Origin of the sequence: Sphingomonas aquatilis, from assembly GCF_014196115.1 — a bacterium.
Classification (GTDB): domain Bacteria; phylum Pseudomonadota; class Alphaproteobacteria; order Sphingomonadales; family Sphingomonadaceae; genus Sphingomonas; species Sphingomonas aquatilis.
Genome location: NZ_JACIDB010000003.1, coordinates 115,343 through 172,242 on the forward strand (window position 1 = coordinate 115,343; position 56,900 = coordinate 172,242).

The 56,900-nt window shown below is 68.0% G+C and carries 49 protein-coding genes and 1 tRNA gene (2 of these 50 running past the window's edge); 19 read left to right on the top strand and 31 right to left on the bottom strand.

Features of this window, described 5'->3' with window-relative positions:
- Nucleotides 1-830 carry the 3' portion of a protein-glutamate methylesterase/protein-glutamine glutaminase gene (locus tag GGR47_RS09160; protein ID WP_147036844.1) on the top strand. Its footprint begins 244 nt before the window's first position, so only the last 830 of its 1,074 coding nucleotides appear in the window; its start codon lies off the left edge, out of view; it ends in the stop codon at nt 828-830.
- Between the two features lie 44 nt (nt 831-874).
- Nucleotides 875-2,578, top strand: a complete 1,704-nt coding sequence (locus GGR47_RS09165; RefSeq protein WP_147036845.1) for a hypothetical protein — start codon at nt 875-877, stop codon at nt 2,576-2,578.
- A 72-nt stretch (nt 2,579-2,650) separates the two neighbouring features.
- On the opposite strand, the gene GGR47_RS09170 is transcribed toward GGR47_RS09165, so the two are convergent.
- The 7 genes from GGR47_RS09170 to GGR47_RS09200 all read right to left on the bottom strand — a co-directional run bounded on the left by GGR47_RS09170 (nt 2,651) and on the right by GGR47_RS09200 (nt 10,835).
- Nucleotides 2,651-3,715: a DUF2332 domain-containing protein gene (locus GGR47_RS09170; protein WP_244305187.1), complete on the bottom strand. Its 1,065-nt coding sequence runs from the start codon at nt 3,713-3,715 to the stop codon at nt 2,651-2,653.
- A gap of 26 nt (nt 3,716-3,741) precedes the next feature.
- The gene (locus GGR47_RS09175; protein WP_147036847.1) at nt 3,742-5,556 is read right to left on the bottom strand and encodes a methyl-accepting chemotaxis protein; all 1,815 of its coding nucleotides are present in this window, start codon (nt 5,554-5,556) and stop codon (nt 3,742-3,744) included.
- Between the two features lie 34 nt (nt 5,557-5,590).
- On the bottom strand, nt 5,591-8,341 hold the full coding sequence (locus GGR47_RS09180; protein WP_147036848.1) for a TonB-dependent receptor: 2,751 nt from the start codon (nt 8,339-8,341) through the stop codon (nt 5,591-5,593).
- 111 nt (nt 8,342-8,452) lie between these two features.
- Nucleotides 8,453-8,902 (bottom strand): peptide-methionine (R)-S-oxide reductase MsrB, encoded by a 450-nt coding sequence (msrB, locus tag GGR47_RS09185; protein ID WP_017979758.1) that lies wholly within the window; start codon nt 8,900-8,902, stop codon nt 8,453-8,455.
- A gap of 10 nt (nt 8,903-8,912) precedes the next feature.
- Nucleotides 8,913-9,680, bottom strand: a complete 768-nt coding sequence (gene budC / locus GGR47_RS09190; RefSeq protein WP_147036849.1) for a meso-2,3-butanediol dehydrogenase — start codon at nt 9,678-9,680, stop codon at nt 8,913-8,915.
- Complete coding sequence (locus GGR47_RS09195) at nt 9,677-10,246, bottom strand: type 1 glutamine amidotransferase domain-containing protein (protein ID WP_147036850.1); 570 nt, start codon at nt 10,244-10,246, stop codon at nt 9,677-9,679. Before GGR47_RS09195 ends, budC begins: the two co-directional genes overlap by 4 nt.
- A 163-nt stretch (nt 10,247-10,409) precedes the next feature.
- Entirely contained in the window at nt 10,410-10,835 is a 426-nt protein-coding gene (locus tag GGR47_RS09200) for an organic hydroperoxide resistance protein (protein WP_043059170.1), read from the bottom strand.
- Between the two features lie 109 nt (nt 10,836-10,944).
- Between GGR47_RS09200 and GGR47_RS09205 the strand changes: the two genes are divergently transcribed.
- Nucleotides 10,945-11,406, top strand: a complete 462-nt coding sequence (locus tag GGR47_RS09205; RefSeq protein WP_221204728.1) for a MarR family winged helix-turn-helix transcriptional regulator — start codon at nt 10,945-10,947, stop codon at nt 11,404-11,406.
- On the opposite strand, the gene GGR47_RS09210 is transcribed toward GGR47_RS09205, so the two are convergent.
- The 7 genes from GGR47_RS09210 to GGR47_RS09240 all read right to left on the bottom strand — a co-directional run bounded on the left by GGR47_RS09210 (nt 11,374) and on the right by GGR47_RS09240 (nt 17,666).
- Nucleotides 11,374-12,549 carry a copper resistance protein B gene (locus GGR47_RS09210; protein ID WP_147036852.1) on the bottom strand — a complete coding sequence of 392 codons (1,176 nt, stop codon included), beginning with the start codon at nt 12,547-12,549 and terminating at the stop codon, nt 11,374-11,376. The genes GGR47_RS09205 and GGR47_RS09210 overlap by 33 nt on opposite strands.
- Nucleotides 12,546-14,333, bottom strand: coding sequence for a copper resistance system multicopper oxidase (locus GGR47_RS09215; protein WP_147036853.1), 1,788 nt, complete (start codon nt 14,331-14,333; stop codon nt 12,546-12,548). The genes GGR47_RS09210 and GGR47_RS09215 overlap by 4 nt, the downstream gene beginning before the upstream one ends.
- Nucleotides 14,334-14,370: 37 nt before the next feature.
- A complete protein-coding gene (locus GGR47_RS09220; RefSeq protein WP_147036854.1) occupies nt 14,371-14,553 on the bottom strand; it encodes a DUF1289 domain-containing protein in 183 nt (60 codons plus the stop codon).
- 21 nt (nt 14,554-14,574) lie between these two features.
- Nucleotides 14,575-15,996, bottom strand: coding sequence for a DEAD/DEAH box helicase (locus tag GGR47_RS09225; protein WP_183949518.1), 1,422 nt, complete (start codon nt 15,994-15,996; stop codon nt 14,575-14,577).
- 109 nt (nt 15,997-16,105) lie between these two features.
- Nucleotides 16,106-16,435: a hypothetical protein gene (locus GGR47_RS09230; protein ID WP_147037431.1), complete on the bottom strand. Its 330-nt coding sequence runs from the start codon at nt 16,433-16,435 to the stop codon at nt 16,106-16,108.
- 81 nt (nt 16,436-16,516) lie between these two features.
- A complete protein-coding gene (locus GGR47_RS09235) occupies nt 16,517-16,783 on the bottom strand; it encodes a hypothetical protein (protein ID WP_147037429.1) in 267 nt (88 codons plus the stop codon).
- A 394-nt stretch (nt 16,784-17,177) separates the two neighbouring features.
- Nucleotides 17,178-17,666, bottom strand: a complete 489-nt coding sequence (locus GGR47_RS09240; RefSeq protein ID WP_043059165.1) for a hypothetical protein — start codon at nt 17,664-17,666, stop codon at nt 17,178-17,180.
- Nucleotides 17,667-17,787: 121 nt separating this feature from the next.
- On the opposite strand from GGR47_RS09240, the gene GGR47_RS09245 reads away from it, so the two are divergent.
- The 3 genes from GGR47_RS09245 (at nt 17,788) to GGR47_RS09255 (ending at nt 20,767) form a co-directional block, all read left to right on the top strand.
- Nucleotides 17,788-19,221 (top strand): FAD-binding oxidoreductase, encoded by a 1,434-nt coding sequence (locus GGR47_RS09245; protein WP_183949519.1) that lies wholly within the window; start codon nt 17,788-17,790, stop codon nt 19,219-19,221.
- Between the two features lie 69 nt (nt 19,222-19,290).
- Nucleotides 19,291-20,061, top strand: a complete 771-nt coding sequence (locus tag GGR47_RS09250; protein ID WP_017979745.1) for a SapC family protein — start codon at nt 19,291-19,293, stop codon at nt 20,059-20,061.
- 151 nt (nt 20,062-20,212) lie between these two features.
- Entirely contained in the window at nt 20,213-20,767 is a 555-nt protein-coding gene (locus GGR47_RS09255; RefSeq protein ID WP_147037182.1) for a cytochrome b, read from the top strand.
- Between the two features lie 209 nt (nt 20,768-20,976).
- On the opposite strand, the gene GGR47_RS09260 is transcribed toward GGR47_RS09255, so the two are convergent.
- Nucleotides 20,977-21,894, bottom strand: coding sequence for an N-formylglutamate amidohydrolase (locus tag GGR47_RS09260; RefSeq protein ID WP_147037183.1), 918 nt, complete (start codon nt 21,892-21,894; stop codon nt 20,977-20,979).
- A 102-nt stretch (nt 21,895-21,996) separates the two neighbouring features.
- Between GGR47_RS09260 and cpdR the strand changes: the two genes are divergently transcribed.
- Nucleotides 21,997-22,374 carry a cell cycle two-component system response regulator CpdR gene (gene cpdR, locus GGR47_RS09265; RefSeq protein WP_017979742.1) on the top strand — a complete coding sequence of 126 codons (378 nt, stop codon included), beginning with the start codon at nt 21,997-21,999 and terminating at the stop codon, nt 22,372-22,374.
- 61 nt (nt 22,375-22,435) lie between these two features.
- Nucleotides 22,436-22,510: transfer RNA gene (locus GGR47_RS09270), tRNA-Val, on the top strand.
- A gap of 90 nt (nt 22,511-22,600) precedes the next feature.
- On the opposite strand, the gene glpK is transcribed toward GGR47_RS09270, so the two are convergent.
- Entirely contained in the window at nt 22,601-24,091 is a 1,491-nt protein-coding gene (gene glpK, locus GGR47_RS09275) for a glycerol kinase GlpK (protein WP_147037184.1), read from the bottom strand.
- Between the two features lie 122 nt (nt 24,092-24,213).
- On the opposite strand from glpK, the gene GGR47_RS09280 reads away from it, so the two are divergent.
- Entirely contained in the window at nt 24,214-25,710 is a 1,497-nt protein-coding gene (locus tag GGR47_RS09280) for a glycerol-3-phosphate dehydrogenase (protein WP_147037185.1), read from the top strand.
- Between the two features lie 98 nt (nt 25,711-25,808).
- Here the strand turns inward: GGR47_RS09280 and xylA are convergent, their stop codons facing one another.
- Genes xylA through GGR47_RS09295 form a run of 3 tightly spaced genes read right to left on the bottom strand, consistent with a single transcriptional unit; the run spans nt 25,809 to nt 29,641 of the window.
- The gene (gene xylA, locus GGR47_RS09285; RefSeq protein ID WP_147037186.1) at nt 25,809-27,116 is read right to left on the bottom strand and encodes a xylose isomerase; all 1,308 of its coding nucleotides are present in this window, start codon (nt 27,114-27,116) and stop codon (nt 25,809-25,811) included.
- Between the two features lies 1 nt (nt 27,117).
- The gene (gene xylB / locus GGR47_RS09290) at nt 27,118-28,560 is read right to left on the bottom strand and encodes a xylulokinase (protein ID WP_183949520.1); all 1,443 of its coding nucleotides are present in this window, start codon (nt 28,558-28,560) and stop codon (nt 27,118-27,120) included.
- A gap of 4 nt (nt 28,561-28,564) precedes the next feature.
- Nucleotides 28,565-29,641 carry a glycoside hydrolase family 43 protein gene (locus GGR47_RS09295; RefSeq protein WP_147037041.1) on the bottom strand — a complete coding sequence of 359 codons (1,077 nt, stop codon included), beginning with the start codon at nt 29,639-29,641 and terminating at the stop codon, nt 28,565-28,567.
- Nucleotides 29,642-30,092: 451 nt separating this feature from the next.
- Between GGR47_RS09295 and GGR47_RS09300 the strand changes: the two genes are divergently transcribed.
- Together GGR47_RS09300 and GGR47_RS09305 are read left to right on the top strand one after the other, a co-directional pair.
- The gene (locus GGR47_RS09300) at nt 30,093-31,121 is read left to right on the top strand and encodes a LacI family DNA-binding transcriptional regulator (protein WP_147037040.1); all 1,029 of its coding nucleotides are present in this window, start codon (nt 30,093-30,095) and stop codon (nt 31,119-31,121) included.
- 124 nt (nt 31,122-31,245) lie between these two features.
- Nucleotides 31,246-32,691, top strand: a complete 1,446-nt coding sequence (locus GGR47_RS09305; RefSeq protein WP_147037039.1) for a sugar porter family MFS transporter — start codon at nt 31,246-31,248, stop codon at nt 32,689-32,691.
- Between the two features lie 19 nt (nt 32,692-32,710).
- Here GGR47_RS09305 and GGR47_RS09310 read toward each other — a convergent pair whose 3' ends face one another.
- Entirely contained in the window at nt 32,711-33,976 is a 1,266-nt protein-coding gene (locus GGR47_RS09310) for a hypothetical protein (RefSeq protein ID WP_147037038.1), read from the bottom strand.
- Between the two features lie 115 nt (nt 33,977-34,091).
- On the opposite strand from GGR47_RS09310, the gene nhaA reads away from it, so the two are divergent.
- Nucleotides 34,092-35,489, top strand: a complete 1,398-nt coding sequence (gene nhaA, locus GGR47_RS09315) for a Na+/H+ antiporter NhaA (protein WP_147037037.1) — start codon at nt 34,092-34,094, stop codon at nt 35,487-35,489.
- On the opposite strand, the gene treY is transcribed toward nhaA, so the two are convergent.
- The 7 genes from treY to GGR47_RS09350 all read right to left on the bottom strand — a co-directional run bounded on the left by treY (nt 35,463) and on the right by GGR47_RS09350 (nt 44,863).
- Nucleotides 35,463-37,757, bottom strand: a complete 2,295-nt coding sequence (treY, locus tag GGR47_RS09320) for a malto-oligosyltrehalose synthase (protein WP_147037036.1) — start codon at nt 37,755-37,757, stop codon at nt 35,463-35,465. The two genes, nhaA and treY, sit on opposite strands and share 27 nt — an antisense overlap.
- On the bottom strand, nt 37,754-39,649 hold the full coding sequence (malQ, locus tag GGR47_RS09325) for a 4-alpha-glucanotransferase (protein ID WP_183949522.1): 1,896 nt from the start codon (nt 39,647-39,649) through the stop codon (nt 37,754-37,756). Before malQ ends, treY begins: the two co-directional genes overlap by 4 nt.
- A complete protein-coding gene (gene treZ, locus GGR47_RS09330) occupies nt 39,646-41,340 on the bottom strand; it encodes a malto-oligosyltrehalose trehalohydrolase (RefSeq protein WP_183949523.1) in 1,695 nt (564 codons plus the stop codon). The genes malQ and treZ overlap by 4 nt, the downstream gene beginning before the upstream one ends.
- Nucleotides 41,337-43,460, bottom strand: coding sequence for a glycogen debranching protein GlgX (gene glgX / locus GGR47_RS09335; RefSeq protein WP_244305189.1), 2,124 nt, complete (start codon nt 43,458-43,460; stop codon nt 41,337-41,339). Before glgX ends, treZ begins: the two co-directional genes overlap by 4 nt.
- A gap of 106 nt (nt 43,461-43,566) precedes the next feature.
- Entirely contained in the window at nt 43,567-43,809 is a 243-nt protein-coding gene (locus GGR47_RS09340; protein WP_017979728.1) for a hypothetical protein, read from the bottom strand.
- Between the two features lie 234 nt (nt 43,810-44,043).
- Nucleotides 44,044-44,595, bottom strand: a complete 552-nt coding sequence (locus GGR47_RS09345; protein ID WP_147036856.1) for a DNA-3-methyladenine glycosylase — start codon at nt 44,593-44,595, stop codon at nt 44,044-44,046.
- 16 nt (nt 44,596-44,611) lie between these two features.
- On the bottom strand, nt 44,612-44,863 hold the full coding sequence (locus GGR47_RS09350; protein WP_017979726.1) for a glutathione S-transferase N-terminal domain-containing protein: 252 nt from the start codon (nt 44,861-44,863) through the stop codon (nt 44,612-44,614).
- A gap of 22 nt (nt 44,864-44,885) precedes the next feature.
- Here GGR47_RS09350 and GGR47_RS09355 point away from each other — a divergent pair, with 22 nt between their 5' ends.
- Nucleotides 44,886-45,308, top strand: a complete 423-nt coding sequence (locus GGR47_RS09355; protein WP_244305191.1) for a reverse transcriptase-like protein — start codon at nt 44,886-44,888, stop codon at nt 45,306-45,308.
- Between the two features lie 19 nt (nt 45,309-45,327).
- Here GGR47_RS09355 and GGR47_RS09360 read toward each other — a convergent pair whose 3' ends face one another.
- The gene (locus GGR47_RS09360; protein WP_371859746.1) at nt 45,328-45,933 is read right to left on the bottom strand and encodes a DUF4142 domain-containing protein; all 606 of its coding nucleotides are present in this window, start codon (nt 45,931-45,933) and stop codon (nt 45,328-45,330) included.
- A gap of 132 nt (nt 45,934-46,065) precedes the next feature.
- On the opposite strand from GGR47_RS09360, the gene GGR47_RS09365 reads away from it, so the two are divergent.
- Together GGR47_RS09365 and GGR47_RS09370 are read left to right on the top strand one after the other, a co-directional pair.
- A complete protein-coding gene (locus tag GGR47_RS09365) occupies nt 46,066-46,482 on the top strand; it encodes a DUF3597 family protein (RefSeq protein ID WP_147036857.1) in 417 nt (138 codons plus the stop codon).
- A gap of 41 nt (nt 46,483-46,523) precedes the next feature.
- Entirely contained in the window at nt 46,524-47,024 is a 501-nt protein-coding gene (locus tag GGR47_RS09370) for a methylated-DNA--[protein]-cysteine S-methyltransferase (protein WP_147036858.1), read from the top strand.
- 34 nt (nt 47,025-47,058) lie between these two features.
- On the opposite strand, the gene GGR47_RS09375 is transcribed toward GGR47_RS09370, so the two are convergent.
- Complete coding sequence (locus tag GGR47_RS09375; protein WP_147036859.1) at nt 47,059-50,061, bottom strand: PAS domain-containing protein; 3,003 nt, start codon at nt 50,059-50,061, stop codon at nt 47,059-47,061.
- A 104-nt stretch (nt 50,062-50,165) separates the two neighbouring features.
- Between GGR47_RS09375 and GGR47_RS09380 the strand changes: the two genes are divergently transcribed.
- Both GGR47_RS09380 and GGR47_RS09385 read left to right on the top strand, forming a co-directional pair.
- Complete coding sequence (locus GGR47_RS09380; RefSeq protein WP_147036860.1) at nt 50,166-51,233, top strand: enoyl-CoA hydratase/isomerase family protein; 1,068 nt, start codon at nt 50,166-50,168, stop codon at nt 51,231-51,233.
- A 13-nt stretch (nt 51,234-51,246) separates the two neighbouring features.
- A complete protein-coding gene (locus GGR47_RS09385) occupies nt 51,247-52,023 on the top strand; it encodes an enoyl-CoA hydratase (RefSeq protein ID WP_043059147.1) in 777 nt (258 codons plus the stop codon).
- 98 nt (nt 52,024-52,121) lie between these two features.
- Here the strand turns inward: GGR47_RS09385 and GGR47_RS09390 are convergent, their stop codons facing one another.
- Nucleotides 52,122-52,394 carry an XRE family transcriptional regulator gene (locus GGR47_RS09390; protein WP_147036861.1) on the bottom strand — a complete coding sequence of 91 codons (273 nt, stop codon included), beginning with the start codon at nt 52,392-52,394 and terminating at the stop codon, nt 52,122-52,124.
- A gap of 48 nt (nt 52,395-52,442) precedes the next feature.
- Nucleotides 52,443-55,493, bottom strand: a complete 3,051-nt coding sequence (locus tag GGR47_RS09395) for a TonB-dependent receptor domain-containing protein (protein WP_147036862.1) — start codon at nt 55,491-55,493, stop codon at nt 52,443-52,445.
- A gap of 366 nt (nt 55,494-55,859) precedes the next feature.
- Between GGR47_RS09395 and GGR47_RS09400 the strand changes: the two genes are divergently transcribed.
- Complete coding sequence (locus GGR47_RS09400) at nt 55,860-56,642, top strand: enoyl-CoA hydratase-related protein (RefSeq protein WP_147036865.1); 783 nt, start codon at nt 55,860-55,862, stop codon at nt 56,640-56,642.
- A 70-nt stretch (nt 56,643-56,712) separates the two neighbouring features.
- Nucleotides 56,713-56,900, top strand: partial view of an efflux transporter outer membrane subunit gene (locus GGR47_RS09405; RefSeq protein ID WP_183949524.1) — the beginning only. 1,306 nt of this gene lie beyond the right edge of the window; only the first 188 of its 1,494 coding nucleotides appear in the window; it begins with the start codon at nt 56,713-56,715; its stop codon lies off the right edge, out of view.

The following is a 56,900-nucleotide window of genomic DNA, read 5'->3' on the forward strand; positions in this document are numbered from 1 at the left end:
GCTCCTCGCTGGTCGAGGAGGGGTCGGAAACGCTGCTGCAGGCTTTGGAAGCCGGGGCGGTCGACGTCATCCTCAAGCCGCGCATGGGCGTCGCCGAGCATCTCAACGAAGCCAAGCTGATGATCCGCGAGACGGTGAAGGGCGCGGCCAAGGCACGGCTCGGCGCGCGGCGCCAGGTGCGGGCGGCGTCGCCGGCGCAGAAGTTGACCGCCGATGCGGTGCTGCCGCCTCCCACCGGTCGCGCGATGAGCCGGACGACGGAGATGGTCGTGTGCATCGGCGCGTCGACGGGGGGCACCGAGGCGCTGCGCGAGGTGCTGGAGGCGTTGCCGGCCAATTCGCCGGGTATCGTCATCGTCCAGCACATGCCCGAAAGCTTCACCCGCGCCTTCGCCAAGCGGCTCAACGGCCTGTGCCAGGTCGACGTCAAGGAGGCGGAGGACGGCGACACGGTGATGCGCGGCCACGTGCTGATCGCGCCGGGCGGCCTGCGCCATACGCTGCTCGAACGGCAGGGCGCGCGCTATGTCGTCTCGGTCAAGGAAGGGCCCTTGGTGTCGCGTCACCGCCCGTCGGTCGACGTGCTGTTCCGCTCGGCGGCGCGCAATGCCGGGTCCAATGCGGTCGGCATCATCATGACCGGCATGGGCGACGACGGCGCGCGCGGTTTGCTGGAAATGAAGCAGGCAGGAGCGCGAACTTTCGCCCAGGACGAAGCAACCTCCGTCGTGTTTGGCATGCCCAAGGAAGCCATCGCCCGCAACGCCGCCGACAAGGTCATACCATTGGGCAATATCGCCCGCGAACTGCTCCAGGCGACGGCGCGATGAGCGCGCCTGTTCCGCATCTTCTTCTCGCCCGCAAAGGATAGGCCATGCTGCATACCTCCATCACGGCCGATCACGCCTTGGACCAGAGCGTCGGCGATCTGCAACGGACGCTGGCGTTGATGGCGGCGGGTATGGATGCGCATTTCGTACGCGCTGGGACCACGCTCGCAGGAGCCATAGAAACGATCGATCGGATCATCTCCGCGATCGACGGCGTCACCGGGGCGCTCGACGAAAGCGTCGCGGGAATCGCGGTGACCAACCTGAAAGAGGTCGCGGCCGATCTCGCCAACCTGCCCGTGGTGCAGCAGGAGCGCGACACCGACATGGTGCGGGTGAGCGGCGCGGCGCGGATGTTGCGCGATCACATCATGGAGATGCGACAGGCGCTGCGCGTGCTCCATATCTATGGCCTGAATATCAAGATCGCGGCGTCGGGCGAGCCCGCCTTCGTCGGCTTCGTCGACAGCATGGGGCATCGGCTGGCGGCGGGTGAGGAGCATCTGGAAGGCTTCCTCGCCAAGCTGAAGGACCTGAAGGACAGCGTCGGCGCGGTGCAGCAGGCCGGGCGCCTCGTCACCAAGGAGGCGCGACACGTCGTCCCCGCGGTGCCGGAGAATCTGGTGCGTCACGCCACCGCGCTGCACGCGCATCTGGGCACGACCGCCACGATGGCGCAGCAGGTGGCGTCGATCGCCCGCACGGTGCAGGGGCGCGTGGCGACGATGCTGGGCGCGTTGCAGGTCGGCGACAGCACGCGCCAGCGCCTGGAGCATGTCGTGTCCGCGTTGCAGATGCTGGAGGTCGTAGGCCCCTCCATTGATCCCGTGGTGCGCATGGAGGTCTGTGCGGTCATCCATCCGATGCTCGCGGCGCAGCTGGAGGCGAGCGCGGTCGATTTCGACCGCGACACGCGCCTGCTGGTCGATGCGCTGCGGGCGCTGAGCCCCGACACGACCGCGCTGCTGGGCCTAATCGATAACGACGCGGGCAGCAACGGCCGCCCCTTTCTCGCCGAGATCGACAAGGCGGTGGGCGAGGTCGCGTCGATCACCGCGCAATTGCAGGATGCCGACCGGCGGTCGACCGCGATGCTGGGCATGATTGGCGAGACGGTGTCCGAATTGACCGGGCGGCTGGCGCTGTTGCAGCGCGTGCAGTTCGACGTGCAGGACATCGCCACCAATACGCGGCTGCTGTGCCGCCGGCACGGCGACCTCGGCAAGGCGGTATCGGTCGTTGCGGGCGAGGTGGACGTCCACGCCCAGTCGCTGGGCAAGGCGATGGGCGGCATCCGCCAGCCGCTCGACGAGCTGGCCGCGGTGAACGCGACGCTGGTCGAAAAGCGCGCGGCGGCGGACGATCGCGATCTGGGCAGCAAGCTGTCCGATGCGCTCGCGGTGATCCGCGAGGGGTGTCAGCGGACCGAGGGCGCGGTGCGTGTCGGCGGCGACGATGCGCGGCAGATCATCGAGATGCTGGCGTCGGTCGGCGATGAGATCGGCGCGGAAATGGCGCTGGGGGGCAAGATGCGCGACGCGGCGCTCGTGCTCGGCGTGATGCCCGCGATGAGCGATCCGTCGGATGCGGCGACGGCGATCCTCGCCGACGTGCTGCCACGCATCGCCGCGCTCTACACGATGGCACAGGAGCGCGAAGTCCACGCCGCCTATCTGCCCGCACACCTCGCGCCGGCGCCGGCCGTGGCGGCCGTCGTGGAGGATGACGACGACGACGGATTGTTCTGACGAAGAAAGCCCCGTGTCCGCGATGGCGGCACGGGGCGTCCGTTACAGAGGCTGTATCTAAGAGAGGGGCCGTCAGGCCCCTGTATCGTGCCAGTCGATCCACGCCCCATAAGCGTGGCAGGTGGCGAGATGACGGGTCCCCCCGTCGGGCCAGGTCGTCAGGCACAGATGGACCGCGTCGCGCGCCTCGGTCCATTCGAACCCGATGCGGGCCAGCGGGCGATCGGGATCGGCCCGTGCGCCCGCCTCGGCAAAGGCCCGCTCCACGGCGGCATGGCCGCTGGCGTCAAGATATTGCAGCGCCATCGAATGGACGATCGTGCGGCAGACCCCTGCGGCCTGCGGTGCGGCGAGCATCGTTGGCAGCCACCGGGTGATGTCGCCCGTATCGACGACGGGCGGGTGCGCGCGCGCGATGCGCAGCGCCTGCGCCAGGCGTTCGGCGCGGTCGGCCTCGTCCGCCCAGATGAAGGCCATCAGCCGTTCGCAGGCGGCGGCGTCGGTCACGTCGAGAGGGTTGAGATCGACACCGCGCGCGGACGCCACGGCGATGGGACGGATGACGGGCGCGGCGCCGTGCCATGCTGGCGCGACGCGGACGGACGACGCCGGATCGCCGGCGACATGGCCGCCCAGATCATAGGCATAGCGATCGAGATTGAGGTTCAGCCCGGCGCTGGCGCCGAGTTCGCGCAACTCGCACGGCATGTCGAACCGGCTGCGCAGCGTCATCAGCGCCGCCATGATCGCGGCGGTGCGCCCGACTTCGTTGGTCTGCGGCGGCGTGCGCATCCATTCGGCGATATGCGCATCGGCGGCGTGCATCGCCGCGCCGATCACGGCATCGAAATCGCCGTCTAGCCGCCGGTACAAATCGGTGAGGGCCGTGTCGTGGCCGGCCCGCGCCAGCGCATGCAGCGCAGCGTTGAACCGCATCGCCAGCGCGTCGGCGGCGACATCGCGCGGCCAGTCGGCGATCAACGCGGCGGTGCGTGGCGCGCGGTACAGCTGACGCTCTCCCGCGGCGAGCACTGCGGCGACGAACGGCGACCCCATCTCGCGGACGGCCATCGCCTGCCGGGCGAGTGGGCCCGGATCGATGTCATCGTTCGTGTTGGGGAATGGCGCCCCGTGCATGGGCCCGGGGCGCACGGCCATTGCGATCAAAACGCGTCCCAGTCGCCATTCGCGACGCGGCGCGGCGCGGGAATGGCGGTCGGACGCGATGCCGCGGCCGCGGGGCGCGATCGTGCCGGCCGGTAATCGGCAGAGGTGGGAGTGGGGGCAGGGGCCTGACCGTCGATCTCGAAGGTCGCGACCGATGCGGCGAGCTGCTGCGCTTCCGCCACCAGCTGGCGCGCCGCGGCGGAGGTCTGTTCGACCATCGCGGCGTTCTCCTGCGTCATCTGGTCCATCTCGCCGATCGCGACGTTGATCTGGCCCAGGCTCTTGGCCTGATGATCGGACGATTGCGCGATCGAGTCGATCGAACCGCTGACCGCACCGACGCTGTCGATGATCCGCGACAAGGCCTGTCCGGTCTGGTCGACCAGGTCGACACCGGCGCGGATATGGGTGGAGGCGGACGTCACCTTCGTCTTCACCTCGGTCGCGGCATCCGCCGAGCGCTGGGCGAGCGCACGGACTTCGGACGCGACGACCGCGAAGCCCTTGCCGGCTTCACCCGCGCGCGCTGCCTCGACGCCGGCATTGAGCGCCAGCAGATTGGTCTGGAACGCGATGCCGTCGATCAGGCTGATGATCGCCGCGATCTCGTTGCTGGCCTGTTCGATGCCCTGCATCGCGTCGATCGCCTGCCGCACGATCGTGCCACCGCGTTCGGCCTCCGTGCGAGCCTGCGCCATGGCGGAGCTGGCACCGATCGCCGCCCCCGCGCCCTCACGGATCGACTTCGTCACCTCGTCGAGCGCCGCAGCCGATTCCTGTAGGGCAGCCGCTTCCTGTTCGGTTCGCTGCGCCAGATCGAGCGCGGCCTGGTTGATCTCGCCCGAATTGTGCTTGATCGATTGCACGCTGCCGCGCACCTCGCCCAGCACGCGCGACAGGCTGGCGGTGGCGGTGTTGAAATCGTCCGACAGCAGGCGGAATGCCTGCGGTACGTCGGCGATGCGCACCGTGAGGTCCGCGTCCGAAAGACGATGCAGGCCGCCGCCGATCGCGGTCATCGCCGCCTCGCGGTCGGCATCGTCGGCCACCTTGGCCGCGGCGGTGTCGCGGAACACGGCCACCGCGCGCGCCATGTCGCCCAGTTCGTCGGTGCGGTCCGCCTCGACCACGATGTCATGCCGTCCGCTGGCGAGCTGCGCCATCGCATCCGTCAGCAGCGTGATCGGCCGCGCGATCTGGCGGCTGAGCAGGACGGACAGGGTGATCGCCACGCCGATCAGCGCGATGCCGCCGATGGCCAGCGCGATCAATGCGGTCAGGATCGCCTTTTCCTGACTGGCCGCAGCCGAATCGATGTCCTGCGTTTCCGCGGCGCGCAGATCGCGCAGGGGGAGGGCGATCTTGCTGACCAGCACCGCAGGTCCCGCGTCCCGCACCGCCTGCTGCGCTTCGTCGCGGCGCCCGGCCTTCACCCAGCCGATCAGCCGGTCGCCCCAGTTGCGGCGCCATTTCAGCGTTTCGCGACGGGCCGTGTCGAGCTGGCGCAGCTTGACCGGATCGGTCAGCAGCGTGTCCAGTTCTGCGGCGGTCCCGTCGAACTCCTTGCGCGCTTCCTCGTACGATTTGAGGTAGGTGACGTCGCCCGTCACCAGAAAGCCGCGGAACTGGCTGTTCTGGCGCAGGATCGCCGTCTCCAGCGTCAAGGCCTTGGCATAGATCGTCTGGGCGAAGTTGTTCCGATCCGTCGACTGTCTGATCAGCATGATCGTGCCGAAGAGCACCATCATCACGACCGCTGCGGTCGCGATGATGGTGAGGAACGACAGGCCCAGCTTGCGCGGTATCTTCATAATGTCCACGGGTCCCGGATCAGTGGAAGGGCGATCAGAAGCGCGAGCGCAGCGTCACGCCGTAGGTACGCGGTTCGGCGAGGTACGACGAGAAGATCGCATTGCCCGTCGCAAAGTCCGGTGAACCGAAGGCGGCGACTTGCGACGCGCTGCCCGCACCCTGGAAGGGGGCGGCGAAGGCGACCTGCTGGTAATTGGTGTTGAGGACGTTCTGCCCCCAGAATTCCAGTGCCCAGCGCTGGTCGCGGCCGCGGATGCCGATGCGCGCGTTGACCAGGAAGAAGCCGTCCTGGCGCTTTTCCAGGAACAGGTCGGACCCGGTGTTATAGTCGCTGGTCAGGCGGCTATCGACGTAGAACAGCGCGTGCATGCCATTGTCGCCGATCGGCGGCGTCCACGACGCCGAGCTGGTGACGGTGTGGCGCGGCGCGTTCGACATCTGCGCCCCCGGCAGCAGGAACAGCGCGGCGTTCAGCGCCTCGCCCGCATCGCTGCCGACCAGGTTATTGCGATATTGCGTGTGCGCATAGGTGTAGCCGAGGTTAAAGGTCAGATCCTCGGTCGGATAGGCGCCTGCCTCCAGTTCGAAGCCCTGCGTGATGACGCCCGAGCGCACTTTGCCCGAGCAGGCGCCGGTGGTCGAGGAATTGTCACGATCGGCACCGTTCAGGCCGGTGCTGCACGACCCGATATTCTGGACGATATAGTTGGTGCCGTTGAAGGTGTTCAGCTGGAAGTTCTTGAACGCCGAACGGAAGCCCGCGAGGTTCGCGGTGAACTTCGGCGTCGCATATTTGATGCCGATTTCGAACGCCTGCACCGTCTCGGGATCGAAGCGCAGGTTCGATGCGGCCGCCGCGGTCGGCGTGGCGAAGACGGTGGTCGACAGATCCGACTTGTCCAGGTTGAAGCCGCCCGCCTTGTAGCCGCGGGCGTAGGACGCATACAGCAAGGTGCTGGGCGCGGGCTTCCACGATACGACGCCGGTGCCGGTGAACTGGCCCTCGGCGATCTTGTCCTTGATCGGCACGCCGGTCAGCGCCGACGTCGAATTGCCGGTGCAGGTGAGCGTGATGATGCCGCCGATCAGAGGCTTGAGCGCCGCGGGCACCGCCGCACTGGCGAGCAGCGGGCTGAGCGCGGCCTGCTGTGCCGGGCAGACGGTGTTGTTGTTGTTGAAGCTCGCATCCAGGCGCTTGTGCTCGTTCGTGTAGCGCAGGCCGCCGGTGATGCTGAGCGTATCGGTGATCTTGAAGATGTTGTGCGTGAAGAAGGCGTAGTTGCTGCTCGTCTGGTGATACAGGTCGCGCACGCTGCCGACGTTGTTGACGGTGCTGAGGCGATCGATGCCGCTGATCACCGCCTGGCCGACCGCGGGGGTCAGCACGGCGCGGCCGGCGGCGCTGAGGCAGCCGCTCGCGGTCGGATCGCGCAACGCGGCGGCGGGGTTCACCGTCGCGACGGCACGGCATGCGGCGAAGGCGCCATATTGCGAGCCGAAGCGCAGATTGTCGACGACGTCGAGGTCCTCGTGCGCGTAATAGCCGCCCACCAGCCAGTCGAGCCGGTTGTTGAACAGGCCGCCGCTGAGGCGGGTTTCCTGCGTGAAGGTCTTGAACTGGCGATAGGCGTTGCCGTCGTTGGGGCGGTAGACGATGTCGACGTTACCGTAATCCATGTCGCCCGCGCCGCCGGCCTTATATTCGCGATAGGCGCTGATCGAGATGAGCTGCACGTTGCCCAGCGTCCAGCCGATGCGCGCCGACACGCCGCCGTCAGTGGTGACGTTCGAATAGGCCTGGCCCTTGGTCTGCGCGATCTGGCGGTTGTAGGGATTGCCCATGCTGGGCAGCACGCCGCCCAGGCTCTGCAGGATCGAGGCGATGCGGTTCTGCGAGGCGATCGAGAAGTCGCCCGGCACGCCCGGCGTCGGATCGAACTTTTCGCGCGTGTCGATATAGACGGCGCCGCAGCACTTTTCGTCGCGATGCGTGTAATCGCCGATCAGGCGGACCGAGAAGTCGGACGACGGCTTCCAGAACAGCTGGCCGCGGACGAAATAGCGGTTGCGGTTGTTGAAGTCGGTGTTGTTGACGACATCGTGCAGGAAGCCGTCGCGCTTGCCGTAGACGCCGTCGATGCGGAAGGCGAGCGTGTCGGCGATGATCGGGCCGGTCAACGCGCCGGCGAGGCGGACGGCGTCGTAATTGCCGTAGCTCGCTTCGCCATAGCCGCCGAACTTGAATTCGGGATATTTGGTGTAGATGCTGATCGCACCCGCCGACGAGTTGCGGCCCGACAGCGTGCCCTGCGGCCCACGCAGCACCTCGATGCGTTCGACTTCGCCCAGGTCGTTGAGGCCCGAGCCGGTGCGGCTGCGATAGACGCCGTCGATGAACACGGCGACCGAGCTTTCCAGGCCCGGATTGTCGCCGACGGTGCCGATGCCGCGCAGGCGCGCGGTCGCATTGGCTTCCGATCCGGTGGACGACACGATCAGCGACGGCGCCAGCTGCGCCATCTGGCGGATATCGGTCGCGCCCGAATTCTGGAGCGCTGCGGTGCTGTAGGCACTGACGGCGATCGGCACGTTCGACAGGCGCTGCGAGCGGCGCGTGGCGGTCACAACGATATCGGCAGTATTCTTCGATTCGGCTTCGGCGCGGGCCTTTTCGGCTTCGGCCTGCTTCCCCGACGGTACAACGCCGCGCAGGCCCTGCGCGCCAGCTGGCGCGACGGCGCCTGCGCATGACGCCGCCGCTGCCAGATATACCCACTTCCGCATCGATTATGCCCCTCTTTGATCCATTCCCTTGGCCAAGCCTTGGCCGGAAAGGGGATAAAGAGGCGTTAACCGTGCGGAATTTACCGCGTGATCTTCATGACATGCGTCGGATCAGCCGACGTCTTCGACCTGATCCAGATAGGCACCGTAGCCTTCCGCCTCCATCGCGTCGCGGGGCACGAAGCGCAGCGAAGCGGAGTTGATGCAATAGCGCAGCCCACCGCGATCGCGCGGACCGTCGGGGAAGACATGGCCCAGGTGGCTGTCGCCATGCTTCGAACGCACTTCGGTGCGCACCATGCCGTGGCTGCGATCGTGCAGTTCCTCGACATTGGCGGGCTCGATCGGCTTGGTGAAGCTCGGCCAGCCGCAATGCGATTCATATTTGTCGGTCGAGGCGAACAGTGGTTCACCCGAGACGATATCGACGTAGATACCCGCGGCCTTGTTGCCGAGATATTCGCCCGTACCGGGGCGTTCTGTGCCGCTTTCCTGCGTCACATAATATTGTTCGGGCGTCAGCTTCGCGATCGCTTCGTCGGTCTTGCGGTAATCGGCCATGGTCGGCTCCTCAGCTAAGCGGCGGCTGTCCGTTGGAGGCCGAGAGGCCACCGTCGACGGGCAGGTTTACACCGGTAATATAGTGCGCATCCTCGCTCGCCAAAAAGGCGATGGCCCCGGCGATGTCGGCAGGGTCCGCGCCGCGCCCGATCGGGATGCGCTCCTCGAACTTGGCGATGAGGTCGGGCTGTTCCTTCATGCCTTCGGTCAGCGCGGTATAGGTGAGCGACGGGTTGACCGCATTCACGCGCACGCCGGCCTTCGCCTCGTCCATCGCCAATGCGCGGGTGAAGTTGGTGACCGCACCCTTGGCCGCGCAATAGAAGCTGTGGTTCCAGTCGCCGCCAAGACCCGACGCCGAAGAGATGTTGACGATGCAGCCCTTGGCCGCACGCAGATGCGTGATCGCCGCGCGGCTCATCTGGACGACACCGTACAAATCGGTTTCGATCACCTTGGAAAAGGCGCTGAAATCACCTTCGTCGAGCTTGCCGAGATGGTCGACGCCCGCGTCGTTGACCAGCACGTCGATGCCGTCGAAGCGGCTGACGGCAAGGTCGACCAGCGCCTCGCAATCGGCCATGCGACTGACGTCGATCTCCAGCGTCTCGACCGCATCGCCCAGCTCCGCGGCGAGGCGCTTGAGCCCCGCCGCGTCCTTGTCGCCGAGCACGAGGTGCGCGCCCTCCGCAGCAAAGCGCCGCGCCGCGCCCTCACCGATGCCCGAGGCGGCACCGGTGATGACGACGACCTTGCCGGCGAACCGATTGCTGTTCACGCGCTCGCGGCCTGCTCGGCGTGGCGACCTTCGGCAACTTCCTCGATCAGCTTCGCGCAGAAAGCAGGGAGATCATCGGGGTTGCGGCTGGTGACGAGGCCCTTGTCGACGACGACCTCCTGATCGACCCAATTGCCGCCCGCGTTGCGGATGTCGGTCTGCAGGCTGGGGAAGGACGTGAGCGTGCGCCCCTTCACCACGTCCGCCTCGACCAGGGTCCAGGGTGCGTGGCAGATGGCGGCGACGGGCTTGCCGGCTTCGAAGAAGGCGTGGACGAAGGCGACGACCTCCTTCGAGGCGCGCAGCTTGTCGGCGCCGACGCTGCCGCCGGGGATGACGAGGCCGTCGAACTGATCCGCGGACACGTCGCCGATCGCCTTGTCGACCGTGAAGGTCTTGCCGGGGTCGAGGTCGTTGTTCACCGTCTGCGCCTCACCCGTTTCCAGGCTGATGACGACGACCTTGCCACCGGCCTGTTCGACGGCATCCTTGGGCTGCGCGAATTCGGGTTCCTCGGTGCCGCGGGGGGCGATGAGAATGGCGATCGTCTTGCCGTCGAGGGTCATGGAATGTCTCCGAAGGTCAGGGAAGTCTTTGAAAGGGGGCTCCCTCGAACGATCGATTTTGGCAGCGGTTGCGTGGGGGGCGGGATAAACTCGGACGGCCCCGAAACGACGGCGGGGCGCTGCCGCGATGGGCAACGCCCCGCTGTTCTAAGCCTATTGCGGATCAGGCGAGCGTCAGGCCGACGTCGACGTTGCCGCGAGTCGCGTTGGAATAGGGGCAAATCTGATGCGCGGCATCGACCAGCTGCTGCGCCTGATCGCGCTCCAGGCCAGGCAGGTCGACGAGCAGATCTGCGGTGATGCCGAACCCGCCGGCATCCCGCGGACCGATCCCCACGGTCGCGGTCACGGTGGTAGCCTCGGGCACCTTTACCTTCAGCTGTTGGCCGGCGGCTTTCAACGCGCCGATGAAGCAGGCGGAATAACCCGCGGCGAACAATTGTTCGGGGTTGGTGCCATCGCCACCCGCGCCGCCCAGTTCCTTCGGCGTCGACAATTTGGCTTCGAAACGGCCGTCCTCGCTTCGGGCATTCCCTTCGCGGCCGCCGGTGGCGGTGGCGCGGGTGGCGTATTTGACGTCGACGGACATGATGCATGCTCCTTGCAGAAACTGTTATTGCGACAATGTATATCGCGATACTGATTTGTCCAGTGGCGTTTCGGCGTGGAGGAAAAGCGTGTACGACCTGTCGATGACCATGCCGCCGTCCCATCCGCTGTCGCTGGACGAGCAATTGTGCTTCTCGCTGTACGGCGCGTCGATCGCGATGACGCGCGTGTACAAGCCGATGCTCGACCGGATCGGCATCACCTATCCGCAATATCTGGTGTTGCACGCCCTGTGGGAGGAGGACGGGCGGACGATCGGCGCGATCGCCGAACGTCTGTCGCTGGAATCCAGCACGATCACGCCGCTGGTGAAGCGTCTGGAGGCGAGCGGGCTGGTGCGGCGGGCGCGGGATACGAAGGACGAGCGGCAGGTGCGCGTGCTGCTGACCGAGGCAGGGCAGGGGCTGCGCAGCGAGGCGACATGCCTGGCGGAGGCGGTGTTCGCGAAGACCGGGCTCAGCATCGACGAACTGCGGACGCTGACGCAGAACGTCCGGCGGTTGCAGCGCGCGCTGGCGTCAGAACCAGCCGCGGATGCCGAGCGCGAGTGATACGCCACCGCTGCCCTCGCCATCGGCGCGGGCATAGCGCGCGGTAGCGCCGTAGCGGCGTTCCCAATTGATCCCGACATAGGGCGCGAATTCGCGGGCGATTTCGTAGCGGAGGCGTACGCCCGCCTCGACGCTGGACAGGCCGGCACCGATGCGGGCGTCGGGTTCGTCCTGGGCGGCAAGGTTCACCTCCACGCGGGGTTGCAGGACCGCGCGCTGGGTCAGGCGCTGGTCATACCATGCCGATCCGCGGGCGCGGACGCCTTTGTCGGAGGCGAACAGCGTGGCCTCGACGTCGAACCAATAGGGCGCGAGACCCTCTACGCCGATCGCGGCATGCGTGCGGCCGCCGTTCGGCCCGAGATCCTGCCGGGCGCCGGCCAACAGGTTGAAATAGGGGCCGATGGCATGGGCGTAGAGCGCCTGCACCTCGGCCTGGTCGATCGATCCGCCGAACGTACCTTCGCCTTCGCTCTTCACCACGACGCGGTCGATGTCGCCGCCGAACCAGCCTTCGCCGTCCCAGCGATAGCCGTCGCCGCCGTGACGGACCTGCACTTCGGCAAGGTTGAAGAGGATCTGGGAGAAGCGCATCCCGCCATGCTCGGCGCGCATCGTGCGATCGGCGACAGCCATGGCAGCGTGGTCGTAGAACCGATCGGCGGCGCGGGTGGTCGGGGGCGGGGGCGGCGGGGCGTTACCGGCGGGCAGGTCGGTGCCGCTTTTGATGGCCGCCGCCGCTGGCATGGCGTGCATGCCGGGCATCGCATGCATTGGCATGTCTTGGGGCATGTCTTGGGGCATGTCGTGCGACATGGCCGGCATCGCAGTCTTGGGAGCAGCGAATGCCGCAGGCGTGCAATGGCCCATCGCCGCATGGTCGGGCGGACAGTTCGAATCGGTTGCAACGGGCGCCGCTGGCATGGCCATCATGTGATCCGGGCCGGAGTGCGCGTGGCTTTGCGGCCGTACCGGGGAGCGGGCCGGGGGCTTGGGCTTCGTCTTGGGCTTCGGCTTGGCCTTGGCGGCAGGCTTCGGCGCGGCGGGCATCGTCATGCCCGGCATGCTCATGCCGTCCATATGGTGCATCTGCGCCAGCGCCGGCGCGGGGAGCAGGGCAAGGATCGCCAGCGTCGTCCTCATGCGGCATCCTCCGCGCGCACCGTCACGACCTGCATCATGCCGGCGTGCATGTGGTAGAGCAGGTGGCAGTGGAACGCCCAGTCGCCGATCGCGTCGGCGGTCAGGTCGAAGGTGACGGTGCCGCCGGGGGCGACGTTGACGGTGTGCTTGCGCGGCGCGTGGTCGCCGTGACCCGTCACCAGTTCGAAGAAATGGCCGTGCAGATGGATCGGATGGGCCATCATCGTGTCGTTGACGAGGGTTACCCGCACGCGCTCGCCGGCACGGAAAGGGATAGGCGCGGTGACGGCGTTCAGCTTCACCCCGTCGAACGCCCACATATAGCGCTCCATGTTGCCGGTGAGGTGGATGGTGAGCTGGCGCGACGGCGCGCGGACGTCCGGGTTGCGATCCAATGCAACGAGATCGCGGTAGACGAGCACCCGGTGGCCAACGTCGGCGAGGCCCTGCGGCGGTTCGCCGGTGCGGTCCATTGGCATGGGGGCGACCGTCTGCACGGCAGGGGTCCTGGGCAGGCCGGGCGCGTTTGCGAAGTCGCGCATGCTGTGGTGCATCGGCTCGGCGGGAGCCGCGGGTTTGCAATGGCCCATGGCGGCGTGTTCGGGCGGGCAGGCGGCGGGCGCGGCGGCGTGGTCCATGCCGCTCATACCGGTCATGCCGTCCATGTGGCCCATGTCGCCCATACCCATGTCGCCCATACCCATGTCGGCCATGGTGGCGAGCGGGCGCGGACGGAGCGCGGGCACCGGTGCGACCATGCCGACCTGCGGGGCGAGCGTGGCACGCGCCATGCCGGAACGGTCCCAGGCTTCGGCGACGAGCGTATAGGCCTGCGCCTCCGGCTCCACGATCACGTCATAGGTTTCGGCGACGGCGATCTGGAATTCGTCGACCGTCACGGGCCGGACGTTCAGGCCGTCGGCCTGCACGATCGTCAGTTTCAGGCCTGGAATCCGCACGTTGAAGTTCGTCATCGCCGAGGCGTTGACGATGCGCAGCCGCACCCGCTCGCCGGCCGCGAACAGCGCAGTCCAATTGTCGGCAGGGCCATGGCCGTTGATCAGATAGGTGTAGGTGCTGCCCGTCACGTCGGACACGTCGGTCGGGTCCATCCGCATCGCGCCCCAGGCGAGGCGGTCCTTGAGCGGCTGGTCCTTGCCCGCGAGCAGGCCGGCGAGCGTCTGCTTCTGGTAATTGAAATATCCGCCCTGCAGCTTCAGGCGGCGGAAGATGGCATGCGGGTGGAGCGGTCTGTGATCGGACAGGACGATCACATGTTCGCGGTCGCTCGCGATCGGGTCAGGGCCGGCGGGATCGATGACGATCGGGCCGTAATGCCCCATCTGCTCCTGCAGGCCCGAATGGCTGTGATACCAGTAGGTGCCCGCCTGGCGGATCGGAAAGCGGTAGGTGAAGCGGCTGCGCGCCGGAATGCCGGGGAAGCTGATGCCGGGCACGCCATCCATCTGGAACGGCAGCAGCAGGCCGTGCCAGTGGATCGAGGTTTCCTCGTCCAGATCGTTGACGACGGTGAGCGTCGCGTCCTGCCCTTCGCGGAAGCGCAACAACGGCGCCGGCACCGAGCCGTTGATGCCGATCGCATGTTGCAGCTTGCCGTCGATCGTCATCATCTGATGCGCGACGTGGAGCGTGACGTCCGGGCCGGTGAGCGTCGGCATCGGGGCGGCGATGCCGGCGGACACGGGCTGCGCCCAGGCGGGAAGCCACGGCACGGCGGCGGCGAGCGGGGCGGCCTGCAACAGATGGCGGCGCGTCAGGGGCAAGTGGGCATCCTTTGGCGGAACGGTCGCCGATATAGGGTCAGGGCCGCCGGTCCGACAGGGTGGTCATGATCGCGCGGCGCCGGTCCGGTGTCATCTGGCCCCAGCCGACGATCTCTTCGATCGTGCGGGCGCAGCCGCGGCACAGGCCGTCCGGCTCCATCACGCAAACGCCGATGCACGGCGTGTCGATCGCGACCGGGGGCGTCCGCTCGATCACCATGAGGGCCGCCCCCGGATACGCTCAGGGCGCGATCGTGGCGTGGAGGAAGTCCGGAATCGGGCCGTTCCAGCCTTCGTCCGGGCCATCGTCGCGATTGGGGTCGCGATCGGCGTAGCGATCGTCGCGGCGGGGACGGCGGCGGTCGTCGTTGCGCGGCTGCGACGCGGCGGCGGTTGGGGCGGCAGCGGGACGGCGATCGTCGCGGGCCGGGCGGGCGGGGGCCGGCGCGGGCGCCTGCTCGACGGGGGCGCTGTCGTTCGCCTTGCGACCGCGGCGCGGACGACGAGGTTCCTCGGCCGCCGGCGCGTCCGCCTCGGGCGCGTCGCCGAGGTCGAGGCGTTCGATCGTCTGGCCGGTGAGCTTTTCGATATTCTGGATGTTCTCGGCATCCTCGCTGGTGATCAGCGTATAGGCGACGCCGGTCGCGCCGCCGCGGCCGGTGCGGCCGATGCGGTGGACGTAATCGTCGGGGTGCCAGGGCGCGTCGAAGTTGAAGACGTGGCTGACGCCCTTGATGTCGAGGCCGCGCGCCGCGACGTCGGAGGCGACGAGGATGTTGATCTTGCCCGACTTGAACAGGTCGAGTTCGGCGAGCCGCTGCGGCTGTTCCATGTCGCCGTGGATTTCGCCCGACTGGAAGCCGTGCTTCTTCAGGCTCTTGTTAAGTTCGCGTACCGTCGTCTTGCGGTTGGCGAAGATGATCGCGGTGCGCACCTCGTCCTGCCGCAGCAGGCGGCGCAGCGCCTCGCGCTTCTTGAACGCGTTGGTCGGGGTGGGGACCAGATACTGCTTGATGTTGAGGTTGGTCGAGGCAGGGCGCGACACCTCGATCGTCTTGGGATTGTCGAGGAACTTGTCCGCGAGCTTCTTGATCGGCGGCGGCATGGTCGCCGAGAACAGCAGGGTCTGGCGCTGCTTGGGCAGCTTGGTGCAGATCTCCTCGATGTCCGGGATGAACCCCATGTCGAGCATGCGGTCCGCCTCGTCGATGACGAGCATCGAGCAGCCGGTGAGCAGGATATTGCCGCGACCGAACAGGTCCATCAGGCGGCCCGGCGTCGCGATCAGCACGTCGACGCCCTTTTCCAGCGCCTTGATCTGGTCGCCCATCGACACGCCGCCGATCAGCAGGGCCATCGAAAGCTTGTGACCGGCGCCGTATTTCTCGAAATTTTCGGCGACCTGCGCGGCGAGTTCGCGCGTCGGTTCGAGGATGAGGCTGCGCGGCATGCGCGCGCGGCTGCGGCCGTGCGCCAGAATGTCGATCATCGGCAGCACGAAGGCGGCGGTCTTGCCGGTGCCGGTCTGCGCGATGCCGATCAGGTCGCGCATCATGAGGACGCTGGGGATCGCCTGCGCCTGGATCGGCGTGGGTTCGCTGTAGCCCGCGTCGGTGACCGCGGTCAGAAGTTCGGGGGAGAGGCCGAGATCGGCGAAGCTCATGCCAAAAGGCTCATGCAAGGGTCCGGAAATAGACGCACACGGGTGCGGCACGCCGAGCGTCGCGCTTGCCGATCTGGGCGCGAAAGTCAAGGAAAGCGTGGGTGAGGCGCTATGACGGCGCGTGTCTAGCCTGCCTGGCGATGCGGGTCCGGCGTCCCCGTATCTTGAGGGGGACGGCGACGAGAACGAACAGCATCAGGGCTACGAAAAGCCAGAGCGGACCGGTCAGCCCTTGCAGCCAGGCGATCAGGATGGCGCAGGGGACGGCGATCACCGGCGTGATCTTCGTCAGCCACCACAGCATCGCGCCCCAACCCCCCCGATCGCGCATGCCTTTGCCCACGCTCAGCAAGATGATCGTCGCCACGAGCTTCGCGCCCAAGGCGATAGCGACGATCCAGCTCAGCGTTGCGATCAGGGGCGAGGGGCTGAAGAGCACGGCGTCATCATGCGGCGGCGTTTGCGGGGTGACAAGCGGGGCGATTCCGGGGGCGAAAGTCAACGAAGGCGTGGGTGGCGCTTAGGGATTGCCGGTTTCTTCGGCGCGGAAAGAGAGCATCGAATGTCGGAACGCGTTCAACGCCTCGCTAAGGCATTTGACCGTTGGTGGGGGCGCATCCTGCGGGACGGCTTCGTCCGCTTTGAGCACGAAGGTGGCGTAGGGAAGTCCGGGCGCGTTCCGGTGAAATTCGCTCCGTATTGCTCCGCATGCTTTTGCCATTTGCTGACTGTTGCGTGCGGTGAGCAGCGGCTTTTCGCCCCTGTCAGTCGCGCAGCCTGCGGTCATCAGTACAAGCGCCAGCCCCAGTCCACGTCTGCTTATCGCCAAGTTTGTTCCCCACCGTGCGATCGCCCGATTCGGACGATGTCACGGGCAAGTGGGGACTGGCAATGGCGCGGAAGTGGATGAAGTGGACGGTACGTTTTGTCCGAAAGGCCTTCCTCCCCGATGACGCGGTTCGGGTGGGGTTCGCCGTGTCAAAGAGCGGGCAAGACGATAGGCATAATCGGGGCGTGTAGGACAGGGGAAAATGGTGGGGGACTTTTCCCTCCAATTTTGCTCGTCATTCCCGCGAAGGCGGGAATCCAGACGCGCTACCGTTGCGGCTCTATCGGAGAGGTTAGAGGTTATGGATTCCCGCCTTCGCGGGAATGACGGGGGAAAGTGCTCCCCCGCCCCCTCAGCGGGCGACCAGCGTCTTGAAGCGGGCGATGCCGCAGCTGGCGCCGGAGCGCATGCGTAGGACGTCGCGGTCGGCGCAGACCTTTCCGTCGGCCTTGGGGCGCAGGTAGAAGCCGTTGTAGAAGTCCATGGGTCCGCAATCGTCGTCGAGGTGCGCGCGCAGGCGCTTGCCGCCGGCCATCACAAGGTCGACCGCGTCGGGGGCGGAGACGAGCGCGCCGCCGATGTCGGCGACGGCGATGCATTTGGGCCCCTTCTTTTCCTTCCACTGCATCGGCTGCGGCACCGACAGCCGCGGCGCGGCGGCGGGGCCGCGCGCGGGGCCCATGCGCGGCACGCGGATGATAATGCGTTCGCGGACGGTCATCTGCGCGAACTGCACGCCGCTCAGCCGATCGGGCGACTCGCTGGCGGAGACCAGCACGGGCGCGGTGCCGGCCAGGAGCATGGGTGCGATCAGCGCGGCGGAAAACGCAGGGGTCGGCATGTTCGGTGTCGGCTCCTAGCGGCGATCGTTGAACGGAGGATGAACTTCCGCCATCGACGGCGAAGCCTCGCAGGGGCCGCCTATGGTTGAGCGGCGGTGCGTCCGGGAGTAGCGGACGCGCATGACTCCCGCCCAATCCGCACTGCTTGCCGATCTCGCCCCAACGCTGGGGTCGAAGGGCATCGTGACCGATCCCGCCGATATCGCGCCGTGGACGATCGACTGGCGGCAGCGGTTTCGCGGCACCGCGCCGGCGCTGCTCGCACCGGCTTCGACCGCCGAGGTCGCGGCGGTGGTCGCCGCGGCGGCGCGGCATCGGGTGGCGCTGGTGCCGCAGGGGGGCAACAGTTCGATGGTCGGCGGGGCGACGCCGCCCGCGGACGGATCGGCGCTGATCCTGTCGCTCAGGCGGATGAACCGGATGCGAAGCGTCGATGCGGCGGCGGGGCTCGCCGTCGCGGAGGCGGGGGTGATCCTGTCCGACCTGCACGACGCGGCGCTGGGGCAGGGGCGGCGCTTTCCGCTGACGCTGGGGGCGAAGGGCAATGCGACCGTCGGTGGCCTCGTCTCGACCAATGCGGGCGGCACGCAGGTGCTGCGCTTCGGGTCGATGCGCGGGCTGGTCGCGGGCGTCGAGGCGGTGCTGGCGGACGGCAGCGTGCATGACGGGCTTGCGGCGTTGAAGAAGGACAATCGCGGTTACGACCTGACGCAATTGCTGGTCGGCGCGGAAGGGACGCTGGGGATCGTCACCGCGGCGACATTGCGGCTCGTGCCGCTGCCCGCCAAACGTACGACCGCCTGGGCGGCGACAGGCGATCCGCAGGCCGCGCTGGCGCTGCTGCGCCGGTTCCAGGCGGCGACCGATGCGCTGGAGAGTTTCGAGATCCTGCCCGCCGAATCGCTCGCGGCGGTGCTGGCGCATGTGCCGGGTGCGCGGGCGCCGGTGGCGGGGGCGCATCGCTGGCACCTGCTGATCGAGCAGACCGACCCGCGCGGTGTGGCGGTGACCGAGGCGGTGCTGGCCGACGCGCTGGCGGACGGGCTGATCGACGACGCGACGATCGCGGCGAGCGAGGCCCAGGCGGCGGATTTCTGGCGCATCCGCGAATCGATCTCCGATTCGGAGCGGGCGTTGGGGCCAGCGTCGCAGCACGACATTTCGGTGCCGGTCGAGGGCATGCCGCGATTCATGATCGAGGCGGCGGCGGCGTGCGAGGCGCGCTTTCCCGGGACGCATGCCAGCGGCTTCGGCCATCTGGGCGACGGCAACATCCACTTCCACGTGCGCGCGGCGCCCGGCACCGACCCGGCGCGCTGGTATGCCGAGGATGTGCCGGTGGTCACACGCTTCGTCGACGATCTGGTGATCGCGGCGGGCGGATCGATCGCGGCCGAACATGGCATCGGCCAGATGAAGCTGCACGAGCTGGAGCGGCTGTCGTCGCCCGCGCGCCTCGCGGCGCTGCGCGGGGTGAAGGCGGGGCTGGACCCGCTCGGAATCCTGAACCCCGGCAAGCTTGTGACGCTTGCGCCGGGGCAGCCGGATCAATAGAGCAACGCGCCAGCGTGCGGCCCGCAGGCATTGCGGGTCCGCAAACTATCCACGACGGAGAGAGTTCCCATGGCCAGCGCGCCGCTTCCCCTGTTCTACAACGGCCTGGAGCCGCTCTCGAGCGAGACGCACGCCACCTGGCGCGTCCGCCAGCTGGATGCCGCCCCCTTCCTGGTCGGCCAGCACGCCATTCCGATCACCACCGACGAATTCCCGCTGGTGCAGCGCTTCATGCCGATCGTCTTCTCGATCGGTGACGATGCCATTCCGCTGGCGCTGATGGGCCTGAACGAAGGCGTCAACGTCTTCGTCGGCGACGACGGCAAGCTGACCGAGAACAATCTGTACGTCCCCGCCTACGTCCGCCGCTATCCGTACATGCTGGCGCGCCTGCGCCCGGACAGCGAAGAGCTGTCGCTGTGCTTCGACCCGACGTCGGAAGCGATCGGCGCGTTCGACGAGGGCGATGCGCTGTTCGAGAACGGCCAGCCGAGCCAGGTGACGAAGTCGATCCTCGATTTCTCCGAACAGTTCGAACAGGCCGGCGCGCGCACGCAGGCGTTCATGAACGAACTGCGCGAGCTCGACCTGCTGATGGAAGGCGAGGTCACGATCCAGCCGGAGCAGGAGCAGCCGCCGTTCGTCTATCGCGGCTTCCAGATGGTGAACGAGGAAAAGCTGGCCGCGCTGCGCGGTGACCAGCTGCGCAAGATGAGCCAGTCGGGCATGCTGCCGTTGCTGTACGCGCACCTGTTCTCGCTGTCGCTGATGCGCGAGATCTTCGGCCGCCAGGCGCAGCAGGGCAAGATGCCGCAGCCGCAGTTCGCGCCGGTCGGTTAATAACCGGGGCCGTTCCGCCAGCCGGAACCGCCATTATCCAGACGGGCGGGTGTCGCATCGCGCGACGCCCGCCCGTTTGCGTTGGGGCAGCCCGCTTGACCCGGTCGCCGATCCGGCGGACTGTCGTTCCGACCTCGAAAGGACATGACGGATGACAGGCTGGGCTCGCGACGCACGCTATTCGACCGTGGCGATCGCGTTTCACTGGACGATCGCGGTGCTGATCATCGCCAATCTGATCATCGGCATCGGGCATGACGGCATTCCGGCGCTGCGCGCGCTGATGGGGGCGCACAAGGCGATCGGCATCACCGTGCTGGCCCTGACGCTGGCGCGCGTCGCCTGGCGGATCGCGCATCGGCCGCCGCCGCTGCCCGCGCACATGCCCGGCTGGGAAAAGGGGCTGGCGCATGCGACGCACTGGTCGCTGTACCTGCTGATGCTCGCGCTGCCGCTGACGGGCTGGCTGATGGTGAGCGCGCCGCCGACCGAAGGGCCGGCGCGGCCGCTGACGTGGTTCGGCCTGTTCGACATTCCGCGCCTGCCGGCCAGTGCGGGGGCGGCAGGATTCGGGCATGAAGCGCACGAGCTGCTCGGCTGGGTGATGGTGGCGCTGGTCGTGCTGCACGTCGCCGGGGCACTACGCCACCATCTGATCCTGCGGGATAATGTCCTCGCGCGAATGGTGCCGATGCAGCGCCGTTGAGACGAACGTTCATGATGGTGCGGTGAAAAAAACGTCACGAAGTGTTGCGGGGGTTGAACCAAATCGCGCCTCGCCTATTTTGTGACTTGTACGGCGCTCGTGTCCCCCCTTTCGCGAGACCGTATGGCACACCTTCGGGTGTGTCTCCTCCCTGAACCTTGGCCACTCCGTGCTTTCAGCACGGGGTGGTTTTTTTATGGCCCCGCGTCTTACTCGGCGGCGAGGGCGAAGGGGGGCGTGCCGGCGAGCGCTTCGTCCGCGACGGCGGCAAGCAGGCTGCGCAGCAGCGCGACGGTGCGATCGAAGCCGGGGCCGAGGCCGTCGAGCCGGGAGTCGAGGTACAGCGCGCGGTCGATCTCCACCTGCACGGCATGAATGCCGCGGGCGGGCGCGGCATGGGTCTGCAGGATATGCGCGCCGGCATAGGGCGTGTTGCGCTGCGTCGCGATGCCCATCTGCGCCGCCGCGCCCTCGATCCGCGCGAGGAAGCGCGCATCGCTGGTCGCGCCGAAGCGATCGCCGAGGACGAGGCGCGCGTGCGGGCCGACCGTCGGCATCGAATGGATGTCGACCAATATTGCGATGCCGAAGCGCGCGCGTGCGGCGGCCAGCGTAGCGGCGAGCGTCGCGTGATAGGGGCGATGATCCTCTGCGATGCGGCGCGCGACGTCGGCGCCGGTGAACCGCCCGCGCCACAGGTCGCCCGCACCGCCCGCACGACGCGGCACCAGGCCTAGGCCGCTGCGGATCTTCATCGACTGGCCGGACTGCGCCTGCGGACGAACACCGTCGTCGACGCGCGGGTCGCGCTCATATTCGCTGCGGTTGAGATCGATCCAAGCGCGGGCGCGGCGCTGCACCAGCATCGTCTCGTTCGTCTGCGCGGCGCGGGCGACGGCATCGACGTGGCGATCCTCCAGCACCACCAGCGCCGATTCGGGCAGGCGCAGCGCGGCGCGTAAGGTGGGGGGATAGTCGCGGCCCGCATGCGGGACCGAGAGGACCACGGGACTGGCCGGCGCGGGCGGATTGTCGAGGCCGGAGGGGCTTTGCGGCGAGGCGAAGGGTGTGCCGTGGGGCACATTGTGCGCCTGTGCGCCGTCGATCCGGTCGAACGAAGCGTCCATCTGTGGCACGCCTTAGCCCATCCGCGCGTTCGGCGCTCTGGAAATCTTCATATCTGCCGGTCCATACAGGATCGACCGCAACGTTAAGGACCCGAAAAGGCGATGATCCGTATCCTGCTGGCCGAAGACGACCAGGTCATGCGCGAATATCTGACGCGGGCGCTGGAACGCGCGGGCTATGCCGTCGCCGCGGTCGACCGCGGCACCGCAGCGATCCCGCTGCTCGAAACCGAGCCGTTCGACCTGCTACTGACCGATATCGTGATGCCCGAGATGGACGGCATCGAACTCGCCCGCCGCGCTGCCGAAATGGTGCCGGGCCTGCGCGTGATGTTCATCACCGGCTTTGCCGCGGTGACGCTGAAGGCGGGTCGCGAAATGCCCAACGCGCGCGTCCTGTCCAAGCCGTTCCACCTGCGCGACCTGGTCGCCGAGGTGGACCGCGTGTTCGAAATGGGCAGCGCCAGCGGATTAAATTGAGCGCGGCGTGAAATCAGGGCTTGCCAGCCCGAAGCAACCTGCTAATTGGCCCACCTCCGGCGGGCGTGTAGCTCAGTGGTAGAGCACTGTGTTGACATCGCAGGGGTCGCAAGTTCAATCCTTGCCACGCCCACCATCGAAAACCCCGCTAGGCCAATGGCTTAGCGGGGTTTTTGGTTTTCAGGTGCTTTCGCCTGATTTGGCGACCGTCGCCATCCTCTATCGATCACTCGGCGTGGCGCAGCGTGCGGCGCAGGGCGTCGTGCCAGCCGGCGACGAGCGTGGCGCGGCGATCGGAGGGCATGGCGGGTTCGAAGCAGGCGTCGCGGGCCCAGAGGCGTTCGAGTTCGGGCAGGCCCGACCAGATGCCGGTGGCGAGGCCGGCGTGGAAGGCGGCGCCGCGCGCGGTGGTTTCGAGGTCGGCGGGGCGCTCGATCGGCACGTCGAGCAGATCGGCGAGGAAGCGGCACAGCCAGTCGTTGGCGGCCATGCCGCCGTCGACGCGGACGCTGGCGGGATGACCGCCGCCGTCGGCGATCATAGCCTGAACGAGATCGAGCGTCTGGTAACCGACCGCCTCCAGCGCGGCGCGGGCGAGGTGCGCCTGCGTCGCGCCCAGCGTCAGGCCGAAGATCGCGGCGCGCGCCTCCGCATCCCAATGCGGCGCGCCGAGGCCGACGAAGGCGGGGACCATGTAGACGCCGTGATTGTCGGGCACCCGCGTCGCCATGTCGTCGGTATCGCGGGCGTGGGTGATGACGCCGATGCCGTCGCGCAGCCATTTGATCGCCGCGCCCGCGACGAAGATCGAGCCTTCGAGCGCGAAGGTGGTCTGCCCGTCCAGCCGGTAGGCGGGGGTGGTGAGCAGGCGCTGCTGCGAGCGGATCGCCTCCGTTCCCGTATTGAGCAGCATGAAGCAGCCGGTGCCGTAGGTGGACTTCGTCATGCCGCGGGTGAAGCAGGCCTGGCCGAACAGCGCGGCCTGCTGGTCGCCCGCGATGCCCGCGATCGGGATGGGCGCGCCGAACAGGTCGGGCGCGGTGGTGCCGAAGATGTGCGCATTGTCGTGGACCTGCGGCAGGATCGCCATCGGCACGCGGAGCAGGCGGCACAGCTCTGCGTCCCAGTCGCCGGTGCGGATGTTCCAGAGCAATGTGCGGGCGGCGTTGGTGACATCGGTTGCATGCGTCGTGCCGCCGGTGAGGCGCCAGAGCAGGAAGCTGTCGATCGTGCCGAAGGCGAGGTCGCCGCGCTCGGCGCGGGCGCACGCGCCGGGGACGGTATCGAGGATCCAGGCGATCTTGGTCGCGGAGAAATAGGGATCGAGCAGCAGGCCGGTCGCCTCGCGCACGCTATCTTCGGCGCCGTCGCGGCGGAGCGCGGCGCAGACGTCGGCGGTGCGGCGGTCCTGCCAGACGATGGCGCGGTGGATGGGTTCACCGGTGGCACGGTCCCAGACGACGACGGTTTCGCGCTGGTTGGTGATGCCGATGCCGGCGATGTCGCGCGCGCCCACGCCGCTGGCGTCGATCGCCTCGCGCGCGGTGAACAGGACGTCGCGCCAGATATCCTCCGGATCGTGCTCGACCCAGCCGGGGTGCGGATAATGCTGCGCGAATTCGGTCTGGGCGACCGCGACGCGGCGCGCCTGTGCGTCGAACAGGATCGCGCGCGTCGAGGTGGTGCCCTGATCGATCGCGAGAATGTGCTTGGCCATGAGGGTCCTCTCCCGTCCCGCCTTTCAGTGTCGCGGGCCGGCGGGCGGCGTCAATGGCGTGGGCCGATTTTCGGATCGCACTGCGGCGGTTCGGCGTTAGGATCGCCGGACGGAGGGCGTGCGTGGCGGAGACGGATTACGACCTGCTGATCGTCGGCGGCGGCATCAACGGCGCCGGGATCGCGCGCGACGCGGCGGGGCGGGGGCTTTCCGTTTTGCTGGTCGAGGCAGACGATCTGGCCGGGCACACGTCGTCGGCATCGACCAAGCTGATCCACGGCGGCCTGCGCTATCTGGAATATGGCGAGTTCCGGCTGGTGCGCGAGGCGCTGATCGAGCGCGAGCGATTGTGGGGCATGGCGCCGCACATCATCTGGCCGCTGCGCTTCGTCCTGCCGCAGACGCATTCGCCGCGGGCGGCGTGGATGGTGCGGCTGGGGCTGTTCCTCTACGACCATCTGGGCGGGCGCAAACGGCTGCCGGCGACCGAGACGGTCGGGCTGGCGGCGACGCCTTATGGCGCGGGGCTGCGCGATACGGCGGGCAAGGCGTTCGTCTATTCGGATTGCTGGGTCGAGGACAGCCGGCTGGTCGTGCTGAACGCGCGCGATGCGGCGGATCGCGGGGCGACGATCGCGACGCGGACGCGGCTGGTGCAGGCACGGCGCGAGGGCGAGCGCTGGGTTGCGACGATCGCCGATGCCGCAGCCGAGCGCATGGTGTCGGCCCGGGTGCTGGTCAACGCGGCGGGGCCGTGGGTGGACGACGTGCTGTCCCGCGTCGCGGGCGGACATGCCAAGAACGCCGTGCGGCTGGTGAAGGGTAGCCATATCGTCGTGCCGCGCCTGTATGCCGGCGACCATGCGTTCATGCTGCAGAACCCGGACCGGCGGATCGTGTTCGCCATTCCCTATGAAGGCGACTTCACGCTGATCGGGACGACCGACCAGCCATGGGAGGGGGCGCCGGCGAAAGCCGCAATCGATGCAGGCGAGACTGCCTATCTGCTCGACACGGCCAACCGCTATTTCGCGCGCGGATTGCGCGAGAGCGATATCGTGTGGAGCTATGCCGGGATCCGGCCGCTGCACGACGACCATGCCGGCAATGCCTCTGCGGTGACGCGCGATTATGTGCTCGACCTCGACGCGGCGCCGGGGCGGGCGGCGATGCTGAGCATCTTCGGCGGCAAGATCACGACCTATCGGAAGCTCGCCGAACATGCGCTGGCGGAGCTGGGCGCGGTGCTGCCGGATATGGCGGGGGCGTGGACGGCGGGGGCGGTGCTGCCGGGTGGGGACCTGCCCGGCGGGGATTTCGAGGCGTTCGTGGCGGCGCTGGTGCAGGCGCGGCCAGGGCTGTCGGCGACGCTGCTGCGGCGGCTGGCGCGCGCCTATGGCACCAGGGTGGCGGCGGTGCTCGGCGATGCGCAGACGATGCGCGATCTGGGCGAGGATTTCGGCGGCGGGCTGACCGCGCGCGAGGTCGACTATCTGGTCGCGCAGGAATGGGCGCGGACGGCGGAGGACGTGCTGTTCCGGCGCAGCAAGCTGGGGTTGCATGTGCCGGACGGGACGGCGGCGCGGCTGGCGACGTATCTGCGGGACACAGGCGTATAGACAGGCGCCATCGACGGCGTCCCGATCCGTCATTGCATCGCGAGGGTTCGCAATGACGGATCGGCGGGGGGCGGTCCGGGTGTCGAGACCCGCGCCGCTCAGCGGACGCGGGTGATGATATTCTCGATCCGCTCCTGCTGGCCCGAGCGGGGGCGGGGATTGAGGTTCTGGCTGATGGCGAGGTCGGCGATGGCGGCAAGGTCGCTGCCGGCGATCTGCTGGCCCAAAGCGCCGGTCCAGCCCGCGTACCGCTCGGCCTTGATCGCATCGAGGCGGCCGTCCTCGATCAGCACGGCGGCGTTGAGCAGCCCCTTCGCCACGACGTCGATCCCGCCGACGTGACCATGGAACAGGTCGGCGGCGTCGATCGACTGGCGGCGAACCTTGGCATCGAAGTTGAAGCCGCCCGTCGTAAAGCCGCCCGCGCGCAGGATTTCGAGCATCGCGAGCGTCATTTCCTCGACCGAGTTGGGGAATTGATCGGTATCCCAGCCGTTCTGCGGATCGCCGCGGTTGGCGTCGATCGAGCCGAAGATGCCGAGCGCGCCCGCCGTCGCGATCTCATGTTCGAAGGTGTGGCCAGAAAGGGTCGCGTGGTTCGCCTCGATATTGACGCGGACCTCGTCCTCCAGCCCATAGCGCTTGAGGAAGCCGTACACCGTTGCGGTGTCGAAGTCGTATTGGTGCTTGGTCGGTTCGTGCGGCTTGGGTTCGATCAGGATCGTGCCGGCGAAGCCGATCTTGTGCTTGTGATCGACGACGAGGCTGAGGAAGCGGCCGAGATTGTCGAGTTCGCGCTGCATGTCGGTGTTGTGGAGCGTCTCATATCCCTCGCGACCGCCCCACAGCACGTAGTTGGCGCCGCCGAGGCGGTGCGTCGCTTCGAGGGCGTCGCGCACCTGCATCGCGCCCCAGGCGAACACTTCCGGATCGGGGTTGGTAGCGCCGCCGGCGGCATAGCGCGGGTGGCTGAACAGATTGGCGGTGCCCCACAGGAGCTTGCGGCCGGAGGCGGCCTGAAGCTGTTCGAGATGGTCGACCGCTTCGGCGAAATGCGCCCGGTGTTCGGATACCGTCGTGGCGTCCGCCATCACGTCGACGTCGTGGAAGCAATAATAGGGCACATCGAGACGCGTGAAGAAGTCGAAGGCGACCGAGCGCTTGTGTGCCGCTGCGGCGGCGTCGTTGGCGCCGCGGTGCCAGGGGCGATCGAAGGTGCCGCCGCCGAAGACGTCGCTGCCTGGCCAGCAGAAGGTGTGCCAGAAGCAGGCAGCGAAGCGGAGGTGCTCCTCCATCGTCTTGCCGAGGACGACGCGGGTCTTGTCGTAATAGCGATAGGCGAGTTCGGTGTCGCTGTCCGGCCCTTCGTAGCGGATCGTCGGAATGTCGGCGAAATAATCGGCCATTTTAAAGGCTCCTGATGCGGGAATAAGCGTCGCGGAAGGCGGCGTATTTGGGGGCGAGGCGGTCGCGCAGGGCGGCGACGGGTTCGATGACGTGCGCGGTGCGGGGCGCGACGCAGACGTCGGCGGGCGTGCCGCCGTCGACCGCGAGCTGCGCGAGGCGGGCGGCGCCGAGCGCGGGGCCGACCTCGCCCCCGTCGAGATAGACGAGGCGCGCGTCGAGCGCCGCGGCGAGCGTTTCGCCCCAGTATAGCGAGCGGGCGCCGCCGCCGATGACGGAGAGCTGCTCGATCGTCGTGCCCGCCTCACGCAGCACGCGCACGCCATCCGCCAGCGCGAAGGCGACGCCTTCGAGTACGGCTTGCGCCAGGCGTTCGGGGCCGGTGTCGTGGTCGAGGCGCAGGAAGGCGCCGCGGACCTGCGCGTCGTTGTGCGGCGTGCGCTCGCCCGAGAGGTAGGGGAGGAAGAGCTCGGGGCCGCTGGCCGGACCGGCCTGTTCGGCGCGGGCGAACAGATCGGTAGCGCCGCTCGCCCCGGTGAGCCGCGCCACCCAGTCGATGCAGGCGGCGGCGGAGAGGTGGACCGCCATCTGATGCCACATGACGGGCACGCAATGGCAGAAGGCGTGGACCGCACCGGCGACATTGGGGCGGAAGTCCTGCGTCGCGACGAAGATGACGCCCGATGTGCCGAGCGAGAGCAGGGCGTCGCCGTCGCGCACGGCGCCGACACCGGCGGCGCCCGCGGCATTGTCACCGCCGCCGCCCGCGACCGGGACCGGCGCCATGCCCCACAGCTCGGCGACCGCGGGAAGCAGCGTGCCGGCGGTGTCGCTGCCCTCGACGAGGCGCGGCATCTGTCCGGTCGTCAGGCCCGTGGCGGCGAGCAACGTCTCGCTCCAGCGCCGGGCGGCGACGTCGAGCCACAGCGTGCCGGCGGCGTCGGACATGTCCGAGGCTTTCTCGCCGGTCATCAGCAGGCGGACATAGTCCTTGGGGAGCAGCACGGTCTTGATCGCTGCGAACGTCTCGGGCTCGTGGTGGCGGACCCAGGCCAGCTTGGGCGCGGTGAAGCCGGGCATGACGAGGTTGCCGCCTCGCTCGCGGAAGGCGGGCGTCGCGGCGTCTAGGCCAGCGCATTCGGCGAAGGAGCGGCCGTCGTTCCACAGGATGGCGGGGCGGAGCGGCCGGTCGTCGGCGCCGAGGAGAGTCGCGCCGTGCATCTGGCCGGCCAGGCCGATGCCGCGCACCGATCGCCGCACCGCGGGATCGATGGCAAGGACCGCGGCACAGGTCGCCTGCCACCAGGCGACGGGGTCCTGTTGCGACCACAGGGGCTCCGGGCGCTGGACGGTGAGCGGGGCGGTGCCTTGCGCGACGAGCGCGCCCGACGCGTCCACGACGACCGCCTTGACGCCCGACGTGCCGATATCGATGCCGAGGAACATGCCCTCAGTCCTTGAACGGATCGATGGTCTGGATGCTGCCGTCCGGGGTGAAATGCAGCTGCGTCACCTTGGCGGAGCGCAGGTGGTTTTTCCCCGACACTTGCGTGTCGTGGTAGAACAGCCACCACTTGCCCTGAAATTCGACGATCGAATGGTGTGTGGTCCAGCCCTGTACGGGCTTCAGGATATGCCCCGCATAGTGGAACGGACCATAGGGCGAGGTGCCGGTGGCGTAGTTCAGATAATGCGTGTCGCCGGTCGAATAGGTGAAATAATAGGTGCCGCCCCGCTTGAACATCCAGGCGGCCTCGAAGAAGCGGCGCTCGTGATCGCCGCCGAGCACGGGCTTTCCACGTTCGTCGAGGATGACGATCGGGCGCGGGCTTTCCGCGAATTGCTTCATGTCCGCGCGCAGCTTGGCGACGCGCGGGGCGATTGCGGGCTGGTCGTCGCGGTGCAGGTCCGTGTCGCCGGCCTTGGCGTCGTAGCGATTACCCTGCCAGCGCTGGAGCTGGCCACCCCAGATGCCGCCGAAATACATGTAGCTGGCGCCGTCGCTATCGGTGAAGACCGCGGGGTCGATCGAGAAGCTGCCGCGGATCGGCTGCGGATCGGCGGTGAACGGGCCGGTCGGCGACTTGGACGTGGCGACGCCGATGCGGAAGACGCCGGCTTTGTCGCGTGCGGGGAAATAGAGGTAATAGGTGCCGTGCTTATAGGCGGCGTCGGGTGCCCAGGTCTGTTTCGAGGCCCAGGGGATCTGCTTCACGTCGAGCGCGACGGGGTGGACGGTGACCGGGCCCCCGATCCGGTCCATGCTGAGCACGCGATAATCGTGCATCGCATATTGGTTGCCGAGATCGTCGTCGGCGATGCCGGCGTCGACGTCGTGGCTGGGATAGACGTAGAGCCTGCCGTTGAACACGTGCGCGGATGGATCGGCGAAATAGAGGTCTTTGACCAGCGGCTGCGCGAGGTAGCGCTTGCCGTCGGGGCTGCGCGGTTCGGCGCTTTGCGCGAGGGCGAGGCCGCTCGACAACAGAGCAGCGAGCGCGAGCAGGCGGGTGCTGCGGGCGGGCATCGATATCGTCCTTCCTAAGATCGGCCTTCTGGCGAGGCCTGAAACGTTTGGATAGCGCTACCATATGATGATCGTCATCCGGCGGCAAGGGCCGTTGGCGGCGATTTCGACGATCGGGCGCGCGGAGAGTCCGCGGCGTGCTGATCGCGCGTGGCGCGATGCGCGGCCCGATTTGGGTGATCTCGCTGGTGTTTGGCGTCGGATACGGCGTGCCGATGATGACGCCGACGTGGAGCTGCCAGCGTCGGCCCGCGTCAACCGGCGGGGCGACAGGAGACCAATTGGGGACAGCGGTACGGTAACGGTCGCAACGTGGCGCTTGCCGTGGACGCGCTTTTGCGTTCATGTCGGTCGGGCTGTTTCTCCTGGGACCCGATCCGCCCGCATGGCTTCCTCACCCCCTCCCTCGCGACCCTCCCGTCGATCGGGTTCGGCACCGACGATCAGCGATGTGGCGAAGCTCGCCGGCGTGTCGCCGATGACCGTCAGCCGCGTCATCAACGCCGAAACCAACGTGCGGCCCGCGACGCGCGATGCGGTGAACGTGGCGATCCAGACGCTGAACTATGCGCCCAATCGCGCCGCGCGCAGCCTGGCGGGGGCGGGGCAGTTGCGGGTCGGGCTGCTGTACAACAATCCGTCGGGCGGCTTTCTGTCCGAAATGCTGCTCGGCAGCCTGGACCAGGCGAGCCGCAACGACGTGCAGATCGTGATCGAGAAATGCGAGATCGGCGACGATCACGAGCTGGCGGTCGCACGGCATATGATCAAGGGCGGCATCGACGGCATCGTCCTGCCGCCGCCCCTGTGCGAATCGCCGGCGCTGCTTGACCTGCTGGCCCAGGCGGGCGTGCCGATGGTCGGGCTGGCGACCGGGCGCGCAGGCGAGGGCGGTCTGGCGATCGGGATCGACGATCGTGCCGCGGCGGTGACGATGACGCGGCACCTGATGGACCTGGGCCATCGGCGGATCGGCTTCATCGGCGGCGATCCCAATCTGTCGGCGAGCGGCGCGCGGCTGGCGGGCTATCGGGCTGCGCTGGAAGGGGCCGGGATCGGGATCGAGGACGGACTGGTCGTGGATGGCCTGTACACGTACCGGTCTGGGCTGGATGCGGCGGAGCAGCTGCTCGACCGCGCCGAACCGCCGACGGCGATCTTCTCGTCGAACGACGACATGGCGGCGGCGACCGTGGCGGTGGCGCACCGGCGCGGGCTTGACGTGCCGGGCGACCTGACCGTCTGCGGCTTCGACGATACGGTGCTGTCGACTGCGATCTGGCCCGAACTGACGACGATCCGCCAGCCGATCGCCGATATGGCGCGCGGCGCGATCGAGGGGCTGGTCGCGCTGCTGCGTCGCCAGCGCGGTGGCGACGATGCCGCGCCCGAAGAGCCGACGCGGCTGCTCGACTATACGCTGATCCGCCGCCAGTCGGATGCGCCGCCACGGCGCCGTCCGCGGGTGATCGAGGGATAGGTCTGCCGCGGCGCCTCGCGCGGGACGGCCACGGCACGCGCCAAACGGCTTGACCGCCCAGAATGGCGTGATAGCGATATCACATTGCACACGGCTGGCGCACGACCGGCATGAGGAGAGCGATGTGACGGACAGGCGGGGGGCGGGGCATGCCCCGGGGAATCTGGGTGCCGGGCAGGGCGTCAATCACGGCTTCATCGCCGGCATCGTCGCGGTGGCGACGATCGGCGGCTTCATGTTCGGCTATGATTCGGGCGTCATCAACGGGACGCAAAAGGGGCTGGAGGCGGCGTTTTCGCTCGGCCACCTGGGCATCGGCGTCAACGTCGGCGCGATCCTGGTGGGGTCAGCGATCGGTGCGTTCGGTGCGGGGCGGCTGGCCGACGCGATCGGGCGGCGGCGGGTGATGATGCTGGCCGCGCTGCTGTTTCTGGTGAGCGCGCTGCTCGCCGGTGCCGCGGGCGGCTCGATCGTCTTCATCCTGGCGCGGATCATCGGCGGCCTGGGTGTCGGCGCGGCGAGCGTGATCTCGCCCGTCTATATTTCCGAAGTAACGCCGGCCGCGATCCGCGGGCGACTGTCGAGCGTGCAGCAGGTGATGATCATCACCGGCCTGACCGGCGCGTTCGTCGCGAATTTCGTGCTGGCCCGCTATGCCGGTGGTTCGACCGCGCCCTTCTGGCTCGACTTTCCGGCGTGGCGCTGGATGTTCTGGCTGCAGGCGATCCCGGCGGCGATCTATCTGGCGGCGCTGACCGTCATTCCGGAAAGCCCGCGCTTCCTGGTCGCCAAGGGCCGCGAGGGCGATGCGAAGGCCGTGCTGACGCGGCTGTTCGGCGCTGGCGAGGCGGAGCGCAAGGTGGTCGAGATCCGCAACTCGCTCGCCGCCGATCACCACAAGCCGAAACTGTCCGACCTGATCGACAAGACGACGGGCAAGATCCGTCCGATCCTGTGGGCGGGTATCGGCCTTGCCGTGTTCCAGCAGTTCGTCGGCATCAACGTCGTCTTCTATTACGGCGCGGTGCTGTGGGAGGCGGTGGGCTTCACCGAGGACAATGCGCTGCAGATCAACATCCTGTCCGGCGTGCTGTCGATCGCGGCATGCCTGTTCACGATCGCGACGGTCGATCGGATCGGACGCAAGCCGCTGCTGCTGGTCGGATCGGCGGGCATGGCGGTGACGCTGGCGACGGTGGCCTGGGCGTTCTCCACCGCGGTCACCGATGCGGCGGGCGCGGTGAGCCTGCCCGGACATAACGGCCTGATCGCGCTGGTCGCGGCCAATCTGTACGTCATCTTCTTCAACGCGTCGTGGGGGCCGGTGATGTGGGTGATGCTGGGCGAGATGTTCCCCAACCAGATCCGCGGATCGGGCCTTGCCGTGTCGGGCTTTGCGCAGTGGATCGCCAATGCGGCGATTTCGGTCAGCTTCCCGGCGCTTGCCGTGTCGCCGGGGTTGGCGGTCACCTACACCGGCTATGCGCTGTTCGCGGCGATCTCATTCGTGTTCGTGCAGAAGCTGGTTCACGAAACGCGCGGGCGCGAACTCGAAGACATGCAGGGATGAGGACGATTGGGCGCTCGCGTTACAGCGCCCAGTCGAGCTGCATCCACAGCTTCTGCGTGTCGGTGAACAGCCGGTCGGCGCGATAATCGGCATAGCGCAGGCTGGCGGTCGTCTTGCCGAGCTTGGCGCTGGCGAGCAGGTTGAGTTCGTCGCCGTAGCGGCGCGACAGGCGGTCGCTGTCGAACCGGTGGTAGACGGCGGTCAGCGACACCGCCTTCAGCGTCCCGATCTGCTTCCACCCCCAGCCGGCGCTCGCATAGGCGTCGCGAATGCCGTCGGCGGGGGTGGTGGTGAGCTTGTCGGCCCAGCCCTGGAACTTGAAGATCGCGGAGAAGGGCGTCTGGAAGCTGGCGTATGCGGCGCCTGCGCTGGCGCCACGGCCCGCGCCGAGCACTTCATAGCCGCCGCCGACCTTCGGGCCGTTCAGGTCGACCGACAGGTCGGCGAGCCAGTAATCCGCGGCGTACATATTGGGGTTGCGGTGATAGTCGGACTGGCGCGCATAGCTGAGCTGATAGGCGAGCTTGGCGGTGCCGAGCGGCTGCGCGCCGGCCAGGCGGCCGCCATAGGTCTGGCTGGACAGGCGATAGCCCTGCACCGCCGCTTCGTCCTCATCGATCAGATAGGCAAAGCCCGTGACCTTGCCGATCGGCGAATCCCAGCCGAGGTTGGCGAGGACGGTGTTGCCGCCGATCGCGGTCGGCCGGGCGCCGCGCCCTTCGATGCCGTTCACCGTGCGGACCGACCAGACATAGCTGACGTCGGCCTTCAGGCCCGGCACGGCGGTGATCTCGGTGCGCACGGCGTCGAAGGTCTGGCCGTTGTTGCGGAACGCGGCGGCGCCGACGAAGCGTTCGTCGTCGAGCTGGATCACCTGTCGCCCCGCGGTGATCGCGAGGCCCGGCGCGGCATAGCGCACCTGCGCGCGATAGATGGCGACGCTGTCGGGATCGGCGATCAGCGGGCGCAGCGTGGCGGGGCCGTGCAGGCCGTCGAAATAGTCGGGCAGGATCGCGAGGTTCCCCTGCGCCTGGACGAGGCCGGAGAGGCGGCCGATTGCAGCCTGCACGCCGGTGCGCAGTCGCACCGTCACCGCGTCGCTATCCTGCGGCAGGCCATCCTGTTCGACATGTTCGTACCGCAGCCGCGCTTCCGCAAGCGGCGTCACCGTCTGCGCTGCGGCAGGCAGCGCCGGCAGGACGGTGGCAAGGGCGAGAAGCGGGGCGGTGAGGCGCATCGATCGGGTCCGTACGGCATCGGTGTCGCGCAGGAATGCGCTGTCCATTGTCGACCTATTAGGCGCGGAATGGTGAACAGGCTGATGACGTTGCGCTTCGGCTACGGAACGCACGCGGGGCTGAGCCATATGGGGGATGGCACTTATGCCATCAGGAGATCGCATGGGCCTTGCTCCGCGCCTGTCCGGGCGGGTGGAAGCCCGGGCGCATCATTCCCCCGCCGCGCGTATCCTGGAGCGGATCGGGCCCTTCTTTGCGATCGGCGAAGTGTCCGGCGGGCCGTTGCTGATCGCGTCGCTCATCGCGCTGATCGTCGTCAATTCGCCCTGGGGTGCGGACTATGTCCGGCTGTGGGATCGGCCGATCCGGCTGAGCTATGGCGCCTGGGCGTTCGCGCGGCCGGCGGCGGAATGGGTCAACGACCTGCTGATGCCGCTCTTCTTCCTGATCATCGGGACGGAGGTGAAGCGCGAGTTCGTCAAGGGATCGCTCGCGTCGCGCAAGACCGCGCTGTTCCCGGTGGCGGGTGCGATCGGTGGGCTGGTGGTGCCGGTGGCGATCTATCTGGCGTTCAACTGGGGTACGCCGACCGCGCACGGCTGGGGCGTGGTGGCGGCGATGGATACCGCGTTCAGCCTAGCGGTCGTCGCGATGTTCACGACGCGGCTGCCTCCGGCCGTGCGTGCGGTGCTACTGGCCTTCGCGGCGATCGACGATGTGTTCGGGCTGCTGGTGATTGCCTTCGCCTATACCGCGTCGGTGCAGCCGGTGTTCCTGGGGGTGGCGGCCGTGGCGTATCTTGGGATCATCGGACTGTTGCGGCTGCGCTGGGTGGCGTCGATCCCCTATGTGCTGCTCGGCGCCGTGGTGTGGATCGGCATCTTCGGGTCGGGCGTGCATCCGACGGTCGCGGGCGTGGCGGTCGGCCTGTTGCTGCCGACGCGATCGCGGCTGAGCCATGGCGACTTCGCCGAACGCGTCGAGCGGCCCTTGGACGAGTTGCGCGCGGCGCAATCCGAACAGGCGCGTGCGGGCGATGCCGCGGAGGCGGAGGAGAAGGAGGACGCGGTCGAGGCTAAGCTGGGGTACATCCACGAAATGGTCGCGGCGACCGACGAGGCGGCGGAGCGGCTGGTGCGCATCCTGACGCCATGGGTGTCCTATGTCGTGCTGCCGCTGTTCGCGCTGTCGAACGTGCGCATCCATTTGTCGCCCGACGCGATCGCCGAGGCGCTGCACGCGCCGCTAAGCCTGGGCATCGTCGCTGGCCTGGCGATCGGCAAGCCGCTGGGCTTCATGGCGTCGACATGGATCGCGACACGCGTGCTGGGCGCGCGCCTGCCCGATGGGGTGACGTGGCGGATGGTGCTGGGGATCGGCGGCGTCGCCGGGATCGGCTTCACGCTGTCGCTGTTCATCACCGAACTCGCCTTCACCGACGTGGCGCAGACCGAGATGGCATCGCTGGCGATCCTGTGCGCGTCGCTGGTGTCCGGCCTGTTCGGCTATGCCATCTTCTGGCTGGCGACGCGCTCAGCCGAGCGCGTACCAGATCGGTGAGGCGGTGAAGAGGTCGGTGGCGGCGTGCGCTGTGCCGTCGGCGAAGCGGATCGTCGCGTCCGGCACTTCGGTGCCGCGGATCAATGCGGCGACACGGAGCGTGGCGCCGGCATGGTGGCGGCTGAAGGCGAGGATGCGGTCGCTGCCCCCCACCTGTGCCGGACGATAGTCGCCGTTGGCGAACAGCGCGGGCTCGGCACGGCGACGGGCGAGCAGGTCGGCGATCAGGCGGAACTTGGCCGGCGCGTGCGGTGCGTCGAACAGCGCCTGTCGCTGCGCATAATCGACGGGGCGGCGGTTGTCGGGATCGACCAGGCTGAGGTCGGCGAGCTCGGTGCCTTGATACAGGTCGGGCACGCCGGGCACGGTGTAGCGGAGCAGCGTCTGGATCAACGTGTTGGCGTCTGCAATCGGCGCGAGGTCGGCGACGAAGGCCGTAACCTCCGCGACGAAGCGCGGGTCGCCGAGGAAGGCATCGGTGAGGGCGGCGGCGGCGGCTTCATAGGCCTCATCCGGGGCTTCCCATGACGAGCGGAGGCGTGCTTCGCGCAGGGCCTTTTGCTGCCAGGCCTTGATGCGGTCGGCGAAATCGGGCGTCACGCCCTCGTCCGGCCAGGCGCCGACGATGGTTTGCAGCAGCATGTAGCGGTCGGCGCCCGAGACGTCGTGATCCCAGGCCCAGGAGAGCTGGTCCCATGCCTCGACGCGGGTGCGCCAGGCGTCGGGCATGACGCTGAGTGCGGCGAGGCGGGCGCGGAGGTCCTCCCCGCGCTTGTGGTCGTGCGTCGCGGTGGTGAGCATCGCGTGCGGCACGTCGTGTGCGCGGGCGACCATCAGGTCATGGAAGGCGTCGACACCGATGCCGAGGATCGTCGCGTCGAAGCCGACGTCGTTGCGCGAGAGCAGGCGGCCGGAGCGGTAGAAGGCGGTGTCCTCGACCGATTTCGCGGCGATCGGAGCGGAAAGCTGCTGGAAGCGACGGACCGCGTCGGCCGCATCGTCCGGCCCGTCGCTGGCGAGCCAGGCGAGGATCGCGTCGACGACATGCGCCTCGCCCGGCGGGATCAGGTCGGCGACGCGTTCGCGCACCGCGCCGCGGATCGCGGCGTCGCTGGCGGGGGCGGCATCGCCGGTGCCGTAGGTGCGATAGACGGGGAAGACCCACAACAATCGCTCGATCGCGCGGCGCAGCATGGCGGGCGTGACGGCGGCATCGGTGTTGAGCGCGACGAAGGCGGCGACGCAGGCGTCGAGCTGGCCCGCAAATTGCCAGGCGAGCAGGTCCTGCCGTGCGGCGAATTCCTCAGCTTCGAAATCGAGGTAGCGGTGGCTCATGTCCTGCCACACTTCCTCGAGCGGCAGCGCGCCGAGCGGATCGTGGATCAGCGTCGCGACCTGCTCCATGAAGTCGTAGCCGCTGGTGCCGTCGACGCCCCAGCCGACGGGCTGGCCTTCGCCGGCGCCGAGGATCTTCTCGATCACGATCCAGGCATCGGGGCCGAGGCGATCGCGCAGCGTGCGGCAATAGCCGATCGGGTCGGTCAGGCCGTCGACGTGATCGATGCGGACGCCGTCGATCAGCCCTTCGTCATACAGCTGGAAATACAGCGCGTGCGTCGCCTCGAACACGGCGGGGTCTTCGATGCGGACGCCGGCGAGGTCGTTGACGGTGAAGAAGCGGCGCCAGTTGAGCAGGTCGTTGGCGGTGCGCCAGCTGGCGAGGCGGTAATGCTGGCGGTCGAGCAGTGCGGGCAGGTCGGCGGTGTTGCCTCGGTCTTCGGGGCGGATCGGGAAACGATGTTCGCCATAGGCGACGATCTGATCGCCCTCGACCGCGATGTCGCCATTGGCGAGCGCCGTGTCGAGCGTATCGCCGAGGACGGGGAGCAGGATCGGGCGGGTCCAGTCGATGTCGAAGACGCGGGCGTGTTCGCTGTCCTGTCCGCGGGCGAGGACGTCGTTCCACCAAGCGTTGCCGCCCCCGGCGACGCCCATATGGTTGGGGACGATATCGATGATCAGCCCCATGTCGCGCGCCTTGAGCGCGGCGACGAGGCTGTGGAAGGCGTCCTCGCCGCCGAGTTCCGGATTGATCGTCGTGGGGTCGATGACGTCGTAGCCGTGCATCGACCCGGCCGCCGCGGTGGTGATCGGCGAGGCGTAGATGTGGCTAATGCCGAGCCGGTCGAGATAGGGGACCAGCGCCTGGGCGTCGGCGAAAGTGAAGCCCTTGTGGAATTGCAGGCGATAGGTGGCGCGGGGGCTCATGCATGGCTCTTGTGCGAGAGGATGGCGGTGCGGCGGGCGACCTCTGGCCGGGCGAGCAGCGCCTCGGTCGTGTCGGGCATGCGGCGGCGCCAATTGGGGTGTTCGTCGGTCGTGCCGGGCAGGTTGGGCTGTTCCTCGATCCCGACCAGATCCTCGAGCGGGACGATGGTGAGCGGGCAGGGCGCCTGCGCGGTGAAGGCGAGCGCGGCGTCGATCGCGGGCGCGGCATCGTGCGGCACGGGGCCGCTGGCGACGCCGGCCTGCGTGGCGGCGGTCCACAGCGCCTTTTTCTCGCCGATGCGGCGCAGGCGGTCGCTGGGTTCGTCGCTGTCGCTGCGCTTCAACTTGTGCGCCCAGGTGATGTCGCGCCCGGTCCACCAGCCGGCGAGCGTCGCGGTGTCGTGCGTGCCGGTCATGGCGACGGCGCAGGCGTCCCATGCCTTGGCGGGGGTGAAGCTTTTTTTGTCGCGTTCGAAGGGCAGGACGCGCATGCCGTAGATGCCACGCGCGGTCAGCGTGTCGCGGAAGCCGGGCGGCACGGTGCCGAGGTCCTCGCCGATGACGATCGCGTTCGCCCGATGCGATTCGATGGCGAGGATGCGGAGCAGATCGGTGAAGGGCATGGTGAGATAGGCGCCGTCGCCGGGCTTGCCGCCCTCTGGAATGACCCACAGTCGGCACAGGCCGAGGGCGTGGTCGATACGGACGCCGCCCGCGTGCGCCAGGCCTGCACGGACGGTGCGGATGAAGGCGTCGAAGCCGGTCCGGCGCAGCGCGAACGGGCAGAGCGCGGTGATGCCCCAATTCTGCCCCTGCGGCCCGAGCGGATCGGGCGGCGCGCCGATCGACAGGCCGGTCAGCAGGTCGCTGCGGCGGCTCCACGCATGGCTGCCGCCCGCATCCATGCCGACGGCGAGATCGGCGATCAGGCCGATCCGCATGCCGGCGTCGCGCGCGGCGGCGTGCGCGTCGGCAAGGCCGGTGTGGGCGCGCCATTGCAGGAAAGTGTAAAAGCGAACCGCGTCGGCATGCTGCCGTGCGAAGGTCTCGACCGCCGGGGCGGCGGGGTCGTGATAGGCGGCAGGCCAGTCCTGCCAGCCGTGTGCGCCGCTCTCCGCGAAGAAATGGGCGTGGATCGCGTCGTAAAGGGCGTGCTGCTGCCAGTCGGGACGGTGGGCGGCGGCGGCGTCGAAGCGGGCGATCTCGTCTGGGGTTGCGCGGTCGAAGGCGTGGCGCAGCGCAGTCAGGCGGTGGGGGAGGGCGGCTTGCCAGTCGATCAGTGCGCCGGAGTCTGTATCATCGTCGGCGGTGCTGGCGAGCAGGGCGTGGTGGACCAGCCGGCTCGACGGGGCATAGGGGCTGAAGCGCGACGGGTCGGTGGGGAAGAGCGCGTGCGTCGGACTGATCGCCAGCGCGTTCGCCCCCACACCGGCAAAGGCACGGGCGGCCTCGGCAAGACTGGCGAAGTCGCCATACGGGGCAGGGCGCGATCCGCGCAGCGCCGGGATCTGGACGGCCGGACCCCAGCTGCGGCCGGGCGGCGCGGGAACGCAGCGGCGTGGCGCGATGGCGAGGGTGATGGCGCCGCGCGCGGTTTCGAGCCGATGATAGCCGGGTTCGCCGATCGGCGGGATGGTGCCGTCGGACGCGACCTGCACCATACGCTGGGGGCCATGTTCCAGCGCCAGCGTGGCGGCGCCGGGGGCGGCGGTCGTGACGATGGGCATGCCGACATCGGCGGTGACGAAGGTCGCCTCGCTGCTGGTCGAGCGGTCTAGCCGGTCGAGGATGGCGCTGAGCGTATCGTCGGCGACGGTGCGCTGGCGGCCGGTCGCATCCTCCCATTGCACGGCGATGCCGGCGATCTTGGCGCGGGTGGCAAGATCGCTCATCGTGCGATCCAGGCGGCGAAGCGGTCGCCCTCGGCGTGCAGCAGGTCGCCGTCGCCCGCGGCAAGCGGCGCGGGCGCGTCGGCGAGGTCGAGCGCGATGGTGAGCGTGCTGCCGTCGGCCAGGCGCCAGCGGGCGGTGACCGCAGCGTCGCCGGTCGCCTCCGCACCGATCGCCATCGCGCCGGCAAGGTGGGGGACGATATGGGTCATGCGCAACGCGATCAGGTCGCGGTACAGCGCACGCCATGTGGCGGCGTCGGGGCCGGGCTCGGGCCGCGATGCGTCGAAGGTGCTGCGGGCGTTAGGATCGGGGATGCGTTCGCGCGCCCGCGGATCGGCGAAAGCGTCGAACTTGGCGAATTCCTTGCGCCGCCCCTCACGCACCGCATCGGCGAGCTCGTCGTGGAAATCGGTAAAGAATAGGAAGGGCGTCTTGCTGCCGTCGGTGTCGCCCATGAACAGCAAAGGGATTTGCGGGGCGAGCAGCAGCAAGGCGGTCGCGGCACGCAGCCTGGCGGGATCGGTCAGTACGGTCAGCCGCTCGCCGAGCGCGCGATTGCCGATCTGGTCGTGGTTCTGGAGGAACGACACGAAGCGGGTCGGCGACAGATGCGCGCTGGGCGTGCCGCGCGGCGTGCCGTCGTGGTTCGCCGATCCTTCGCCCTGATAGATGAAGCCTTCTGCCAGGCAGCGGGCGAGGCGATCGGCCGGGCGATCGGCGAAGTCGATGTAATAGGCGCTGGTTTCGCCGGTCAGCAGGACGTGGAGGACGTTGTGGAAATCGTCGTTCCACTGCGCGTCATAGCCGCCATCGCGCAGCCGTGCGGCATCGTTGCGTTCGTTTTCGAGGACGAGGTGGATGTGGCGATCGGGCAGCGCCTCGCGGATTTCCGTGGCCATGGCGTCGAGGAAGGCGTCGTCGGCGATGGCGTGGACCGCGTCGAAGCGCAGGCCGTCGATGCGATAGTCGCGCAGCCACATCAGCGCATTGTCGACGAAGAAGCGATGCACGGCCCCTTCATGCATCGCGACCGCGCCGCCCCAGGGCGTGTGGACCTCAGCATCGAAGAAGCCGGCGGCATATTGGCCGATGTAATTCCCGTCGGGACCGAAGTGATTGTAAACGACGTCGAGGAAGACGGAGAGGCCGAAGCCGTGCGCGGCGTCGACCAGCGCCTGCAAATCGGCGGGGGCGCCGTAGCTTTCGTGCGGCGCATAGGGCAGCACGCCGTCATAGCCCCAGCCGCGCGTACCGCCGAAGGCACCCACGGGCATGAGTTCGATGGCGGTGATGCCGGTCGCGGCGACGGCGGGGAACTGATCGATGACGCCGCGAAAGCCGCCGAGCAGGCCGGGGTGCAGCTCGACGAGCACCGTCTCTTCCCACGGCCGCCCGCGCCAGTCGGTGACCGTCCAGGGATAGGCCGGGTCGATGACGAGGCTCCAGCCATGGACGCCGCCCGATTGCGCGCGGGACGCAGGGTCGGGGACGACCATGTCGCCGATGCGGAAGCGATAGCGCGTGCCGGCGGGCGCCTGCGTCGTCGCGACGAACCAGCCGTCGTCGCCCGCCTCCATACCGACCGGCGGGGCGCCGTCGATCTCCAGCTCAACGCCAGCAGCGTCCGGCGCCCAGAGTGCGAAGCGGGTGCGCCCGTCGTCCAGCGGCGTCGCGCCCCAGCCCGGGGTCATGCCTGGTCCTCGAACGCGCCGGTCCAGGTGAGGAGGACCGCGCCTTGCGGTGAAACCTCATAGGCGTCCTCGATCTCCACCTCGCCCTGATCGGGCTTGGCGCTGTCGATCAGGACGATGCGCGTCGCGTGCGGCGGGGGAAGGTGGAAGGTGACGGGATCGGGCGAACCGTTGAGCAACAGCGACACGACGTCCAGCTCGCCGGCCGCATTGCGGCTGGCCCGGCGCATCATCAGCGCGCGGCCTTCGGGGTTCTGCCAATCGTCCGCGCTGAGCTGCTGCCCGCGCTCGTCCCACCATTCGATGTCGTTGACGCCCTGTCCGGGCGTATCCTGCCCGTAGAGGAAGGTCGGCGCGCGCAGCACAGCGTAGCGGCGGCGCAGGTCGGTCAGGCGGGCGACGAAATCGATCTGCGTCTGGCCTTCGGGCGTCGCCGCGGCGTCCCAATCGAGCCAGCTGATCGCATTGTCCTGGCAATAGGCGTTGTTGTTGCCCTGTTGCGTGCGACCGAACTCGTCGCCCGCGACCAGCATCGGCGTGCCGAGCGAGGCGAGCAGCGTCGTCAGCATCGACCGTTGCACGCGGCCGCGCGCATCGTTGATCGCGGGATCGTCGGTCGGCCCTTCGTGGCCCCAGTTGCGCGAATGGTTGTTGTCGTGGCCGTCGCGATTGTCTTCGCCATTCGCCTCATTGTGCCGCTCTTCGTACATCACCGTGTCGGCGAGGGTGAAGCCGTCGTGCGCCGACAGCAGGTTGATGCTCGCCCAGGGACGGCGCGAGCGGCGGTCGAACAGGTCGCCCGATCCCGACAGACGTGCGGCGAGATCGGCGCGCTGGCCGGCATCGCCGCGCCAGAACTGGCGGACGGTGTCGCGATATTTGTCGTTCCACTCCGCAAAGCCGGGCGGGAAATTGCCGAGCTGATAGCCGCCGGGGCCGACGTCCCACGGCTCCGCCATCAGCTTCAGGCGGCCGAGCACCGGGTCCTGCCGGACGACGTCGAAGAAGGCGGCGCCGGGATCGAAGCCATGCTCTTCGCGCCCCAGCGTCAGACCGAGGTCGAAGCGGAAGCCGTCGATGCCGAAGCTGGTCGCCCAATAGCGCAGGCTGTCCGTCACCATCTGGATGACGCGCGCCTTGCTGAGGTTCAGCGTATTGCCGGTGCCGGTGTCGTTGATGCTGTAGCGCGGCTGGTCCTTGACCAGGCGGTAATAGCTGGCGTTGTCGAGCCCTCGCCACGACAGGGTGGGGCCCTTTTCACTGCCTTCGCAGGTGTGGTTGTAGACGACATCTAGGATCACCTCGATCCCTGCCTTGTGCAGGCGGTGGACGGCGCGCCGCAGCTCGTCCTGGCTGTCCGACGACATATACGCCTGTTCCGGCGCGAAGAAGCCGAGCGTGTTATAGCCCCAATAGTTCTTCAGGCCCTTTTCCTGGAGGAAGCGGTCCTGCGTGAAGCTGTGGATGGGTAGCAGTTCCAGCGCGGTGACGCCGATGCGCTTGAGGTGCGCGATGACCGCGGGGTGGCCGAGGCCGGCATAGGTGCCGCGCTCGTTCGGCGGGACCAGCTCCATCAGCTTGGTCAGGCCCTTCACATGCGCTTCGTAGATGACGGTTTCGGACCAGGGGGTGTTGGGCTTGGTGTCGCGCGACCAGTCCCAATGATCGTCGACGACGACCGCCTTGGGCATGGCGGGCGCGCTGTCGCGCTTGTCGAAGGAGAGGTCCTCCTTCGGATGGCCGATCTTATAGCCGTGCAGCGCGTCGGTCCATTTGATCTGGCCGTGCAGCTTGCGGGCATAGGGATCGAGCAGCAGCTTGTTGGGATTGAAGCGGTGGCCGTTCTCGGGCTCGTAGCGGCCGTGTGCGCGATAGCCGTAGAGCAGACCCGGGCCGGCGTCGGGCAGATAGCCGTGCCACACCTCGTCGGTGCATTCGGGCAAGGCGAGGCGCTTCAGCTCGCGCTTGCCAGTGGCGTCGAACAGGCACAGCTCGATCGCATCGGCATTGGCGGAATAGACCGCGAAATTCACGCCCAGGCCGTCGAACGTCGCGCCGAGCGGATAGGGCGAGCCGGCGTCGAGCCGGTCGGGCAGGCTGTGCAAGATGAGGACCCCCATGATGTGTGCCAGCGAGAACGCAGGCGCAGCATGGAAGGTCCCCGTCGATCGCAGCCCGGCCGCACATCCCGCCATGGGGCGGGCGTGCGGTCGGCGTTCCGGAGGATCACTTGCCGGGCAGCGGATCGATACCGTCGGTGCGCCATTGGCCGAGCAGCTTGCAGGTCTTGGTGGGGATGCGCGTGCCGGTGGGGTAATCGACGATGCAGACGCGCGGGTTGTAGCGGCCCTTGGCCGGCTGGGCGGCGGCGTCGCTCTGGCCGGCGGCGGGCGCTGCGGGGGCCGGCGCCGGCGCGGCGGCGGGCGTGGTGATCGACAGGATGGCGGCGGCGAGCGTGGTGGCGAACATGGACTTTCCTCCCAAAGGCGACAGCCCGATGCGGCTGCGACTGTGGTAGTGCATTATGCATGCCAAACACTGGAATGGCGGAAATCTGCGGTTTTTGGTTTTGATGAAGTGCGAAACACGCCGAAAGCTGGTGTATCTTGCCGATCGTCGGCGGCTTTGGCGTGGGCGGTTTGAGCCGCCCAATCTGCGTCGTTGCTTCGCTGCGCTGGCAATGACGGATCGATCGTTGTCCCTCTAACGCGCAGGCCGGCTGAGGTAGCGCGAACCGGCGAGGCAGAAGCGCCATGGCGTATCCATCGCGCGGCTAATGCCGATGCGCGGGCCGGCGTGCAGGGGCGCTGCGCTGGTGGCGGGGATCAGCGTGAAGGGTGGCGCATCGATCGGGGCGTGATCGAGCCGCGCATCTATGCCGAGCGCCTGACACAGTCGTCCCGGACCGGCGCAGAGCAGGCGCGGATTGGTGAGACCCCGGCGCGCGATCATCGTATCGAGACCGTGCGTGGGTTCGAGCGCGCGGATCAGCACCGCGCTGCCGGGCGCGCACACGATGTTGAAGCACCAGTGGATACCGTAGCTCCGGTAGACATAGGCGCGTCCCGCCGGCCCGAACATCGCGGCATTGCGCTGCGACGGCCCGCGCGCGCTGTGCGAGGCGGGATCGTCGGCGTCATAGGCCTCCGTCTCGACGATCGTGCCGCCGACGCCGTCGACCAGCAGGGTCGCGCCGATCAGCGCCCGCGCGACCTGTTCGACGTCACGATCGAAGGCGACGGCGGACGCCGGCATGGCGCGGGTGTCGCGCTCAGTCGACCTTGGCGAGCCAGCGCTCCAAATCGTCGCTGCCGCCGATCACCTCTCCGTCGATCTCGATCAGCGGCGTGGTCGCGAGGCCGCGCTCGGCCTTGAACGCATCGACCTCTTCGCGGGTGCGCAGGATATGGTCCTCGACCTCAAACCCTTCGGATTGCAGGATCTGCTTGGCGCGTACGCCGAACGGGCAGATATGGTCGGCAAGCACCATCCGGTGCAACACAGCCTTGCGGGTATCGGTCATGACGGCTCCTGACGAATCTGCGGTGTTCGGGGACATAAAGGTGGAGGGCCAGCGCCATTCCGCAAGGGAGCGGATGACGCTGTATTTCGATGGCGGTGCGCGTGGCGATCCGGCGCGGATGGAGATCGGCGTGGTGGCGCATGGCCACAGCTACATTCGGGACGACATGGGCGTCGGCGACAATTGCACGGCGGAATGGCTGGCGCTGCGGTATGCGGCGGCGATCGCTACCGCTGCGGGCGCGCACGACGTGCTGTTCATCGGTGATGCGCGGACCATCGTCGAACAGGCATTGGGGCGCTGGGCATGCCGCAGCCCGCAACTGCTGCCGCATCGTGACGCCTGGGTGCAGGCGCGCGAGGGCTTCGATCGCGTCCATGTCCGCCATGTGCCGCGATCGAAGAACCTCGCCGGCATCGCGCTCGCGCGGCGTCATCCGCGCTGAGCGTGATGCCGGGCGTAACTTAGGCCTTCAGGCCCTTTGCCATGTTGAGGTGCGCCGCGACGGTGGGGGCAAGGCCGGTGGCGAAGGTCTTCAGCGCAGGCACGTCGCCGCTCGCGCCATAGGCGGTCAGCATGTCATAGGCCTGCTGGTGCGCCTGCTGCTGCGCCGCGATATAGGCGGTGTCGAAGGCGGTGCCGGTCAGGCCTTTCAGCGAATCGAGCTTCGCCTGCTGATCGGCGTTGAGCGTTGGGTCGGGCGTGATCGCCGGGCTGAGGCCCGAAACGGTCGCCTTCAGCTTGTCCGTCGACGCGGTATGGGCGGCGATCATCTGGTTGGCGTATTTCTTGATCGCGGCCGACGAGCTGTTGTCGAGCGCGAGCTTCGAACTGGCGATCTCGAATGCGTCGCTTGCCGCCGCGGTGTTGACGAAGGTCTGGCCGGCGGCGGGACGCGAGGCGGCACCCATGTTGGCGCCGGTCGCACCGGCGTTGGCCGCGTCGAAACCTGCGGTGTCGTTAGCCATCATGGCGTCCGCGCTGTTGGCGGTATCGGTACGCGATCCGCAGGCGGACAGCGCCAGCGCGAGCGCTGCGGCCGACGCGATCCCCATGAAATTCTTAGACATTGTCCACTCCCTCAATCCGGGGTGGCCAACGTTCGGACGCGGCGCTGCGTTCCGGCGCGGGGAGCATTCGGCGCGCATCGACGTTTGATGGCGCGACGGTCGCTGCTTCGGCGACGCAACGGGAGCATGACGATGAGCATCTTCGGCAGCATCATGAGCAAGGTTTTCGGTCATAAGCCTGCCGCTTCGGCCGCTCCGACCCCGGCCCCGGCCCAGGCTGCACCGCAGGCACCGCAGCCGACCTCCGCGCCGCCGCAGGCTCCTGCGGCCGCCGCGCCGACGCCCGCGGCGCCGGTCGATGTCGGCGCGGTGCTGTCGGAAATGGCGACGATGAAGAATGGCGGAGGCAATTACCAATCGTCGATCGTCGACCTGCTCAAGCTGCTCGACCTCGATTCCAGCCTCGCCGCGCGGCGCGAGCTGGGACAGGAACTGGGTGTCCATGCGGGCGAGGACGGCAGCGCCGAACAGAATATCGCGCTGCACAAGGCGGTGATGGCGAAGCTGGCCGAGAATGGCGGCATCGTGCCGGATTCGCTGCGCAACTGACGGGCTTTCCCGACGTCGGCGTTCGGGTTAGCCCGGACGCCATGACGCTCGCCGCCACGCGCTTCGATTCCCCCGTGGGTGTTCTGACGCTGGTGGCGAGCGACGCCGGGCTGGTCGCCGTACTGTGGCCGGATGACGATCCGCGGCGCGTGCCGCTGCCCGCGATCGTCCAGCATGATGACCATCCGATATTGCAGTCCGCGACGGCGCAGCTGACGGCCTATTTTGCGGGTGAGCGGCGGGTCTTCGACGTACAGCTCGATATGCGCGGCACCGACTTTCAAAAGGCGGTGTGGGCGGCGCTGCTGACCATCCCCTATGGCGAGACGCGCAGTTATGGCGCGATCGCGCTGGCGCTGGGCCGGCCCGATGCGTCGAGGGCCGTCGGCGCGGCGAACGGGCGCAACCCGATGTCCATCATCGTGCCCTGCCACCGCGTCGTCGGATCGACGGGCAAGCTGACCGGCTTTGCGGGTGGCATGACGGCGAAGGCGCAGTTGCTGGCGCTGGAACGACGCGACGGCGAACTGCCGTTCGGATGAGGGCGCGTTTGCCCCGTACCGTCAATCCGCCCCGTCAGTCCGCCTCGCGTTCCAGCTTGCGCGCCTGCACCGGCGTCTCGCCCGTTCGCGCCGCGGCGATCGCGGCCTGCAACGCATCGGCACCATAAGGTTTGGCAAGCAGCACCGCGCCGGTGCCCGGGGGCACGCCCGCCGTGTCGCCGGTCGCGAAGACGATGCCGACACCCGGACGCAGATCGCGCGCGCGGGCCGCGAAGGCCGGGCCGGAGGCGCCGGGCAGATTGACGTCGGTGACCAGCACGTCGATCGGAACCGTCTGGAGCGCCGTGGCGGCATCCTCCGCACTCGCCGCGTCGACGACGACATAGCCGCAGGCCTGCAACATTTCGGCGGTGGTCGCGCGGATCACCTCGTCATCCTCGACCAGCAGGACCGTGACCTGCCCCGCCGCACCCGCGGCGCTGCGCAGCGGGGCCGGCGCCGTGGTCAGGTCGCGCGCGGCGAGGCTGGCGCTGCGCTGGCGCTGATTGGCGAGGACCGTGCGGAACTTCCGGGCCAGCGCCTCGCGCGTGTACGGCTTCGACAGCAGCTCGACGCCGGCGTCGAGGCGGCCGCCATGCACGATCGAATTTTCGGTATAGCCGCTGGTGAACAGCACCGCGAGTTCGGGCAGCCGCTCCTTCGCCTTGCGTGCAAGCTCCGGGCTCTTCAGCGTGCCGGGCATCACCACGTCGGTGAACAGCATGTCGATCGGGATGCCGCTTTCGATGACGCTGAGCGCGCTTTGCGCATCGACCGCCTTCAAGACGCGATAGCCGAGATCGCCGAGCATCTCGACGACGGTGGCGCGCACCTCGTCATCGTCCTCGACGACCAGCACCGTTTCGGTGCCGCCCTCGATCGCGCCGGTATTGACGATGACCTCCACATCCTCGCTGTCCATGCTGCGCGGCAGGTACAGCTTGATCGTCGTGCCGTGGCCGGGCTCGGAATAGATTTTCACGTGGCCGCCCGATTGCTTGACGAAGCCGTAGACCATGGACAGGCCAAGGCCCGATCCCTTGCCCTCGGACTTGGTCGAGAAGAAGGGTTCGAAGACCTTGTCGACGATGTCGGGCGTCATGCCAGTGCCCGTGTCGCTGACTGCCAGCATGACATATTGGCCCGGCTCGACCTCGTCATGGGTGCGGGCGTATTCGTCGTCGAGATGCGCGTTGGACAGTTCGATGGTCAGCTTGCCCTGGCCGCTCATCGCGTCCCGCGCGTTGATCGCGAGGTTGAGCAGCGCATTCTCGATCTGCGCAGGATCGATGAAGCAATTCCACAGGCCGCCGCCGAACACCGTCTCCACCTCGACACCCTCGCCGATCGCGCGGCGCAGCATGTCGTCCATGCCCTGGACGAAGCGGGTGACGTTGACGACCTTGGGTTCCAGCGCCTGCCGTCGACCGAAGGCGAGCAGCTGCGCGGCGAGCTTCGATCCGCGCGACACGCCGGCCATGGCATTGGCGACGCGGCGTTCGGCGCGATCGTTGCCGGCGATATCCTTCGCGAGCAATTGGAGGTTGCCCGACACGACCTGCAGCAGATTGTTGAAATCGTGCGCGACGCCACCGGTCAGCTTGCCGATCGTCTCCATCTTCTGCGCCTGGGCCAGCGCCGCCTCGGCGCGGCGACGCTCGCCGATTTCGGAGATGACGCGCGCTTCGAGATGTTCGTTGAGGTGGCGCAGCTGTTCCTCGGCCCGTTCGCGATGGCGGACCTGGCGTTGCAGATGCTCGGCCTGATCGCGTAGCGACTGTTCGGCGGCGCGCTGTTCGGTGATGTCGGTATGGACGCCGACCCATTCGACGATCTCGCCATCGGCACCCGTGATCGGCTGCGCGCGGATCAGGCAGTTGCGCCACGCGCCGTCATGGCGGCGGACGCGATGTTCGAACACGAACACCGACTTGGCGGCGACCGCGGCATTCCAGGCCGCGACGGTCGCGTCGGCGTCTTCGGGATGGACGGCGCTCGCCCAGCCATAGCCGGCATAGTCTTCGCGCGATTGCCCGGTCAGCGCCGCCCAGCCGGGCTGTTCGCCGGTCATCTGACCATCCCGCGAATTGGTCCACAAGACGCCGTGGACCGCCTCCATCGCGCCGCGGAAGCGGTCGTTGCTGCGACGGACCGCCGCTTCGCGTTGCGCGCGCTCCTCGACATCGGTGACCAGGACATGGATGCCCAGCACGTCGCCATCGTCACCGATGCGGGGGATGTACCGGATGTCCGCGCGATGGAAACTGCCGTCGCGATGCGGCAGACGGCCTTCCGATGCGATCGGTTCCCCCGCGAGCGCGCGTTCGACCAGCGGCAGGCGCTCGGCGTAGCTCTCCTCGCCGAGCACCTCGCGAAGGTGGCAGCCGACCACCTGATCCGGCGTACGGCCGAACCACTGTTGATAGGCGCCGTTGGCGAAGCGGTAGATCAGGTCGCGGTCGAGATACGAGATGAGGACCGGCAACGCGTCGGTGATGGTGCGCAATTCGGCGACGCTGTGCGCGACCGCCACTTCCGCGCTGACGCGTGCGGTATTGTCGATCACCGTACACATCGCGCCGCCGACCGTGCCGTCGTCGAGGTAGACGGGGGTGTAGAACAGGTCGAAGAAGAAGGTCTGCGGTACGCCGTCGCGCAGCAGCGTCATCGGCTGGTCGCGATAGGCGACGACCTCTCCGGTCGCGGAGCGATCGAGGATCGCGCGGTTCCAGTCCCAGATTTCGGGCCAGACGCCTTCGGCGGTGCCGCCGAGCGCCGCCGGATGCTTGTCACCCGCGATGGCGGTGTAGGCGTCGTTATAGATCAGGACGTTGGCCGGCCCCCACATCAGCACCTTGGGCACCGGCGAGTTGACGATATTGGCGACCGTCGTGCGCAGCGCGCCCGACCAGTTGGCTACCGACCCCAGCGGAGTCGCGGACCAGTCATGATCGCGGATCAGCGCACCGCACTCTCCGCCGCCGAGCGGCCATTGAGGGGCGGAATCAAGGGTCTGTTTTGGACGCAACGCGGGCATGCTGTTGAAATGGCCCGGGGTTGGGCGCGAGTCAAACCTTTAGGCAGGCCTTTTCGTCGGATCGGTATGGACGCGCGGCCTGCCGCTCGGCAAAGCTCGCCACCATGACCCAGGATGTTTTGATCGAGATCAATGGCGCGCTCGGGCGGCTGCGGTTGCACCGGCCGCGGGCGCTGCATGCGCTCAACATGGCGATGTGCGAGGCGATGCTCGCGGCGCTGGAGGATTGGCGCACCGATGCCGGCATCGCGGCGGTGATGATCGATCACGCGCCCTCGGCGGACGGCGATCCCAAGGGCGCGCGCGGATTTTGTGCGGGCGGCGATATCCGCATGCTGGCCGACAGCGGCGCGGGCGATGGCGCGGCGGCCCGGGCGTTCTTCCATACCGAATACCAGCTCAACCACCGGCTGTTCGCCTATGCCAAGCCGACCGTCGCGTTCATGGACGGCGTGACGATGGGCGGGGGCGTCGGCATCGCGCTGCCGTGCCGCTATCGTGTTGCCACCGAGAACACCAAGTTCGCGATGCCGGAAACGGGGATCGGCCTGTTCCCCGACGTCGGCGGCGGTTGGTATCTGTCGCGCCTGCCGGGGCGGATCGGCCAGTTCATCGCGCTGACCGGCCACCGGCTCGACGGGGCGGAGGCGCACGCGCTGGGCCTGGCGACGCATTACCTGCCCGCGAGCGCACTGCCCGAGGTAAAGGCGGCGATCGCCGCCGACCCGCACGGTATCGACGCTATCCTGAGCGCGGCGAGCGTCGCGGCGCCGCATGCAGCGCTGCTCGACCATCGCGCCGACATCGACCGGCTGTTCGCCTCCGACACGCTGGAAGAGGTGTTCGCGGCGCTGGAGGCGGATGGTGGTGACTTTGCCGCGCAACAGCTCGCGATCCTCAAGACCAAGTCGCCGCAGTCGATGAAGGTCTCGCTGCGCCTGCTCCACGACGGCAGCCTGATGCAGAGCTTCGCCGACGAAATGCGCCAAGAATATGCAGTCGCGACGCATGTCGTGCAGCGCCACGATTTCCTGGAAGGCGTGCGCGCAGTGATCGTCGACAAGGACAATAGTCCGCGCTGGAACCCGGCGACGCCGGAGGCCGTGACCGATCACCTGATCGACCAGATCTTCGCACCCTTGCCGCCCGCCGAGGCGTGGACGCCGAATTAAGGAGAGGCCCCCTATGTCCGATTACCAGACCATCCTCGTCGAGCGGCGCGATGCCGTGACGCTCATCACGCTCAACCGGCCGGAGGCGCTGAATGCGCTGAATGCACAGGTGCTGGCCGATCTGCTGGCGGCGCTCGCGGCCTTCGACGCGGACGCAAGCCAGGGCTGCGCGGTGCTGACCGGCAGCGCCAAGGCGTTCGCGGCGGGCGCGGACATCAAGGAGATGGCGGCGATGGACTTCGCCGCCATGTACGGGACGAACCATTTCGCGGGCTATGAGCGGCTGACGCAGACGCGCAAGCCCGTGATCGCGGCGGTGGCCGGCTATGCGCTGGGCGGCGGCTGTGAGCTTGCGATGATGTGCGACTTCATCCTCGCCGCCGACACCGCCAAATTCGGTCAGCCCGAAGTGAAGCTGGCGGTCAGCCCTGGCATGGGCGGATCGCAGCGGCTTGCCCGCGCGGTCGGCAAGGCGAAGGCGATGGAGATGTGCCTGACGGGACGGATGATGGATGCCGCCGAGGCGGAGCGTGCCGGCCTGGTCAGCCGGATCATCCCGGCAGCCGACTTGGTCGAAGAGGCGGTGAAGACCGCCGCGTCGATCGCCGCGATGGCGCCGCTCGCCGTGCTGGCGAACAAGGAAATGGTGAACGCCGCGTTCGAAACGCCGCTGGCACAGGGCATCCAGTTCGAGCGGCGGCTGTTCAACGGGCTGTTCGGCACGGCGGACCAGAAGGAAGGCATGGCCGCCTTCGTCGAGAAGCGGCCGGGGAATTGGTCCGGGCGGTAAGGGTGTTTCGGCCGTCTCGTTAAGAAGTGCCGGTCGGCTTTAGTCCGTCATTGCGAGCGGAGCGAAGCACGCTTCGCTCACAATGACGAATCCGGTGCTCATTGCGCGTCAGGCCAAGCCGGCGCGAGTGCCACCTCCACCGACACATCGGCGCCGGCGCGCGACAGCATCGTGATCAGCGACGCGATCGAAATCCGGCGATTGTCGTGATTGAGGATGTTGTTGAGCGTCGAGCGCCCGATCCCGAGCCGCGCGGCCGCGGTCGATTGCGGCACCTGCCACGCCTTCACCTGATCGGCCAGGGCCAGGCGCAGGTTAGCCCGGATCGCTTCGGCTCGGGCGTCGCAGGGCGGTTGGGGATCGATCGTCATGAGGAAAAAGGGAAGACCCCGGGTTGCCCCGGAGCCTTCCGATACAGGTCAGAACTTGACGTTGACGTTCGCGAAGAACGACCGGCCGACATAATCATAGCCCGAATAGAGCGGGGCATTGCCGATGGTCGTGAACCCGATGGAGGTGATCCGCGGGGGCTTGGTGTCGAGCAGGTTCCGCACGCCGAAGGTGAACTGGTACTTCTTCTGCACGTTGAACTGCACCGACAGCTGGTGGAGAACGTAGCCGTCCGCTTCCAGGAAGTAATTGTCGCGATACTGCTGGACCAGCGCCGGATCGGTAATGCCGGTCAAATTGTCGAACGCGAAGTAATTGTACGTCTTGTTGTGGTCGCCGCCGATCCAGTCGAGCCCGTAGCGGACCGTCATTGGGCCGAAGGTATAGTTGGCGTCGAAGTTGCCGACCCATTCCGGCGAGGTGACGATGCCGTTGGCGTCGGTCAGGAATTCCTCGGGGAACAGGCGGGTCGACTGTTCGGTGTATTTGGTGACGTTCGCGTTGAAGACGAACTTGCCGCCGAACAGGTCGCGGGCGTAGCGACCGTTGAACTCATAGCCCTTCACGATGTTTTCGGACAGGTTCACGAAGCTGCTGGTGACGGTAAGCGCTTGGTTGGCGTCACGCTGCACGAAGCGACAGAACCCGGCGTTCGCATCGAAATTCGCGTTGCTGTAGCAGCGCGACAGGATCGTCGCACCGGACAGGTCCGACACACCATTGTCGACCTTGATGTCGAAATAGTCGAGCGACAGCGACAGCTGACCGACCGATTCCGGCAGACGCGGACGCAGCACCGCGCCGACCGTCCAGTTGGTCGAGGTTTCCGCGCTCAATCCCGCCTCTGCCCCGCCGACGCGGAACGAGGTGATGCTGTTGCGCTGTTCGAAGTCCGCCGGCAGGCCGATCGAGGCGCAGTTGCGCGCGGTAATCTGCTCGTTGGGCGACTGTTCCGCCGCCACCGGCAGCCCGCTGCACGGGTCCGAGTTGGTGGGCAGGAAGCCGCTGGTCGCGCCGAGGAACTGTTCGGCGAGCGCCGGCGCGCGGTAGGACGTGCCGTAGCTGCCGCGGAAGCCGAAGCCGCGGAACGGTTCCCACTCGGCCGAAACCTTGTAGGTCGTGCCCGAGCCGTAGGAGGCGTAATCGGTGTAGCGGCCCGATGCGGTAACGTTCAGGCGATAGGCGAAGGGCAGGTCCTGCAGCAGCGGCAGGAAGATTTCGCCGAACGCTTCCTTGACGTTGTCCTTGCCGACCGTCGGCGTCGCGGCGGTCAGGCCGTACAAGTTGCCATTGATCGAGTTGATGTCCGGCTGGTCGTTGATGCTCTGGCGGCGGTGCTCGACGCCCAAAGCCAGCTGCGCGTCGCCGCCCGGCAGCTTGAACAGCGGGCCGTCGATGTTGAAGGCATAAGTCGTCTCACGGAACGCCGTCGTGCCGCGGGTATTCGCCAAGATGTAGTTGCGGAAGTTCTGCGGCAGCTGGCCGCCGATCACCGCCGCGGTCAGCGCCGGTGCGGCGACGCACTGCGGATTGGACGCGGCGCTGACGCAGCTGAAGGTGCCGTCGGGGTTGGCGACGACGTTGAGCGAGTTGGCCAGGCGATCGATCAGGAACGACTGACCGGTGTAGACGCCATCGTTCCACGATTTGCCGACATAGGCATCATAGCGCCAGCCGGGGAAGAAGAAGTCGCCGCGGATGCCGCCCGAGGCACGGACGTAATCCACCGTCTGCGCGTCTTCGGTCAGGCCGAAGCCGATAAAGGCGCGCGCCGCGATGATCTGGCCGCTCGACGTGTTGGTTGGGTTGGCGAACGAGCCGTTGCGGATGTTTGCGGGCAATAGCGGGCTTCCGCGCAGATAGTCGAGCGAGAGCTGGCGATACAGCGGCGAGCCCGACTTGCGGCGGGTGCCGAGCAGTTCGCCGTAGAGTTCGGCGTTGCCCAGCGCTTCCAGCTTGTAGGTCGCCGACAGATAGCCCGTGTAGGTCTCGACACCGGTCACGAGCGGCACGCGCTGCATCGCCGGATCGAAGGTGTCGCGATCGTAGGCGCCGACGCCGAGGTAGCCCGGGAACGGCCCGGTGGTGACGCCTGGCGCGGGCACGAAGCGGTTGAAATTGCCGAGCACGCCGCTGGTCCGGCCGATCGCCTGGCGCGTCGGCAGGCCGAGTGTGTTGATCGTCGTGCCGCCGTTGGCGGTCGTGAAGCAGTTGCGCGGATCGCCGACCGGGAAGGGGTCGCCCGAGCCGAACGCCGACCCCTGGCCATCGAGGAAGCCGCCGATCGGGCAGTTGAAGAACGGCACGTCGCCGCGGGCGAGCGCGTTGCGCTTGCGATATTCGAGCGAGCCGATGATGCCGAGGCGATCGGTCTGCATGCCGAAGCTGGCGCTGGCGCGGCGATCGACGCCGGCGCCGACCGCGGGCACGTTGGTCTGCAGGTCGAGTTGCAGGCCGGTCAGCGCCTTGTCGGTGATGATGTTGACGACGCCCGCAACCGCGTCTGAGCCGTAGACCGACGAGGCGCCGGACTTCAGCACTTCGATCCGGTCGATGATCGCGGTCGGCAGCACGTTGAGGTCGGCGGCGACCACCGAACCGCGCGTGCCGCCCGGCGCCAGGCGGCGGCCGTTGAGCAGGATCAGCGTGCGGTTCGGGCCGAGGCCGCGCAGGCCGAGCGTGTTCGCGCCGGTGCCGCCGTCGGTGACGAAGCCGCCGTAGGTGTTGTTGATCTGCGACGTGCCCTGCGTGATCGCATTGCTCTGCAGCGCGTCGGCGGCGCTGGCGAAGCCGGCCTGCGTGATCTCGTCCTTGCCGATAACGGTGATCGGATCGGAGACGGAGAATTCGTCGCGGCGGATGCGCGACCCGGTGACGACGATGTCGCCGCCGCTCTGCGTGTTGCTGCCCGCGTCGGCGTTGGGCGACTGCGGGTTCTGCTGGTCGGTCGGGACCTGGGTGGGATCGGGGACCGGGCTGGTCTGGGTATCGGTGGCGGTGGTCTGCGCGAACGCAGGCAAAGCAGTAGCGAGGGCGAGCGGCAGGATCGCCGTCGCCGCATAGAGATGCGACAGTTTCACGAATTAACCCCTTTGGTCCCAGCCCCTTACGGAGCCTCTAGCGGCCATAAGATCGGTTCGCCGCATTCGGATCAAGCGACAAAATGACAGCATTATGAACGTTTCTTGGCATTGTGATATGTATGCAACATTGTCTTATTATGTTGCGCTGAGGTATTGGAAAACGTCGCGATGACGGTCCCTGGCGCATGAAAGGTCGGAATTGCTGACGGACGCTGACGCCTCTGGCATCGCGCATCGCATCATGGGCTGATCCGGGATCGGCCGAAGTCCCCTATGGCACCCGCTCCGCACTTCGCTATGTCTCGGGACGAGCGGCGGACGAACCGGTGAAATCGACGTCGCACGGGAGAGGAAGACGTGACCATGGCGTATGAGCATATTCTGGCCGAGCGGCAGGGCGCGGTGCTGGTGCTGACGCTCAACCGGCCCGATCGACTGAATGCGGCGCCGCCGGCGCTGTTCGACGAGCTGCGCGACGCGCTGGCGCGGCTGGATGGCGCGCGCGCGGTGCTGCTGGCGGGGGCGGGGCGGGCCTTTTGTTCGGGCGCGGACGTCGGCGGCGGCGCGCTGGGCGCCGACGATCCCGGCGAGGCGACCTATGCGGCGCTGACCGACCAGTACAACCCGACGATGCTCGCGATCGCCGATCTTGGCGTACCGGTGGTCAGCGCGGTGCGTGGACCGGCGGCGGGGATCGGGTGCAGCCTGGCGCTGGCCGCGGATTTCTGCGTGGCGAGCGAGACCGCCTATTTCCTGCAGGCGTTCGTCAATATCGGGCTGGTGCCGGACGGCGGCGCGTCGTGGATGCTGCCGCGGCTGATCGGGCGGGCGCGGGCGGCGGAGATGATGCTGCTCGGCGAGCGTGTGCCGGCGGCCAAGGCGCTCGATTGGGGCATGATCCACCGCGTCGTTGCCGACGAGGCGCTGGATGCCGAGGCGCTGGCGCTCGCGACTAGGCTGGCGGCCGGGCCGACGGTGGCGCTGGGCCTGATGCGGCGCGCTTTGGGCCGGGCGATGGAGAGCGACTATGCCGCGGCGCTGTCCGCCGAGGCGGATGCGCAACGCACCGCGCGCGGATCGGCGGACTCGACCGAGGGCGGCATGGCGTTCCTGCAAAAGCGCAAGCCGGCGTTCCAGGGGCGCTGATGACGCGGACGTGACATTTTGCGACATAAAAGCGCTGGACGCGATGCGGTGTGTTGATCACACAGGACGCATGGTTCGCCTGACCGCTTCCCCGTTCGCCGCTCCGGCGCTCGCCGCGCTGGCCCTGGCGGGCTGCACCGTCGGCCCCGATTATCGCGCGAAGACGCCCGCCGAGCTGGGCGTTCCCACCGCCTATTCGGTGCCGGCGCCGGCCAGTCCCGAGGATCTGACGCGCTGGTGGTCGAACTTCGACGACCC

What these genes read in the sequence shown, in the direction of transcription:
- GGR47_RS09225 (WP_183949518.1), bottom strand. Translation starts at nt 15,996, where the DNA reads ATGAGCTTCGCCGATCTCGGCCTCTCCCCCGAACTTCTGACCGCGGTC.
- GGR47_RS09340 (WP_017979728.1), bottom strand. Translation starts at nt 43,809, where the DNA reads ATGTTCGCCACCACGCTCGCCGCCGCCATCCTGTCGATCACCACGCCC.
- xylA (WP_147037186.1), bottom strand. Translation starts at nt 27,116, where the DNA reads ATGGCCGATTATTTCGCCGACATTCCGACGATCCGCTACGAAGGGCCG.
- GGR47_RS09205 (WP_221204728.1), top strand. Translation starts at nt 10,945, where the DNA reads ATGCCGCCGTCCCATCCGCTGTCGCTGGACGAGCAATTGTGCTTCTCG.
- cpdR (WP_017979742.1), top strand. Translation starts at nt 21,997, where the DNA reads ATGATCCGTATCCTGCTGGCCGAAGACGACCAGGTCATGCGCGAATAT.
- xylB (WP_183949520.1), bottom strand. Translation starts at nt 28,560, where the DNA reads ATGTTCCTCGGCATCGATATCGGCACGTCGGGCGTCAAGGCGGTCGTC.
- GGR47_RS09385 (WP_043059147.1), top strand. Translation starts at nt 51,247, where the DNA reads ATGTCCGATTACCAGACCATCCTCGTCGAGCGGCGCGATGCCGTGACG.
- GGR47_RS09200 (WP_043059170.1), bottom strand. Translation starts at nt 10,835, where the DNA reads ATGTCCGTCGACGTCAAATACGCCACCCGCGCCACCGCCACCGGCGGC.
- GGR47_RS09250 (WP_017979745.1), top strand. Translation starts at nt 19,291, where the DNA reads ATGGCCAGCGCGCCGCTTCCCCTGTTCTACAACGGCCTGGAGCCGCTC.
- GGR47_RS09180 (WP_147036848.1), bottom strand. Translation starts at nt 8,341, where the DNA reads ATGCGGAAGTGGGTATATCTGGCAGCGGCGGCGTCATGCGCAGGCGCC.
- GGR47_RS09170 (WP_244305187.1), bottom strand. Translation starts at nt 3,715, where the DNA reads ATGCACGGGGCGCCATTCCCCAACACGAACGATGACATCGATCCGGGC.
- GGR47_RS09295 (WP_147037041.1), bottom strand. Translation starts at nt 29,641, where the DNA reads ATGCCCGCCCGCAGCACCCGCCTGCTCGCGCTCGCTGCTCTGTTGTCG.
- GGR47_RS09375 (WP_147036859.1), bottom strand. Translation starts at nt 50,061, where the DNA reads ATGCCCGCGTTGCGTCCAAAACAGACCCTTGATTCCGCCCCTCAATGG.
- GGR47_RS09310 (WP_147037038.1), bottom strand. Translation starts at nt 33,976, where the DNA reads ATGGACAGCGCATTCCTGCGCGACACCGATGCCGTACGGACCCGATCG.
- GGR47_RS09255 (WP_147037182.1), top strand. Translation starts at nt 20,213, where the DNA reads ATGACAGGCTGGGCTCGCGACGCACGCTATTCGACCGTGGCGATCGCG.
- GGR47_RS09195 (WP_147036850.1), bottom strand. Translation starts at nt 10,246, where the DNA reads ATGACCCTCGACGGCAAGACGATCGCCATTCTCATCGCCCCCCGCGGC.
- GGR47_RS09400 (WP_147036865.1), top strand. Translation starts at nt 55,860, where the DNA reads ATGGCGTATGAGCATATTCTGGCCGAGCGGCAGGGCGCGGTGCTGGTG.
- GGR47_RS09345 (WP_147036856.1), bottom strand. Translation starts at nt 44,595, where the DNA reads ATGCCGGCGTCCGCCGTCGCCTTCGATCGTGACGTCGAACAGGTCGCG.
- malQ (WP_183949522.1), bottom strand. Translation starts at nt 39,649, where the DNA reads ATGAGCGATCTTGCCACCCGCGCCAAGATCGCCGGCATCGCCGTGCAA.
- GGR47_RS09175 (WP_147036847.1), bottom strand. Translation starts at nt 5,556, where the DNA reads ATGAAGATACCGCGCAAGCTGGGCCTGTCGTTCCTCACCATCATCGCG.
- GGR47_RS09165 (WP_147036845.1), top strand. Translation starts at nt 875, where the DNA reads ATGCTGCATACCTCCATCACGGCCGATCACGCCTTGGACCAGAGCGTC.
- GGR47_RS09380 (WP_147036860.1), top strand. Translation starts at nt 50,166, where the DNA reads ATGACCCAGGATGTTTTGATCGAGATCAATGGCGCGCTCGGGCGGCTG.
- treY (WP_147037036.1), bottom strand. Translation starts at nt 37,757, where the DNA reads ATGAGCCCCCGCGCCACCTATCGCCTGCAATTCCACAAGGGCTTCACT.
- GGR47_RS09245 (WP_183949519.1), top strand. Translation starts at nt 17,788, where the DNA reads ATGACTCCCGCCCAATCCGCACTGCTTGCCGATCTCGCCCCAACGCTG.
- GGR47_RS09360 (WP_371859746.1), bottom strand. Translation starts at nt 45,933, where the DNA reads ATGTCTAAGAATTTCATGGGGATCGCGTCGGCCGCAGCGCTCGCGCTG.
- GGR47_RS09210 (WP_147036852.1), bottom strand. Translation starts at nt 12,549, where the DNA reads ATGAGGACGACGCTGGCGATCCTTGCCCTGCTCCCCGCGCCGGCGCTG.
- GGR47_RS09370 (WP_147036858.1), top strand. Translation starts at nt 46,524, where the DNA reads ATGACGCTCGCCGCCACGCGCTTCGATTCCCCCGTGGGTGTTCTGACG.
- GGR47_RS09390 (WP_147036861.1), bottom strand. Translation starts at nt 52,394, where the DNA reads ATGACGATCGATCCCCAACCGCCCTGCGACGCCCGAGCCGAAGCGATC.
- GGR47_RS09240 (WP_043059165.1), bottom strand. Translation starts at nt 17,666, where the DNA reads ATGCCGACCCCTGCGTTTTCCGCCGCGCTGATCGCACCCATGCTCCTG.
- GGR47_RS09220 (WP_147036854.1), bottom strand. Translation starts at nt 14,553, where the DNA reads ATGGTGATCGAGCGGACGCCCCCGGTCGCGATCGACACGCCGTGCATC.
- GGR47_RS09260 (WP_147037183.1), bottom strand. Translation starts at nt 21,894, where the DNA reads ATGGACGCTTCGTTCGACCGGATCGACGGCGCACAGGCGCACAATGTG.
- treZ (WP_183949523.1), bottom strand. Translation starts at nt 41,340, where the DNA reads ATGACCCCGGGCTGGGGCGCGACGCCGCTGGACGACGGGCGCACCCGC.
- glgX (WP_244305189.1), bottom strand. Translation starts at nt 43,460, where the DNA reads ATGGGGGTCCTCATCTTGCACAGCCTGCCCGACCGGCTCGACGCCGGC.
- GGR47_RS09350 (WP_017979726.1), bottom strand. Translation starts at nt 44,863, where the DNA reads ATGACCGATACCCGCAAGGCTGTGTTGCACCGGATGGTGCTTGCCGAC.
- glpK (WP_147037184.1), bottom strand. Translation starts at nt 24,091, where the DNA reads ATGGCCAAGCACATTCTCGCGATCGATCAGGGCACCACCTCGACGCGC.
- nhaA (WP_147037037.1), top strand. Translation starts at nt 34,092, where the DNA reads ATGGGCCTTGCTCCGCGCCTGTCCGGGCGGGTGGAAGCCCGGGCGCAT.
- msrB (WP_017979758.1), bottom strand. Translation starts at nt 8,902, where the DNA reads ATGGCCGATTACCGCAAGACCGACGAAGCGATCGCGAAGCTGACGCCC.
- GGR47_RS09235 (WP_147037429.1), bottom strand. Translation starts at nt 16,783, where the DNA reads ATGACCGCAGGCTGCGCGACTGACAGGGGCGAAAAGCCGCTGCTCACC.
- GGR47_RS09365 (WP_147036857.1), top strand. Translation starts at nt 46,066, where the DNA reads ATGAGCATCTTCGGCAGCATCATGAGCAAGGTTTTCGGTCATAAGCCT.